The following is a 50,930-nucleotide window of genomic DNA, read 5'->3' as shown; positions in this document are numbered from 1 at the left end:
TCTAGCAGTTGGACTTTGTATTCTAATATGCCCATAGGCTTCCACTGCGTCGAAATCCAATTTCTGAGTGAATTGAGTAGGCGGTTTTCGGCTGTAAAGGTGGTTGCTTCTGGCGTCAGGGTAGATAGAGCTTCAAAAATCGGTGTTAACTCTGGGGCAGAGACAAATTCTGCCCACTGCCGGCCAATGACTTGCTGGGGCGATCGCCCGACTGCTCGACAAAAGGCTTGGTTAGCAAAGGTAATGGTGGTCGTGGGGGTAGAGCGCACCACAAAATCGGTTTGGGCTTGAAGAATCTCGTGGTACCGATTGGCTTGAGTTTGCAAATAGTTGGCGAGAATGCGCTGCTCAATTTCCTGCTGTTTGCGATCGCTAATATCAATGTAAGCAGCAAGGCTACCCACCACTTCCCCTTGAGGGCTGAGAAGCGGGATGCCGTACACTTCAAGGCTAATTCGCTGTGATGAGGGTTGTTGCACGTCGAGTTCCACAGGGCCAACACAGACCCCTTCAAGAGCTAAGATGGCTGGCAGCTCTTCCTTGGGATAGGGGCGATCGCTATCGCAAACATAGAGTTTGATGTTTGCCTGAATTTGGGCACAGGGGTAGTTTGGCTCAGTAAAACCCAGTAGCTTTCGTCCCCGTGGGTTGGTGTACACCAACTCTCCCGACAGGTTATACAGGCAAATGCCTAGGGGCAGCGCCTCGAAGAGGGTCTCCAAGTAGTGCTCGATTTCCTCCCCAACAAGCTTTTGCAGAACATGAATGAGACCACTGTTTTCCAAAGTAACCCCAGGCAAGGGAAAAAGATTTGACATAGGAATAACGCCAAGAAATCTTGGGGAGGAACACTCAACATATTGCCTGATATTCTAATATTTTAATTGGTGCCACAGCTTGACTATAGTTATGGGGGCAACCAGTTGGTCACACAATTATTAAAAATTTAAGTAAATTAAAGCCAATATACCCTATTACAACCCGGTTCAGATTTGGCGAATAGCGCTTTACCCAGTGACAGCAACGACCCCTCTAGCCAAAACAGTGCTCCACTTTACCCTGGCGAGCAGGAGTGGATTCCGGTTTGGCACAAACGGCCACACTTAAAACGCCGCCGCTCAAAGATACCATTGGTCTGTTGCCTAGGTTGTGTTCCTGCTTTAAATCGTGGCTGCTTTCTTCAGCAACTATTTTTGCAATGACCCCCGTTTTGGGCATTTAGCCATTTGGCATACAAATCAGGTCGCCGTTGACGAGTGCGTTCAATTTGTTGCGCCCGTCGCCATGCCGCAATTTCCCCGTGGTGACCGGAAAGCAAGACCGGCGGCACTGACCAACCTCGAAATTCCGCAGGTCGAGTGTAGTGGGGATAGTCCAGCAGGCCGTCTTCAAAGCTCTCTTGGTGGAGGGAGGCAGCTTTGCCCACAGTGCCTGGCAAGAGTCGCAGTACGCCATTGAGAATGACAAGGGCGGGAATTTCACCACAGGTAAGAACAAAGTCACCAATGGAGATTTCCTGGGTTACCAGGTGCTCAACAACCCGCTCATCTACCCCCTCATAGTGACCACACAGGATCACCAACTGATCTCGCTCCTGTGACCAGTGCCAAAGATGTTGTTGGGTGAGGGGTTCTCCTTGGGGGGTAACATAAATTACTTCACGGCGGGGTAAACAGGGCAGGGATTCCACGGCGGCAAAGAGGGGTTCAGGCTTCATAACCATGCCGACACCACCGCCATAGGGTTCATCATCCACCCGCTGGTGCTTATCGGTACTGAACTTGCGAGGATTGGTCAAGACCACCTCAGCAATCCCCCGCGCCAAAGCCTTGGCCATTAGGCCGCTGCTGAGGGGGGAGGCAAAGAATTCGGGAAAAAGGGTAATAATGTCAAAGCGCATCACTGACGCCGGCAAGACAGGGAACCGTAGTAGGCAAGGGCACGCAATTGGCTAAGGGTACAGAGCTGCTCTTGTTTCCACACTTGCTGTGCCTCTGGAGCAGGTGGGGGGGCTGCAACACCAAAGAGTTGATAAATCAAGGAGGGGCGATCGCGCCGTAACCGCACAACGGCATAGTTCCCCTCCCTAAGATTAGCGGCTTTTGCCAAAGCATTTAGAGCTTCAGGGCGACTCAGGGTGCCATCAATGAGGCCATACTGTTTGGCTTGATCGTTGCTGAAGATCATAGCTCCCATTTGATTGCGGATGACTTGCGGCGAAATGCCGCGGGCTTGGGCAACATGGGCAACAAATTTAGCGTACTCTTGCTCAAGACCCCTTTGTAGGACAGCTATTTCCTCAGGGGTGAGGCGGCGGAAGGGGTTACCCACATCTTTGCTGCGACCAGCACTGAGGGTGCGCTCTTCAATGCTGTTGGCAGTGACGCCCCCCTGAAGTAGGCCATGATTGAGGCTGGTGGGGCGATTGTAATAAAGTACACTGGGGCCGAGAATGCCAATACTGCCAATCATGCTGCCGTAATCCGCGTAGATCCGATCTGCCGTCACCATAGCCCACACCCCCCCGGAGGCAGCAATGCCCTCAATAAAGGCATAGACTGGTTTTTGAGTAGCTTTGCGATAGGTTTTAATGCCCTCGGCGATCGCCTGCGCGCCAAAGATGGTGCCACCGGGCGTGCTGATATTAAGAAAGACGGCTTTAATCGTTTTATCCTGAGCAGCATCTGCCAACTGCTGCTGCACTTCATAGCCGTAGGTGACGCCCACAAGGGGAGCAAAAAACATGTCCTCGTTGTTTTGCGGACTGCCCAGAATAGGACCCACAATGTCAATGCTCAGAATGCGATCGCGACTCGTTTCTTTGCCGCTGATGTGCTCGTAGGGACTGGTTTCACTGGCGGGCGCTAACAAGACTCCAAGAAGGGCAAACAAGACCGTGGCACTCAAGCCCACTACCCCCAGTGTGAAGAAGAATGTCAGTGTGCCAAAGAAAATCACGCCACAGCGGTGAAACACACTGGGCCAAAAAGGGGGAAGTGAACGGGTCATAGAGAAGGAGGGGGTTTGGGTATAATCTGAAAAGTTTTTCAGTCAAGTGTTTTACTTATTTTAGCTGTAGTCTGGAGTGTCCCCCTCACAACCCATCCTTGCCGTGTTGACCTGTCACAATTCTGTTGCGAGGTAGGTTCTCTCTACTAATGAAGCCCTCAATGACCGCTGAGCAGTATCTCAATCACCCCACCTTTGGCTTACTCTATGGGGTCTGTCCTTTAGATGAACATCGGCAACTGTTTACAACGTTGTATGCACAGCGGTTGTTCTTCATTGTCACCCAAGGCCCCCAAGGGATGAAGTTTGAGTCCATTAGTCGCACTGATGCGCGGATGCTCATTGAACAGCGGTTGCGATCGCTCCGCCGCCTAGGCAAAACTGCTGAATATCAAGCTCTAGAGGCCATTCATCGGCAAGCTTTCCTGTAGAGAAACACCTCCTATGCGTCCAAAGACATGGCAAATCAAAGAAGTGGCTGAGCAGTTGCAAATTCATCCGCAAACGCTGTACTACTACGAACGCATTGGTCTATTGCCGCCGCCCCACCGCACACCAACGGGCTATCGCCAATTTACTGAGGTGGACCTCGAGCGCTTGCAATTTATTCAACGGGCAAAGGCTCTAGGATTTCGTCTCAAGGAAATTCGTCAGATGCTAGCTCTGCGGGAGCAGCGCACGCTCACCTGTTTTACTGTCTATGAGCAACTGCAACAGAAAATTGCTGCCATTGAAGGCCAGATACTGGAATTGCAAGCACTCAAAAAGGAACTAGAAAATCTCCTTCAGGAATGTCACAGCCGCCTTAGGGAAGTGACGACCAATCATGCCTGTACCCTTTTGGAGGAGTCTGAAAAATCAGCCCTAAGCACACCGCCAGTCGCCGATACTCCTGAATTTTGGCATGCAAGCAGTCAATAGAGCCATGGCTTTTACGCCAGTTAGGGTAATTTAATTCCCGCTAAGGCCACTTAGCTTTTACGGTGGCAAGCACCACATGGTATTGGACCAAGCTTAAGTCGCTTCAGTGGGTTCCTAGGTCGAGTGCGTATCCGCTGCTCCTATCTCCACAGGCGTCACTTGCGGCATACCCTACCCTAGATCGGCATGGTTGTGGCCGACAGCAAGATTGTAGAACAGCTACGCCGTTCGCCCTATCCAGCAGTACGGCGGGGCTTGCCACGCACCCGGTCAACACCATCTAGCTACCATAGATGCCCTTATCATTCCGTTGGAAGAGATTTTTAATGTGCTCCCATGCTTTAACAAGGGCATTTTTTTCATCGTTGAACTCTTTCAAGGCCTCGTTGTAGGCTTGAACAAACTTAGACTGAGCCGCTGCTGACAAATCTGCACGCACCTCTGGAGAAATGTCCTCAGGTCCAGACAACAGCCCCTCAGGTTGACGCGGAATCTGCATCTCAGTAATTGCAGCCTCTTGACCGCCAGCGGATTGCAAGAGGAGAAAAATTTCCCCCGCCTTTTCCTCAGGAACTTCGACCACGAGTAAAAATTCCCCCGCCTGTACCCGTGTTTGATAAATGGCTGCTTTGTCTTGCGGCATCCCCAAAGAGATCAGCACCGAGCCCAACCCAGCGCCCAAAGCACCATAGAGTGCCCCACTGGTGGCTCCCAACAGAGCAGCCGCCAGCGGTCCTGCGGCCGCAACAACACCGATAAAAGGAATGAAGAGAACGCCAACCCCTGTCAGCAGACTGAGCAGTGAACCAAAAATAGAGCCGTAGAGAGCGCCCGTGGTGACCCCATCCAAGATAATATCTTTCTTAGTAATAAATCCAGTAATACGGGCTTCCGATTGAAAATTGCGACCAATGATTGAGATATTTTCCTTGGGAACACCGCGATTCAAGAGCCGTTCGATTGCTTCTTTGACGTTGGCCTCTTCCTTGAACGTGGCAGAGACACATTTGGTTGGCGGTTGAGTAAAAGTAGTGCTCATAGATAGATTCCCTCAACAGAACAGGCCGCTTCCCTGACATTGTCCATTCTGGAACACCTTGAAACACCAGCCGACTGGACTGATCCGATGACCGACCACCTGTACAGCCCTTTAGTATAGGATACGCTGAGAATGGCAATCTTTCCCCCAGTGGTTTTCATGGTTTTATGGGGCATGCTGTTTTCGTGAACAGGGCTGTTTATGGATAACCCACCGAGATGTTTCCACGAAATTTTTCAAACAAAACGTAATACAATCTTGCCATCATGTTTTTGGTAACAGGACTGTTACCGTTGATAGGATTCAAAGAAGGGGTACACCATCGTGGGACTATTTAGTCGGCTATCACGAGATATCGGCATTGACTTGGGCACAGCCAACACCCTAGTTTATGTATCTGGACGGGGTGTGGTTTTAGAGGAACCCTCCGTTGTTGCCATTGACCAAAACACTAAACAGCCCCTTGCCGTTGGTACTGAAGCGAAACGAATGCTAGGTCGGACGCCGGGTAACGTGGTGGCCGTACGGCCACTGCGCGATGGTGTAATTGCCGACTTTGAGCGCGCTGAACTCATGCTCAAGCATTTTATGCGCCAAGTGCACGGCGGTAAGAATTTGTTTGCTCCCCGTGTGGTCATTGGTATTCCCAGTGGGGTGACGGGTGTGGAACGCCGCGCTATTGAGGATGCGGCTCGAGGGGCAGGAGCGCGGGAGGTGTATTTAATTGATGAACCCGTAGCCGCTGCCTTTGGCGCGGGTTTGCCGGTGGAAGAACCAACGGGCAACATGATTGTAGATATTGGCGGTGGAACGACAGAGGTGGCGGTTCTGAGTTTACAGGGCACCGTTTTGAGTGAATCCGTCCGTGTTGCCGGAGATGAAATTTCTGAGGCAATCGTCCAATATTTGAAAAAAGTGCACAACCTAATTATTGGCGAACGCACAGCTGAAGAAATCAAAATTCGCATTGGCTCTGCCTATCCCAACGACAGCTATGACACTGAGTCTATGGAGGTGCGAGGACTACATCAACTCTCTGGGCTGCCCCGCACAGTAGTGGTCAAAGCTGAGGAAATTCGGGAAAGCATGGCAGAACCCCTCTCGGCTATTATTGAAGCAATCAAGCGTACTCTTGAACGGACGCCTCCAGAACTGGCTGCAGACATTGTGGATCGTGGTATTATGCTGGCGGGGGGAGGAGCCTTGCTGCGGGGCTTAGATACGCTGATTAGCCATGAAACAGGCATTGTTGTCCATGTAGCAGCAGATCCCCTGCGCTGTGTTGTTATGGGCACTGGTCGGGTGCTAGAAAACTTCAAGGACTTAGGCCGTGTCTTTTCCACCCAACCCTCGGTCATTGGTTAAGGATCAACAGCCATGGCGTTTTTGCTGCGCTGGTGGGGACGATATGCAGGGAGTGTCCTCCTTGCGGCCTTAGTGCTCACGAGTGCTTGGATCTTGCGTGAGACGAATGGGGCAGCAATTCGTGAACTGTACCGTCTTCTCAATCTGCCCTTTCAAGGTTCCGTAGAAGATCAGCAGACTTTGATCCAAGCGCGCACGTGGCAACTGGAGCAGCAACTAGCAGCCGTCCGCGCAGAAAACCAGCGGTTGCGGCAACTGCTGAAAGCACCGATGCTGCCTAATTGGGAAGGCTCTATTGTACCGGTGATTGGCCGGAGTTCCGATCAGTGGTGGCGATCGCTCCTCTTAGGGGCAGGCAGTCGTCAAGGTCTGACCATTGGCTCGGTGGTGGTAGGCAATGGTGGCCTTGTGGGACGCATTACGAGTATTACTCCCAATACCAGTCGGGTGATGTTACTCACCGATCCTGCCAGTCGAGTGGGGGTCGTGGTGGGTCGGACGCGGCAAATGGGGATTCTGCGGGGACAATTGAATCAGCAGGTGATCGTGGAGTTTTTGGAGAAAGACCCCAAGGTACAGCCCAAGGATGTCCTTTATACCTCCGCCCTCAGCAGTCTCTATCCAGCCGGCATTCCCGTGGGAGAAGTCCAATCGGTGGAACTGAGCGATCCAACCCGTCCCCATGCCACGGTTATTCTCGGTGCACCGATTGATCGCCTTGAGTGGGTGACGGTCATTCCCTATGCTGAACCGACAGACACATTTACAGCGAACTAGCCTCAACTGGCTGATTATAATTGGCTCTGTGGGACTTTGTGCCCTATTGACCTTTATTCACTTACCTAACTTGCGGCTATTGGTACCAGACTGGTTTTTAATTTGGGTCGTTGTCTGGAGTGTCAAGCGAGCGTGGCGGCAAGGCCTACTAGCAGGTATTGCCCTCGGTTGGATTCAGGATGGTTTAGTGGCTGCTCACCCTAGCCACGCCGTCAGTTTAGCTTTGGTGGGGGTGCTGACCGCCTTAATGCAAAAGCAGCGCTTTGTTTCTGAGGATTTTATTTCCGTTGCTCTGATTACCTTTGCAATGGCCATTGTACAGCAAACGGTCATCGCAATCCAAATGAGCCTTGTCAGTGGTTTTCCTCTCGAAGAGATCTGGCAACACCATCGGCAGGTGGCACTTGGCTCGGCCATCATGAGCAGCCTTTGGGCACCCCTGATCTATGCCCCCTTGAATCGCTGGTGGACGTGGTTGCAAGAGCAAGGGTAGAGTGAGATCTGCGTTAAGGGCGAAAATTACCCAGAAGACCCATAAAGCCCTCCTGTTGCTTCAGCATCTGGTTGAGTTTGCGCAAATCGAGATTAATAGTTTCCCCCGGATAATTTTTCAGCAAAGAGATCACACTCAATCCCTCAGGGGAAGCAGCGGCGCTCAGTAGAGCACCTCGAAGAGCCACTTCCCCAGCAGTATCAGGTCGGATGATAATCTGAGAGAGCTGTTTGAGTAATTCTTTGCCAATGGGACTGGCCAGAATGGCATCTACCTGCACAACATTAAAGGGCAATCGTATGCCCAAGAATTCAATGAGCTTGGCTTGGTCATCTTTGGGAACCAGCCGCATCAATGCCCGCAATTCTCCAGTCGCTTCTTGAGTGGATACAAATTCCTCAAGCTCCGAGATGGGGAAGGAGCGCTGAAAAGGAGCATAGGTGAGGGAGATAAAGTCAGCCGCTTTAGCAGGGGCGGTGAAAAGAGCACCAACGGGTAGTGCCAGTGCTAATAACCAAGGAGAAAGACGCTTCAACATAGGGGATCAACTCCAAAATCACTTTAGTACAAACGTTGGATTGCACCGCTAGCAGTATAGCAGTGAAAATAGAGCTTGCTGGCTCTCTTTAACTTATCCCTAACGTGGAGTGAACGGTTAGTGATTTTAGATGTAAATTAAACGAATGAGCGTTTGGCAACAGGGCGCCACCATTGAGTTAACAATTGATTCCTTAAACCACACGGGGGAGGGGGTAGGGCGCTGGCAGGATCGCGTGGTCTTTGTGGCAGATACGGTTCCGGGCGATCGCCTGCGGGTGCGATTGACCCATGTCAAGCGGCAATATGCCCACGGCAAAGTCTTGGAGGTGGTGCAGCCCTCGCAACAGCGGGTGCGTCCAAGTTGCATTGTGGCCGATAAGTGTGGCGGCTGTCAGTGGCAGTGTGTGGCTTACGCCTCTCAATTGGCAGCCAAGGAACAGCTAGTTAAGGAGGCGATCGCCCGCATTGGTCATCTGCAACCACAAACCTTTTTGCCGATTTTGGCAGCCCCTAGCCCCTTTGGTTATCGCAATAAAGTTACCTACCCCCTCGGTCGGCGCCATGGTCGGGTAGTTGCGGGCTATTACCAAAAAGGCTCCCATCGCCTAGTAAATCTAAATCAATGTCCGGTGCAAGATCCGCGCCTCAATCCCCTGCTGGCCGGACTAAAGCAAGCGCTACAGCCTTGGCCAATCTATAATGAGCACACCCATGAATCGGGGTTTCGCCACCTGAGTTTGCGCATTGGTCAGCGCACAGGGGAGCAGCTCATTACCCTTGTCCTTGCTGGGGCATTGCCCCCTGACTTACAGACACAGGCAGAAACCTGGTTAGACCAATTTCAGGAGGTGGTGGGGGTCTGTGTCAACTTCAATGATCAGGTGGGAAATTGCATCTTTGGCAGAACCACAGAGGTACTTGCCGGCCGGCCCTACATTTGGGAAGAGCTAGCAGGGGTGAGGTTTCAGATTGCTTCAACCACATTTTTCCAGGTCAACACGGCACAAGCGGAGCAGTTGGTTACTGCGCTGCGAGAGTGGATTGCGCCAAGGGGTCACGAGCGACTAGTGGATCTTTACTGTGGGGTGGGGACGCTGAGCTTACCCCTTGCGGATGCTGTGGCTGAAGTGATTGGTGTTGAAGCGCATCCTGCCTCAGTTCAACAGGCGATCGCAAACGCTCAACACAATGGTATTGACAATGCTGCCTTTTTCTGTGCCAGAGCAGAAGAGTGGCTGCCCCAGTACGATCAGGCGGTGGATGTGCTGATTCTTGATCCACCGCGCAAGGGGTGCGATCGCCCTGTTCTTGAGGCCATCCTCCACAACCGTCCCCCCCGCATTCTCTATGTAAGTTGTCATCCCGCCACCTTAGCCCGGGATCTCGCCCACCTCTGCCACAGCGGTGCCTATCAACTGGTTAAAATTCAGCCCCTCGATATGTTTCCGCAAACAGCCCATGTGGAAACTCTTGCTTTACTAACCGCTTCCTAGGGCGTTGTTATCTCTAGGGGGCTGGATTGGCGTCCTTTGAAACATCTTGGCAAACATCTGACTAACATAGGCTTGGCCATAGACGACCGTGGTCTTAGGTGTTGCCGGAGTTGTTGTATCGGCTGGAGCCATTGGTGAGTTGGCCCGATCATCGGACGGAGAGACTACAGAGTCTTGCTGATCTTGCGGGGAAGTCTCTGACAGATCGGCGGTTGCTGGTGACTCCTGCCAAGGATCTTTAACAGCAGTGACACTCTCTTGGAGGTGACTGGTTTCTGTGGGGGGCTGCCAACGGCGACTTCTATCGCCAAGAAGGGATCCTGCAGCCACAACTGCACCGGCAGGAATAGTTGTTTGCATCACAGTCGTACTGGCGCCAATACAGGCATGGGGTTCTACAGTAACTGCCCCAATCAGCAGGACTCCCGCGCCAATGTTGACCCCTTCACCAATTTCAATAGTGCCACCGTGGGCATGAATCACACTGCCCATACCAATGCAGACACCTGCCGCAATCCGAATTGAAGCCCCTGGTTCTGCCCAAAGTAGCACGCCGGGTGCCAAAACAGCCTGGGGATCTACTACCACATCACCGACAATACGAACTGCCGGTGAAGGGGGCAGGGCTAAGGGCGGCAGGGGCATTGGGGCACCTCACAGGGAGGGCTACTTAGGAGCCTGTTGGAGCGGGATTTCGGCCACCCGCTGCTTACCGGCTGGGTTAATACCAATCAGCCGTACGTACTCGCCACTGTACTCTTGAAGGCAAGCCTCAATGACAGCCAAGGCTTCATTGAGATTTTTAGCCTCAATGCGAGGGCCACTATACCATGAATTGGTGCGATAGCGGCGGGCATCCACGTGTTCTAGGGCAAGGGTGTAACCTTGTTGCAATAGCTGGCGTACTTGTTCGACAACCTCTTGACTCAGACGGTGGCTACTAGTGCTCCCTTGACTAGAGGCAGTTGGGCGTGATGCAAATCCTTGACCATGGGTGCTACTGCCATTACTTGCGGCTTTGCCATTGGGACGGTGAATAATTCTTTCTAGTACCCGCTGCTTGGCCTTGGGATTGACACCCACGAGGCGGACATAGTCTCGCTGGTGCTCCGCAAGGAAAGCACCGAGGTCATTGATTTGTTGTGCAGAGGTAATTTTGATACCGCTTTGCCAAGAACTGGTACGGAAGCGACGCTGATCGGCATACTCGGTGGTCACTTGGCAGCCTTGGCGCAATAGGTCTTGAATTTGGTTCAACAGATCGGCGCTGAGAACGGTTTCACTGTTGCCAGAACTGGCTGAAACATGGCTAGCAGCCGCTGGAGTTGGTGCTTTTGGGGCGATCGCCACCGCACCATCGGGTCGCTGAATAATTTGTTCAAAGACGCGCCGCTTTTGCTTTTGATCAATACCAATCAAGCGCACATATTCTCCAGCATGTTCTTGGAGGCAGGCTTCAAGGGCAGCCAGCACTTCGAGTTCCTGTTTCGACTGAATGGGGGCACAACTAGTCCAGGAACTGGTGCGATAGCGGCGGGCATCGGCGTGCTCTGTGCCAATTTGGTAGCCCTGCTGAAGTAACTGCCGCACCTGCGCCACCACCGAGGCATCAAGGGAACCCACTGGGGCTGCACTCCCCATTGCACTGGGACGAGAGCTACTGGCAGTCCCCACCGCGGCTTGACGAGGGCGTTGAATAATTTCCTCAAAAACGCGGCGCTTCGCTTTGGGATCGACGCCAATCAGGCGCACATATTCGCCTTCATGCTCCTTTAATAGCTGGGCAAGCGCCGCCATCACTTGAGACTCCTGCCGTCCCGTCAACGTTGGGCCACTTTGCCAAGAGCTAGTGCGATACCGCCGCGCATCGGCATATTCCAAACTGATTTGGTATCCCTGTTGCAACAACTGGCGGACATGAGTCCCATAATCTGCGGTCATAGTGTTCTTTTCCCCGGTGAGCGTTTCAACATGTAGGATGGGCGGGTCTTCTCGACGCTGGAGTTCATTCCGAATCGGGGCAATACAGGCAATATTCTCAGCACAGTGGTACCCCGATAGCAGCGCTTCATTGATGCCAACCACGTGCTGGGCAAAGTGAATATCAGACTCTTCCACATTGGGCAGGCGATCAGCTTGCTGCTGCGTCGTGATTACCATTCCCGAAGGTACATATTTGCCTGGTGGAATCTCCACATCTTGGATGAGGACGTGCATCATCACCACGCAGCCCGCACCAACCCGTGCATTAAAGACCGTTGAACGAAAGCCAATAAAACAGCCATCACCAATGTAGGCAGGGCCATGGATCAAGGCCATGTGGGTAATCGAGGCATTGTTACCGATCCAAACAGAATATTCTTGACCATCATCGCCAATCACCCGCCCCTGCTGGAGGCCATGGATGACAACGCCATCTTGAATGTTGGTGCGGGAACCAATATAGAAGGGCGTTCCTTCATCGGCACGAATGGAAGTACCGGGTGCGATGTGAACATAATCCTTGATGCGAACATCGCCGATGAGGTTACTAAAAGAGTGGACATAAGCCGTGGGGGCAATCTCTGGCTCCGCTAAATCCCTAGACCACGGCGTTGGAGGTGCCGCATAGCTTTGAACCGCCATAGGGAGAAGTCTCCAATGCTAATACTGGGTGCGCTTGCTGTAGAGCAAATAGTTATCCCGACTTACGGTGTCAATAATGGCAACTACGGCTGCATCAATGGGTTTGTCGGTGCCATTGATAATACAGCGGGCGGCACTGCCTCGACTTACCAATACCCACTCATCCTGTCCTGCACCAACCGTATCCGCAGCCACTTCGTAGTCGGGTAAAAATTCGCCGTCCTCACCCAAATATTGCAAGATGAGAAACTTGACTCCCGTTAAGGTGTCTTCTTTTTGAGTACTGGTAACGGTGCCGCACACTCGCGCGATTTTCACTACGGGCGACCCATCGGGCGAATACCACTAACGCTTTCGCGGAATTGCTCCACTGCTTCGGTGTAACGAATGGGGAGCACGTACTCCAGGTTTTCGTGGGGGCGAGCAATAATGTGGGTAGAGAGCACTTGACCCCCATTGACGCGCTTCACATTTTCTACACCCGCCGCAACAGAAGCCTGTACTTCAGAAACATCACCCCGCACAATGACAGTGACGCGACCACTGCCGATTTTTTCGTAGCCCACTAGGGTAACGCGAGCAGCTTTTACCATTGCATCTGCGGCTTCCACTACTGCAGGGAAACCGAGGGTTTCAATCATACCGACGGCAATTGCCATTGTAATAACTCCTAAACGTCAAACAAGTTAAGAACTAGAGGATCAATCAGCGATGCCACTGAAAACTCCACCAAACTGCCAAGCCCCTTAGTTTCGGAATTGCTCCACTGCCTCGGTATAGCGAATGGGCAATACGTACTCTAGGTTTTCGTGGGGACGAGCAATGATGTGCGTAGAAAGCACCTCCCCGCCATTGACACGTTTGGCAGAATCGACGCCGGCAGCCACGGAGGCTTGCACTTCGGAGACATCACCCCGCACAATTACGGTGACCCGACCACTGCCAATTTTTTCGTAGCCCACTAGGGTAACCCGAGCGGCTTTTACCATTGCGTCTGCTGCTTCGACGACGGCGGGAAATCCGCGCGTTTCAATCATTCCCACAGCAATTGGCATGAGTAAGCTCTCCTAATTAGAATAAGGGTAAGCAGTACAAAAGCTAGAGTTGCAATCAGAGCGATCGCCACAGAAAATAATGACGGGATAGCCGATTGTAATCGTGACGTTAATCACCGTCTTTTTATCTCTAAAACAAGCATAGGGTCAGGGGTTTCTTTTGACAATATAATGATTGATAATCTTTTCTAGTTTTTCATATTATCAAACCTAATTTTAAGCCACCGATGCTCCCTTTGGCTCAAGGCCAGTCAATAGCAATGGAGTAATCCATAGAGTTCTATCTAAAACTGCTTATCTTCTCATAGCCTGACCACCCGATTGAGAGGGTTCTATCTGGGTTTCGGTAGATCGCATAGGGTATTTCAATGTTGCTTCGTATTTTACTAGATCAAAATCTATTTTTTATCAAACACTAATTAACTTTTCCCGATCAATAAAACACTGATCTGGCCTATCCATCAAGGTAGGCAGCAAGAGCGAAATCCCTTGGCAGAATGCAATTGAGTGTTTTGCTAGAATTCATAAGGATTTAATATCAAATCTGGTTTAAAGCTGTAGGCACAACCGCAAGTTTTCGATGGAACTCATCCAAGCGGCTCTGCCGGCCTTTCTGCAAGGTGCACTGAATACGTTGATTTACTGTGGTATTTCTTTCCCCTTAGCGATGCTTCTAGGCATTGTCTTGGCCGCTATGACCACCTCGCCATTTTTATTTCTGCGCTGGCCAGCCCTAGGTTTTATTGAGCTAATGCGAAATACGCCTATGATTACCCAACTGCTGCTCCTTTACTATGGGGTCGGTGCAGTCTTAGCCCAGATGAACCTTGCCACTTGGGTAAATGCTTGGACAGCGGGAGTGACAGCCTTGGCACTCAACTATAGCGCCTATGAAGCGGAGATTTTTCGCGCCGGATTGCAAGCAGTGGATGTGGGTCAACAGGAAGCTGCCCTATCTTTGGGTATGAGCCAACAGCAGGGCTTTGTGCGCGTTATTCTACCCCAAGCGATTCAAATTGTGATCCCACCCTTGGTCAATGATTTTATCTATATGCTCAAGGATTCGGCTATTGTCAGTGTAATTGCGGGAGTGGACTTAACCTCAGTGATGCGGGTATGGGTGATTCGCAACAGTAGCAATCCGTTTCCCCTCTATGCCCTCGCTTTAATTCTTTACCTGCTGATGAGTTTGCCGATCGCATGGTGGGGATGGCGTTTGGAGGAGCGGCTAAAGGCTAAAATATCCTAAGGTCCGCACATTCTGGAGCCGCTTTCTCTGTGAGCGATCGCCTGCACCTGATCCACTTACCCAGTCTCACCACAGAACGGGACGGCCAAGATGTCATTCGAGGTTTGACTGAGCAACCCAAGTCTCTTCCCTCTTACTACTTCTATGATGCTGCGGGATCCCGCCTCTTTGAGCAAATCTGCGAGCTGCCGGAATACTACCCCACCCGTACAGAATTGGGCATTTTAGAAACCGCCGCCGGGGCGATCGCTCAACTCACAGGTCCCTGTGAACTGGTGGAGCTAGGCAGTGGCAGCGATCGCAAGATTCGCCTCCTCCTATCGGCCTACACCGAGGTGCAACCCCAGCTTTACTATCGCCCCATTGATGTCAGTGGTTCGATGCTTAAAAGCAGTGCCATTGCCCTTCTTGCCGACTATCCCCAGCTCAGCATTCATGGCCTTGTCGGTACCTATCAAGTTGGCTTAGAGCACCTACCGCCCCCTTTGGCACCCCGCCGCTTACTCTGCTTTCTTGGTAGCACAATTGGCAACCTGTCCCCCAAGGAATGCCAGAGCCTTTTTCAACAGATTCATCGAGTTCTCAGGATTGGAGACTATTTCCTGCTGGGCGTTGATCTCATCAAAGACACCAGCATTTTGCTCCCTGCTTACAACGATGTCCAAGGGGTAACGGCTGCTTTCAACCGCAATATCCTCCATCACCTCAACTGGCGATTTCAAGGCAATTTTCAGCCCGCAGCCTTTGCCCATCGCGCCATTTATAACCCTGTCGCCCAGCAAATTGAGATGTATCTGGATTCACAACAGAGCCAAACTGTAATCTTGGCCGCCCTTGATTTTCAGTGCACTTTTACTGCTGGTGAACCGATTCTTACCGAAATTTCCCGCAAGTTTGACCTGACCGCCCTCAAGCAGGCATTAACCGATACTGGATTTCAGTGGGTCAATGCCTTTACCGACCCTCGGCAGTGGTTTGCCCTCTGCCTCTGCCAAGTTTAGGGCGACAGCCCTAGGAATAAGTTAAAATCAGAAAGAAAAGCCGCCTCCATCGCTCAGGTTGCGGCTCTAATAGCTCAGCGTGGAAGGACCCTATGCCCATCGGCGTACCTAAAGTTCCCTACCGGATGCCCGGTGAACCCTACACTCAGTGGATTGACATCTACAACCGCCTCTATCGCGAGCGGATTATTTTCCTTGGTAAAGAAGTAGATGATGAGATTGCCAACCAAATTGTGGCGGTGATGCTCTACCTTGACTCCGAAGATCCGGGCAAAGACATCATGCTCTACATCAACTCCCCCGGTGGCTCCGTTACAGCTGGGATGGCGATTTATGACACGATGCAACATATTAAATCCGATGTCGTCACCATTTGTGTGGGTCTAGCTGCCTCGATGGGGTCTTTCCTCCTGGCAGCCGGTACCAAAGGCAAACGGTTAGCACTCCCCCACTCCCGCATCATGATTCACCAGCCTTCTGGTGGTACCCGTGGTCAAGCAACGGACATTGAAATCGAAGCTCGCGAAATTTTACGGGTGCGGCGACAACTCAATGAACTATACGCCTACCATACCGGCCAGCCCGTCGAAAAAATTGAGCGGGATATGGATCGCGACTTTTTCATGTCCGCTGAAGAAGCGAAAAACTACGGCCTGATTGATCGGGTGATTGAGGAGCGTTCCAACTAGTTTGCCTGCACTAGTGACATAAAAGATTATTGACATATAGAGGTTTACTATGTTGCAAATCATGCAAGCCTGCCGTAGGCATTCGTCCACGTGTGGCGTAAGCATTGGCCTATCTATTGGTAGCTTCTCTCTCCTTGTGGGTGCCCTCATGATACTGGGAATCAGTCAGCCCGTGCGTGCCCAAGCCGCCAGCCCTCTGCCGCCGGAAATGATGAAAAGTACAATTGAGCAGGTGAGTGACTCCCTTGCTAAATATCTATCGGGAGCTAGTTGTACTGACATTGCTCAGTTAATTAAGATGTTGCCCACCAACGGAAGTAGCCCAGCACTTGATCCCAACTCGATCATTGGGGCAGTTATGCTCTCAATTAAAAACAGCCCCGATCTGCAAGCAATCATTGCTTCACGGGTGGGGCCAGCGTTGATTAGCAAAGCAGTGGAATGCAATATGATTTCCCCTGAACTCCTGCTAAAGGCGATGAGCCGGTAACTATAACACTTTAGGGAGAGGCCCATGACTTGGCGTGCCACTACCACTGTGCCCGAGCGGATTTTGGCCAGCTTGATCTATCTGCTGCCGCTCTTTTACGTCATGCCCTTTGGCGGCTTTTTATTTGAGCTGTTTCCGCCACTGCAAGCACTGGCGCTGGTGGTACTGCCCGTCGCCTTAATCTATTCAATTCCCTTTGCAGGACTACTTGTTTTTATGCTGCTGTACCTGCTGGTGGTGCGCAACAGCCGCGTTAGCCTTTTTATTCGCTACAACACGATGCAGGCACTGTTGATGGGGATTGTGCTGTTTATTGTCCAACTGCTGGTGCAGCTCTTCGTCCGCGTTGCGAGTTTTGATCTCCTCATTAAAGTACTCTTTAATTTTGTCTTTATTGCCACGGTAATTGGCGTCTTTTATGCAGTGGTGCAGTCTGTGCGCGGCATCTATGCCGAAATTCCCACACTATCGGATGCCACAAAAAGCCAAGTCTTCTAGGGGATGCTAGGAAGTCCCTCATCCCGTATGATGAGAAAGTGACGCTACGAAAAACGACAACATCATGGAAACACTCAAAATTACCGTTTATATCGTTGTGACCTTCTTTGTGCTCCTTTTTGTTTTCGGGTTCCTTTCGGGTGATCCAGCTCGTAACCCCAAGCGCAAGGATCTGGAATAATCCTCGCCAAGGGGGGCGGGCATCGGGTAACGTAACTAGGCAGTAGTCGTGAGGAAGTTTGGCCGTTGTTGTTCTTACCTCTTTTGGCTAGTCTGCCCCCCCCTGCACAACCCACAGAAATTACAGAGGTCATCAGCCCATCCCAAGCGGATTTACTTGGAACAACGGTCACCCCTGATTTAAGCAGGACAACGCCGCTCAGCTCTGAGCCAACACCTGCTTTTACAGCCCCCCTCCGCCTTGGGGAGGCAAATGCTGAAACCCCCGTTGTTCGTGACCAGCCCTTAGAGGTGACGGCTGATCGCCAAGAATTTGACCTAATGCGGCGATTGTTTAATGCCATTGGCAATGTCTTCCTCCGATTCAGGGAAGCCGAACTTACTGCTGATCGCATTCAAACCGATATTGAGGCTCAAATTCTTGTGGCCGAAGGCAATGTGACGATTACGCGAGGTGATCAAGTACTGCGGGGCGATCGCTTGGAATACAATCTCAGACTGGATCGAGGCTCCCTCACGAATGCTCGCGGTGTAGTCAATGCAGCTAGGGTAGATCAAGATCTGAGGCTAACGGCTTCTCCTAATCCCCCATCCATAAGTACCCTTCCCGGCTTTGATAAACAGGATGCAGACCCCCAAGCAGAAGTGACGGAAACCTTTGATCGATTGCGATTTGAAGCTGATCGTCTCGAATTTGATGGCCGTCGCTGGTTTGCCACAAATCTACGGATGACCAATGATCCCTTTAGTCCCCCGGAACTCGAAGCACGGGCACAGAAAGCCACAGCTGAACCCCTCAATGCCGATGAAACTCTCCTAACTGTGCGACGGGGTAGGGTTGTTTTTGATCAACGTGTGGCTTTGCCTATAGTCCTGCGCCGCTTTGTGGTGGGTCGCCCCTATGAAATTCTGCCCTTTGAATTTGGCTATGACGAGCAAGATCGGGGGGGAGTGTTTTTTCTTTACCGTTACAGAGTCGTTAATACTCCGAACACTGCACTGACACTTCTGCCCTCAATCTATCTCCAGCGCATTGCTCGTAACGACTTTGACCTCTTCAATGCCAACAGCTATGGAGTAGGAATTGAACTAGGTCATCGATTTACCTCACAAACCCGTGTACGGGGCTATGGTTTTTTGAGTACTCTAGATCCTAACGAGTGGCCGGCAACCTCCCGTGCCGGCCTAGAATTGTTCCACAATATCAATGCTCAAAACCTACTGACTGTTTCTGCAATTTATCGCCAGCGCATTTTCAATCGTTCCCTTGGCGAGCAAAATCTAACCAGTAGCTTTGGGGTCACGTTGAGTAGTGCAGGGATTCCCCTGAACAAAGGATTGACGTTGAGCTACCTGTTGGGAGGGGAATACGTTACGGCTGGTAGCGATGATCCCATGTTACCCCCTGAGCCAAGTCTGGGGCGTTTTCAGGCAGCGGCAAATCTCAACTGGGTCATGCCCATTTGGCGGGGTACCCCCCTACCACCTACGCGAACCCAAGGCCTACGCTACAGCCCCCGTCCCGTACAACCCTTCTTGCAGTTCTACACAAACTTTGGGGGGGTAGCCAATTACTATACCAATGGCAGTACTCAACCGGCATTAATTGCGGGGGCGGGTTTTCGCGGTCAAGTGGGTCATTTCTCCCGTAACTGGTTTGACTACACGAGCTTTGATTTGGGATTTACACAAACCTTTAACGATCAATCTTCACCGTTTCTCTTTGATCGCATCGTTGATTTTAGTGTGCTCAATATAGGATTGTTGCAGCAGATTTACGGTCCACTGCGAGCGGGTACCCAACTGCAGATTAATGTGGACACCGGTAATGTTTTCAATACGAATATTATTGTGGAATATAGCCGTCGCACCTATGGAGTTATGTTTCGCTATAACTTGGATCGCCAGTTAGCAAGCATTCTTTTGCGCATTAATAGTTTTAACTGGCGTGGCAATGCTGATCCCTTTTCCAGTCCTGGACTGGGCACAGCAACTGATGGTGTGATTCGCTCCAATTAGGATGACGCTTCTATGTCAACACCCAATGTACGTGTTTTTGCGGATTTGACTGCTCTGACGGCGGCGGCAAAACAGTTTCTTCTAGAGCAGGCCACTGGGGCGATCGCCCAACGGGGGCAATTTACCCTGGCTCTTGCCGGCGGCAATACGCCTAAACCGCTGTATGAAAGTCTTGTTTCTGCTGATACCCCTTGGTTACAGTGGCACATTTTTTGGGGGGATGAACGCTACGTGCCCCTTGAGCACACCGACAGCAATGCGGGGATGGCCTTCCAAGCTTGGCTGAACCACGTGCCCATTCCTAAAACTCAGATTCACCCCATGCCGACGGAGGATGCAGATCCTCAGATTGCTGCCGATCGCTATGAGCAAACCCTGCGCCAACACTTTGGCCTGCGCAATGGGGAATTTCCCAGCTTTGATCTAATTTTGCTTGGTATGGGTTCCGATGGCCATACAGCCTCCCTGTTTCCCCACACAGCAGCACTGCAAGTGGGCGATCGCCTGATTACTGTGGGCAACAAAGATGGCCAACCCCGCCTCACGTTTACAGTGCCTCTAATTAACCATGCCCGCCAAATTCTCTTTCTCGTAACCGGTGCCAATAAACAAACTGCCCTGCACCATATTTTTTCCAGCACGGGCGATCCCCATCTCTATCCGGCGCGGCTGATTACTGGTAATACCCTTTGGTTTTTGGATCAAGCGGCGGCTGAGGGTGTCGTTGACAATGCCTAGGCTGGGGGTCTGCCCCGTTCATGAATGGCCTGAATAATAGCGATATTGGCTTTGGGAAAGGGAAACTGATCTAATTCTTCAGGGGTGACCCAGCGAATGGCCTCGCACGCCAGTGGCTGGGGGGTTCCCGAAACATGCTGGCAGTAGTAAACATGGAGCGTCACCCGAAAATGGGTGTAGGCATGGTCAATGTCAATCAAATGCTCACCAACGCTAATCTCAATACCCAATTCTTCACGAATTTCCCGCTGAATACACTGCTGAACCGTTTCGTTGGGTTCAATTTTGCCTCCCGGAAATTCCCATAATCCCCCCAACAGACCCGTTGGTGGCCGGCGATCAATGAGAATCTCACCTGCCGTATTCCAAATAACCGCGACACCAATCTTTTTATGGGGAAGGGGAGAACGACTCATTTTGCGGGGAATCTCATGGGTTAATTGGTGGCGGTGCGCCCAGCAATGGCCTTGCCAAGGACAAGCATGACATAGGGGTTGGCGGGGTGTACAGATCGTTGACCCCAGATCCATGAGGGCTTGATTGAAATCGCGGGGAGATTGGCGACACAACAGTTGGGTTGACCACTGCCACAGTTGCGCTTCCGCCTGCTTGGGGGGAACTGTGAGACCATAGAGACGGCTAAGCACTCGTTTGACATTGCCATCGAGAATTGGCTGTGGCTGATTAAAGGCAGCACTGAGAATAGCCCCTGCGGTACTGCGACCAATTCCCGGCAGCGCCACCACTGTCTCATAGGTGCAGGGAAACTGACCCCCATGATTGGCCATGATCTGCTGCGCGGCTTGGTGCAAGTGGCGTGCGCGTGCGTAGTAGCCCAATCCCTGCCATTGCTTGAGAACGGCCTCCAAATCGGCAGCGGCTAAGTCGGCGATCGCGGGAAAGGTGGTTAGCCAACGCTGGTAGTAGGGAATCACTGTGGCCACTTGGGTCTGCTGGAGCATGATTTCTGAGACCCAGATGGCGTAGGGATCACGAGTGTGGCGCCATGGTAAGTCTCGCCCCTGCTGTTGATACCACTCCAAAAGCACGAAGCGAAGGGCAGGTAGTGCATACCCGCCCCCACTGTCCTGAACCCTTGGCATGGGTTATTTACTGTCTTCCCCTTGGGCGGCAGCCTGGAGCGATCGCTCGAATTCAAGGCGTTGTTCGGCACCGCGTAGGAAGTAACCGCTCATCATGGCGGAAGCCAAAAGACGCCCTAGATGTTCCCGATTGGTGGTAATGGAAACCTCAAACCCCTCCGGTGGCAAGTAACCCAGTAGGTTACCAATGTGGCGTTCCATCACAATAGCCATTTCCGGCGATGCGGGACGGGACAGGCGAGCCACCACTTCTGCATCCAAATTTTGCAGATAGTTCCAGAGGGAATCGGCGCTTTCTTGAAGATTGCGAGGGTTCATGGTTGGCTCCATAGAGTGTCCTCCCAAAAAGGTTGTCTGGCCAACAGGTCTTTGTACCTGTGATAGCCTAGTTTTAATCTAACAAGGATAAATTTTCAGTAGGGGGTGGGAGAACCGATCTCCCAAGGTCTCATTTTCCGTCCCCTGTTTTTATTATTATTTACTTACTAAAAATAGGGTTGTTTGGGGTAAATCCGTATGACGGAACGTGATTTGTTTGACCTTGCGCCCTATATTGATCATACCCAGCTTGACCCTTTGGCAACCACTGCAGAGATTGAACGTTGCTGTGCCGAAGCGCAACAGTGGAACTTTGCCACCGTCTGTGTCATGCCCGTGTGGGTGAAGACGGCAGTGCAGCTTCTGCATCGCACCCCCGTGAAAGTGTGTACCGTGATTGGCTTTCCCAGTGGTGCCCACACCAGTACGACAAAACTCTATGAGGCGCAGGAGGCAGTGGAGAATGGCGCTACTGAGTTGGATGTGGTCATTAACTTGGGCTGGTTGAAGGAGGGCAACACAGAGGCCGTCTATCGCGATATTGCCCAAATCTGTGGGGAAACAGGGGTCACCGTTAAGGCAATTTTGGAGACCACAGTGCTAACGGAGGAAGAAAAACAACTTGCCGTGGATATTTGCTTAGATGCAGGGGTGGCGTTTTTGAAAACCAGTACGGGTTGGCGGGGGGGCGCAACGGTTGCGGATGTGCGTCTTCTCAAGCGCCTGAGTCGCGATCGCGTAGGTATTAAGGCCTCTGGGGGTATTCGCACCCGTGAGCAGGCTCTTGAACTCATTGATGCGGGCGCTACGCGTTTGGGCACTTCCCGCAGTCTCGACTTGATGCAGGTCTAGCTATTCACCTGTAATCGCAAGGGGACTTACCCACACTGGCGGACAACAACCGTAGGGGGTAACTTCAACTTCAGCGCCCAGATAGAGGATGTTTTTCAATAGGCTGCGAATGTCTCCGGCCACGGTGGCGGCTTCAATGCTAATCGCTTCGCCGTTGCGCAGTAGCCAACCGTCGAAGGGTAGGGAAAAGGAGCCTTGAAGAGCTTTGACACCGGCGTGCAGGGCGTGGAGTTCATCAATCCAGACTAGGCCATCGGCGCGATCGCCCCCCTGCCCCGCCGGCACATCGTAAAAGTGACCGCTCACTGTAACTTTTGCCCCCAAGTTGGCGTGACCCGTGGGCTGGGTTTGAAAGCGGCAAGCAGTGCCCGCACTGTGGTAGAGACCCGTAAGAATCCCTTGCTCAATCAACGGGGTGCGGCGGGTGGGAGTACCTTCGCCATCAAAGAGGGGTGGACCTACATTTTCGGGATGGCGGGCATCGTCATAGACACTCAACAGGGGGCTGGCGATCGCCTGTCCGAGATCCTCTGGTGTAGAAAGACTCTGGCGATCCAAGATGTTTTGGGCATTGAAAAGATTGCTAAAGGCATTGAGCAAGCTAAGGAACGCCGAAGGCGAAAAAAGAACCGGGTACTGACCTGAAGCAATGGGTTCGTAGGCCAAGTGGCGGATGGTTTTGTCGGCCACTTCGTCAATGCAGCCGGCAATATCCAGATGTTCAAGGTCTGGACTAATGCGAATGGCACCGGCACTGCGGGGTTTGCGACCGGCTTCATCCGTTTTGCTGTAGAGATAGAGGGTAGTTGTGGTGGTGGTTTGCTGGCGATGGGCGCCGTCACTGTTGAGATAAAATCGCTCCAGCCGCCGCTGACTTAGGCCATTGTAGGGTACACTGGCAATCGCTGGATGGCGTCCCAAGAGGTCTCGTTCTGCCGCAATTAATTGATCCAAGAGGGTTTTTGCAGGGGCAAGGGGTACATCAGCCGTCGCTCCTGTTGTCTCCCCAAGGGGTGCTGTGGCCAAGGGGCTGAAGTCGGGAATGTCCTCTGTGACCCCAAAGGCACTGGCCTCTTTTGCCATTTCTAGGGCCGTTTCTAGACCACAATCGTCCAGTTGGGTGGTGCTGGCTACCCCTAGGCGACCTGTGGAATTCCATACCCGCACCGTAATGCCCGATCGCTGGGAGGCCTTCACCTGTTTGGGTTCCCCCTGCTGCACTTGGACACTGACCTCATCTACATGGGAGCCACCAAGGTCAAATTTCTCAATACCAAGGCGGCGGGCAATTGTGGTGACTCGATCGTAGAGGGGAGATGCAGGGGTCAAGGTTACCGTCATGGCGCTCGGATTAATTAACAAATCTTAAAACTATTCTAGCCCTATCCTCGCTGCGGCGGGCGATCGCCAAAGTGAACTAAACTTCCTCATTTCTCGCTAAGATTTTTGGAGCAATGTCAGTTACGGGAAAAAACTTATGGTGCAACCATCCCTAGGGGTCGATGGTGACGGTGAATGGTTAGGGGGAAAATCGCCCCAGTGGTCTGAGCGCCGCGCCCGCCTTGAAGAATTAATCGTAACACTGCGGATCGCCGATGAATTGGCCGCTGGTAAATACTTGATTACCAGTGGAGAATTGGCGGAATTGATGAATGTGCACGCCAGTGCCGTCACTAGTCGCGGCGAAGAATGGACATGGCGCAATTGGCAAATCTCCCGTGTGCGCCGTGAAAGTAACCAAATTCTCTGGCAGTTGGAACGCATTGATGTGTCCAAGGAACCGTCCTCAGAAGCCCCCCCCGCGTAATTTGTGAGAGAGGTTGTGAGCAAGTCATGGATTTGGATTTTCCCCTAGAGTGTTTTGACTACGATTTAAGTGCCACTGCCTTGGTGCACTTTCTCAATGCCAGTCAATTGGCCGTTGATACAGAAACCATGGGCTTGAATATTCCCCGCGATCGCCTGTGTCTTGTCCAGCTATGTGACCCACAGGGACAAGTGGCAGTGGTCAAGATTGGTCGCGGGCAAAGGGAAGCCCCCCACTTGCAGCAACTCCTAGAGCACCCCCGCATTACCAAAATCTTTCACTATGCCCGCTTTGATTTGGCGACATTGCGTTACCACTTGGGCATCCGCGTTCATCCCGTCTTTTGCACCAAAATTGCCAGTAAAATTGCCCGCACCTATTCACCCCGCCACGGTCTTAAGGATTTGGTCTTGGATCTGCTGGGGGTGGAGATTGATAAATCAGCTCAAAGCTCTGACTGGGGCAATACTATGGCACTGCGGGAAGATCAAATCCGCTATGCCGCCAATGATGTCCGCTATTTGATTCCCCTGTGGCAACAGCTAACGGAAATGTTGAAACGGGAGGAGCGCTTTGAGTTAGTACAAGCAGCATTGAGCTGCCTACCCGCCATTGTGGATCTGGATTTAGCGGGGTACACTCAGGTTTTTGAGCACGGCTAGAAAAGGATCAATGCTCGAAACACGATTGGACTGAGAACGCTGGCACCGCTCAGCGAAGGCACAGTCATGACAGTACTTTGGAATCTCGACGGCGGGAACTTGCGGCAGATCCTGCCCTTGCCTATAGGCTTGCAACCATTGACTTAGTTGGTTGAGGCACTGTTCTAGGACTTGGTGGATTTCTTGGTGAGCATTGTTACTGTAGGAAAAGGTGTAGACATTCGCCCCCTTTTCCCCTTGGGCAAACCAATAGGTCATGGAAATCTGGTCGGGAGGGTAGGCACTGGTGGCTGCTAGGAGATAGCAGTACAGGCGAGTCTGCCAATCATGGCTTAGGTTTTTGGGGGCGGGCGCGGCGGCATAGGTTTTCCAGTCGAGAATCTGGGCTTGCTCTTGACCAAAAATGACGTAGTCGTACACTGCCACAAGTGTAAACTCCCGCCAGCCCAAACTGCGCTGGTGCTCCGCCTCCCCTTGGCCTTGAATCATTGGCGGTGGTATTGTTTGAAAGGCCTCAAACCAAGGCTTCAATTCGGGCTGCACCTCAAGGATAGGGTGGATGTCAAGTCCTTGAAAGTGTTGTTTCATCAGGCGGTGGAAGGTATAACCCTGCTTTCGGGAAGTAGTTTCTATCAACTGCGTGGCCTCTGACAGTATCAAGCTGTCGAGATGGCGGTACTGGTATTGCCGTGGACAGGTTTGTAATGTGCGTAAATGGGCTTGGGAAAGTTGCATGGCCTAAATCCAACCCAGTAGTGTCAGGATACCGTAGAGGATCCACAGGGTGGCAACTACAATTGCCCAATAGGGGGCAGCCCAAGAGCGCTTTTCCTGTAGATCAGCGCAGTCCCACCCACTTACTTCAACATAGGGAACTGTACCGCGCCGAAACCAACCGTGTACCACTAGCGATCGCCCCCGCAAGTTGGTGAGATAGGCCGGCTCAAGCATTGGCCAAATTGGCCCCCAAGCTCTATGGCAGCGCAGGGGAAACAAGCCATGATCCGTCTCTAGCCACAGGTGCTGTCCTAAGCCGTTGCGCAAGCCTGTTACTGCTCGTAAATGCCCCTTTAACTTAACAACGGGACTATCGAGGGGCAAAAGACGACGGAGAAGCTGACCCAAAGTGTAGGTTTGAGGTGACCGAGATGGATAGTAGGCATTCAAGCGTAAAAAGAGACCGAGACCAATGCCAATGGGAATGAAGCCCCGTGCCAAGGTTAACCAATCCGCCAACCACCAGAGAGGAAAGGCGATCGCACCTGCTTGCAGGGCAAACTGGCCAACGCCCGTGAGGAGAATCGTTATGATCACTCCCGCGATCGCCCCCAACAGGGGTGCCACTTGTTGCCAAGCCTGTTGACACCGCAGGGGGGAAATACTGGGGAGCGAGAGGAGGGGAGTCAGTTGCCATTGCTGCGCATCGCTCATCAGGGCTTGCAGGCGCAGTCCCAAGGGACGATGGGAGGAGGTCAAGCGAAACCAATATCGCAGGGGATGGGCGGTATCCCAGCGGATCACTGTTGGCCAATCGAGGGGTTGATTTCCCCAAAGAGCAGCTTGGGTCGGGTTCAGAGGTAGGAGCAAGCGCAACGATTCTAAGGGAGCACCGATTTCCCCTTGGGCACGCACCGTTGCTGCTGTGGCTTCCATGAGGCGAAACCAGGCCATCACAAGGGTATTGGGATTACCGATGAGCGCTGCCCCTTGGCGATCGCTATAGTACTGCCGCAATTGATTGCTCCAGAAGCAGAGCATCTCCAAGCCGCGAAAGAGGAGGTAACTCCCTTGGCTAACAACGGCACAAAAGAGATAGGGAGTTCCGCGGCTGATCCACCGTCCCCAGTTATTGCCATAGGGAGGCGCAAAGTAATTGCCCCAACGACTCCAGCAAGAGTAAAGGTCATAGAGCAGTTGCAACAGCAGCACAAGGGGGGTCACCAAGGTATTCAGCCCCAGCCGCAGTTGGGCAATTTCAACAGCCATCAAGGCCAGCAGTTCCTCCCCAGAGAGCGATCGCAATAGACCTTCGCTGACAATGATGTGGCGCTGCCAACGTCCATAACTAAAAATGACGGGTGCTGCCGTCATCAAACAGCCCACTTCGGGACGGGGTTGCCACCATGACCACTGCAAACGCCCCAAGAGCATCACGGTTTCGGGACTATGCTCCTCAAGTTCTCCAAGGCTGACGGGCCGCAGACCATAGCGGGTACGCAATCGCCACGACCACAGCCTGCTGCCACCACTGAGCAGTCCCAGCCCCAAGCAGCCCAGCAAAAACCACGCTATCGCCCCTTCCCAGCTCCGCAGGAGGGCCAGTTGATTGTTGGCATAACTAAGGAGAGCGGCAATCACCCCTTGGAGCAGCCACGCCACGAGAAGCAGTGTTGCCCCCTGACTCAGCCAAAGATAGATGCGCGGCGCTAGCCGCAGTGGCATGGGCGGATGGGAACCCGTTGCCGCAACAAACAGAAGATGGGGGGAGGTCGGTTCCTCATTAAGATAACGCTCTAACTCTGGTAGATGTTTTTGTGCCCAAGCCTGAATCCGCGGTAGGGGCGATCGCGCCAAAAGTTGACACAGATCAATGGCTTCCTGCCACTGCTGAGTGCAGACATAGGCTTTAACGAGATGCAAGTAAGCCTGTAGCCCCTCGCGGTGTTGACCATGGGTGGCAATCACTGCTTTGAAAGCAGCGATTGCTAGTTGATAATCGCCCCGATTGAAGGCAGCTAAACCTGCCACGTAGCGAGGATCTAAGCGAAAATCGGATTCTGGGTCAGGCATACTGGAGTATTCTCCGAATCATGGTTGATGGCTACTGCCGAGGGCGTGGGCTTTCAAATCTTCTAGGGAGACATACTCAAGGGCACTGATATGGGTTGCTTCAAGAATGACAGGGGGAGCCACACCTGCCTCGAGGGCTTCGCGCCAACGGGAGGCACACAGACACCAGCGATCGCCCGGTTTCAACCCCGGAAATTGATAAGCAGGCACGGGCGTTGACAGATCATTGCCGCGCGAACGGGTAAACGTAAGGAATTCTGCAGTCATTTCAGCACAGACGACATGGGCGCCGACATCCTCTGCCCCCGTCCGGCAAAAACCATCTCGATAGAATCCTGTAAGTGGATTTTGACAGCAGCACTCTAAGGGTGTTCCCAACACATTCGTAGCCGTCATAACCAATGCCCTCAAGTGTTGAATCCTACGTTTAGCTATAGCATACGAGTGTTCCGAATGTTTGTATCCAAAACTCCGCAAGGAGACTGCCACTACAGCCACCAATCTCAACTCAGTGAGGTGAACTACCGATATAAATTGCCCAAATTCAGGAGTGGGTGTATAGACTTAATTCTGAATTCCGCAGACTTCTTACCTCCTCTACGATTGGGTCTTACACCTGGACTTTCCCAGAAGTAGGCTGTAGCTTTCTTCTGGGAAAAGTAGGCTTTGTCCCCCGTCCCACAGCTCAAGAGTCGTAGCCCCTCTTCTCGGATGTTGATAGCAGCATTGATGTTACGATCTTGACTTGTTCCACAATTAGAACAAGTCCAAGTATCGTCAAGAACATTCCCCAGCCGACTTGGCGGATGGCCTTAGCTAGGTTGTGATTCTTGACCATGTCTTTGACATTGAGGTTTTCCACACCGATGACTTGGTTGTCGTTTGCTGCTGATTGGGGTAGAGCCTGACCTTGACAACTTTGAGCATTAGGATCAACTGGATTTTCGATAAGCCCATTACCCTAGGTTGCTGCTGCAATTCATCTCACACTTCAAGCAAAGATTTGCAGCGGAGGATTCTTGCGGGTTCTGCTAAACTAGGTAGGGAGTAGTGTAGCTACAACAATGTCTGATCTATGCCTAGCGTTGTTCCTCAAGAGCGGCAGCAGGTTATTCGCAAGCACTACCCCAACTACAAAGTCATTGTCCTCAACGATGACTTCAATACGTTTCAGCATGTGGCTGCCTGTTTGATGAAATATATTCCCAATATGACGAGCGATCGCGCTTGGGAACTAACGAATCAAGTGCATTATGAAGGCCAAGCCATTGTTTGGGTCGGCCCCCAAGAACAGGCGGAACTCTACCATGAGCAACTGTTGCGGGCAGGTCTGACAATGGCACCCCTTGAACCCGAATGAGGGTGGCCATTTGTAAGGCGTGTTATTGTGGCTATTAAAAACTCTGAATCCTGTTACCTTTCTTCATATGTCAGGATAAAAGGTAGTTTCAAAGATTGAGGAACTGCCTATGGCCGTCAGTACATCCAAACGTCCACCGCGCTTAACCCTTCAAGTGTTGGACATTGCCCCTGAGACGACGGCAATTCGCTGCCTAGACTGGGATCGCGATCGCTTTGACATTGAGTTTGCCCTTGAAAATGGCACCACCTACAACTCCTTTTTGATCAAAGGGGAACAGATTGCCCTCGTGGATACCTCCCATGCCAAGTTTGGCGATCGCTACCTCGAGCAACTCTGGCAACTGGTGCATCCTAGTGACTTGGACTATCTCATCGTCAGCCACACCGAACCCGATCACAGCGGTCTGGTCAAGGATGTATTGGCAAAAGCCCCTCAAGTTACCGTGGTGGCCTCAAAGGTGGCTCTACAGTTCCTTGGGGACTTGATCCATCAGTCTTTCAATCAACGGCAGGTAAAAAATGGCGATCGCCTTGACTTGGGAAAAGGACATGTTCTCGAATTTGTCATGGCGCCCAATCTCCACTGGCCAGACACGATTCTCACCTTTGATCACGGCACTCAGACCCTCTTTACCTGTGATGTTTTTGGGGCTCACTTCTGCAACGATGCTCCCTTTGACACTGAGCCAGAACTCCTAGAGCCAGACTTCAAGTTTTACTACGACTGTCTGATGGGGCCCAATGCCCGCTCAGTGCTCTCCGCCTTCAAACGCTTAGAAGTGCTCCCGCCAGTGCAACTGGTTGCCACAGGTCATGGTCCACTACTGCGCCATCATCTCCCTCAATGGCTAAATTCCTACCGCAATTGGAGTCAAGAACAGGCAAAAGCGGCAACGACAGTGGCCATTTTCTATGCTGCTAACTATGGTTATGCCAATGCCCTCGCAGAGGCGATCGAACGGGGGGCAGCCAAAACTGGGGTTGTTGTTGAAAAAATGGATCTGCTTACTGCTGAACCCCAAGATATCCGCGAACTCACCGAGATTGCCGCTGGACTGATTATCGGTACACCGCCCACCACCGCCATTGCTCAAACCGCTTTGAGCACGATTCGCGCCGCCGCCCATGCCAAACAAGCCATTGGTGTTTTTGAAAGCGGCGTGGCCGATGCTGAACCTGTTTATCCATTGCTGAATCAATTTCGGGATGCCGGTCTGACACCCTCATTTCCCGTGATTCGAGTAACAGCGGCTCCCACCGATGCCCTATTTCAAGAGGCTGAAGAAGCTGGTACCGACATGGGGCAATGGCTGTTGCGCGATCGCACCGTCAAGCAAATGAAATCCCTCGACACCGACTTGGATAAAGCGTTGGGTCGCCTCAGTGGCGGACTCTACATTATCACCGCCCAAAAGGGTGCGATTAACAGTGCCATGTTGGCCTCTTGGGTGGCACAGGCCAGTACTGAACCCCTTGGAATTTCCATTGCTGTGGCCAAGGATCGTGCTATTGAGTCCTTCCTACGTGTAGGGGATACCTTTGTCCTCAACGTTCTCGAAGAGGGAAATTATCAGCCCCTGATGCGCCACTTCCTGAAGCGCTTCCCACCGGGCGCTGATCGCTTTGCCCACGTGAAAACCTATCCTGCGAGTAACGGCAGTCCGATTTTGGCCGATGCCCTTGCCTACATGGAATGCACGGTAGTCAGCCGTCTGGATGCCCACGATCACTGGATTGTCTATAGCACCGTTGACAATGGCCGTGTCTCGAAGCCCGATGGCATGACCGCCGTTCACCATCGCAAAGTGGGGAACCATTACTAAAATGGGGTTGTAGGGCGATCGCCTCCTACCCAAAGTGCGTTAGACTAGGTTTGCTGCGGACGTGGCGGAATTGGCAGACGCGCTAGATTTAGGTTCTAGTACCGCAAGGTGTGTGGGTTCAAGTCCCTCCGTCCGCATTTCGCAATTTCAGTTCCAAGACTAGGACTTACTAGGGAAGCAACCCCTGCTTCCTAGCCTTGGTCTACCAGCCCTGACGGGTAAATAGCAATGGACACAACTGGACTCGAACCAGTGACCCCCACGATGTCAACGTGGTGCTCTAACCAACTGAGCTATGCGTCCTCGGAATTACTAATATATCATACACCAGGTTAGCTTTTGAGCACTTTGACCGTGATATTTCTATCGGTGCGATCGCTCAGAGAACGGGTAGCTACCCCTAAAATCACTGGCTCAGTTACCCCCGGTTCAGGGTGCACCACAGTACGTGCAATCACCGTCAGGCGATCGCCCCCTCGGCCAAGCCGTCCCAAGGAAAATAAATCGTTCGCCGCCTGTACCAGCGTTGCCTCAAGGGTACTGCGCTCAATGTCAGGGGGCACTGTAATGACCACTTGCGTTGCCCCATTGTCATAGACGAGGGTATATTTGGCGGCACCGGGCACCGGAGAGTGGACAATCGGCACAATACTTAGGGCAAACAGTCCCACCGTCACCACACCGAGAAACCCCGTAATACCGACAAAGCGAAAGCGCACACCCCAGCGAAAAACAAATGTGAGTACAGTCAAACTGGCCATGACAAGGGTAGCAACGCCAGCCCAGCGGCTATAGGTGGCAAAATCGGCGGGGGTTAGCACTATTCTTCCTCCTCATTACTGACAAAACCATTTACAGCGGATTGATCCTGCTGCAACGCTGCCCGCAGGGTATGCCATGCCAATGTTGCACATTTAATCCGCACCGGAAACTGAGCCACCCCCTGCATTACATTCAGCTTGCGCAACTCACGGGGAAACTCAAACTGCCCCTTCATCATTGCTTGGAACTGTTCCACCATTTGTAGAGCCTGACTTACGGGTTGTCCCCGCAGGGCATCGGCCATCAAATCCGCTGAGGCCATGGCGATCGCGCAGCCTTCCCCCTCAAACTGAATATCCTGAATGATCGTCTCCCCCTGCTCATTTGTCCTTAGGGCAATGGTTAAATCAATCGTGTCTCCACAGGAGGGGTTGTGTCCCCGCTGCTGGCGATCCACAGGCTGTGTGCGGCCACGGTGACGGGGTTTCTTGTAGTGTTCAAGAATGACTTGCTGGTAGAGGGTGCGGAGATTATCAAGAGACATTTAGAATACTCTATACTCAGTGCATTTCCTCAGGGATTTTATAAACTATATTAACGGCCAAGAGCAGTGAGACTTTGCCAAAAAAGCGTCAAGGTGGCTGCTGTCCCCACACCAAACATGAGAGAGCGCCCAAGGGGAAAGTTGGCGATGTAGCAGATGCTGTACAAAAAGCGAGCCGTAACAAAACTGAGGCTAGCAATTGCCACCGTTAAATTATTCACCCCAGCAAAAAGGGTCAACAACACTGCCGCTGCAAAGGGCATAAAGGTTTCAAAGCTATTTTCGTGTGCCCACACCGCCCGCTGGGCAAAAGGAGGCAGCTTCTCAAAAAGGGTACGGGGAGCCGCCATATCAAAGCCCGCCTGCAAGCGCCCCATCACAACAAAAATGTAGGGGAAATAGATAAGTAACGTTGCTATGAGTAAACTGGCGGCCAGTAGCCAAGGGATATTGCTCAACATCACCTAGACTCGCTCCAACATGGGTAGAGCACCACTCAGTATCCTATCCATGGGGGGCAATTCCTCACAAAGGATTTCGCAGGCATTGTTGGGACTTTCAATCAACTTCACCCTATGAAGCGTCGCCCCCAACTGGCGAATCGGCTCCTGCAACAAATGAGCAATGTAAATGGCAATATTCTCTGCCGTCGGCACTACCGTGGCAAAATAGGGAATGTCCTTGTTCAAGAATGTATGATCCAAGGGTTCAACCACCTGTTCCTTAAGGACTTCCTCTAGCTTGACCAAATCAACAATCATGCCGGTACGTGGATGGATTGTTCCCTTGACCGTAATCTCCACATGGTAGTTGTGGCCATGGCCGTGGGGGCGGGCACACTTGCCATAAATGCGGCAGTTTTCCTCATAGCTTAGAGCGTCAAGGGCAAGGCGATGCGCCGCACTAAAGTGAGTACCAACAGAAAGATAGGCTTCCATAGGGTCTCCCGTATAGTCCGCCCAAAGGCGCGGATGTTCAAACAGTCGAATACGCACAAGGGGTAAGTGGGCAAAGAGCCGATCCCAAATTACCCGTGCAATATGTTCTGTAGTGGGTAATGTGGCTTGAAACTCCGGCCACACCTCATTAAGGTAGGAAAAATTCAGGGGTTCGATGACTTCACGGCGGATAATGTGCTTGACCTCCGATAGATTCAACACCATGCCAAAGTTGTCAACAACGCCCCCCATGGAAACAAATAGCTCGTAGTTATGACCGTGGCCAGGGAAGCGACTATGGACACCAAAACGCGCTAGATTCTCCGCTTCTGACCATTCCGGTAACCAGTAGCGATGACTGGCGGCAAACTCAGCGCGGCGGTGGATAATACAATTCATCTCAACTTATAAAGATTTGCAACAATTCAGCCATCTCCCCCTATCGTAACGGATTCTGGCTTTCCTAACCATTGGCTTTTTTGGCGTATTGCCCTAAAGTCTGCCAAGGATAAAGGGCTTTTGCCGCACTTGGCCAATTAGCCAGCGGAGACTATGGTTACTAAGAATAGACACAGGCCCCATCACCATTAGAGATTTCACCTCTGCACGGCTAATTTTAACCCCACCCCCCGGTTGCAGCATCGCAGTCGAATGGGTGAGTTCTCGCAGGGTGGCATAGGCAAAAAGGAGCGGCAGGACACAAAAGAGACGGATAGGAATCGCCGCCTTGGGCACCGATAGGAGGTAGGCTTGGGCTTCATCCAGATCCTGCCAAGCAAGGGCAATTAATTCCTTAATGGCTGCATGATTTTGCTCAAGGTGTTGAGCACTAAGGATAGACTGGTGGCTACTGCCCTGGAGCAGCAGAGATTCATTGGGGATATAGATTGAGTTTTCGTGCTCCGCATCCCAAGCAATATCCTTGAGAATGTTCACCGTTTGCAGAGCTTCACCAAAGGCAGCACAGCGCTTGAGCAACACCTGATACTCATTTGCACCAATACTGGGGGAATGCTCATACCACAAATCCGTCAGGAGATAGCCAACGGTACCCGCAACGTAGTAACAGTATTCTTTATATTCATCGAGGGTTTGAATGCGGATGCCATTGGGGTAGAGGTTAACAAACTTTTTCATTCCATAGACCATTTCGCTGACCCAGCGCTGGACATGCTGTTGGGATGTAAGGGGCAAAGAACGGTAAAGGGCAAAGACTAACCCAGTATTTTTCACCAGTTCCACATGGGCCGGCTCCCCCTGCACTCCCCGTGCTGTTTCACCGTAACTGTTAGCGAGATCAGGACTGTCAAAACACTCTAGGAGATGATCCAACAGGGCTGTTTTTGCAGGGATACTGGTGATTGGATCATCCTCAACAGTATCGGCAATGCGACAGATGAGATAGGCTACCAGAACCGCCCGACCCAAATTTCCGGGGAGGAAGCGAATACTGAGGGCAAATGTGCGCGAGACTTGGGGTAATATCTCTTGGCAAAAGCGCTCAGCATCCTTAACGGAAACTGGGTTCTCCAGCACCATTTGAATCATATGGGGGTTCACTCCTACACGCATTGATCGATAGTTGAGTCAATCCTCGACCGTTCCTCAAGCCAACGCTTTTGGGCACTCAATTTGCGATTCTCCGCAGATGCTTCGCAATCGCAATTCGACGGGGGACGACTTTTATAAACAAGGATTGAGCAAAATCTATAGCTATCATATTCATTTTTGTTTGTCTAGGTGGCCTGTGACAGTTCACGAGATTGCCTGAGTCGGGATGGGGGATAGCTCATAATTTGCCAGAACAATAGCATAGCCTTAACAACTAACAACGGTATCAGATTTGGCGGAACATGCCTCTTATCCACAATAGCGGACGCTTGAGTGTGACACTCTTTCCATTGGTCAGTTTCTAAATTGCCCGCGCTCAGGCTATCCAAAGGTCGAGCCGTTAGCTAGCTTTGAAATGTGTATGAGTTCATAATTCATGACTTCCTGTCTTGTCCTTGTGCCCCAAGGGGCAGAATACCAAGCAGTGCAACGGGGATTACAGCACTCCAACGTAGCCATTCTTCCCCTGCGCGCGGGGTCAGCCGCTGTGACCACACCGACCTTGATCACTGCCCTGAAGGCGTTGCCTGCAATGATTCTGGTGTTGGGGGTCTGTGGGGGCTTACATCCTGAGGATCGCGTGGGCGAAGTTGTGGTCTATACCACCTGTCAGGATGAAGAAGGGCAAACGTATTTTTTAGATCAGAGGCTATCGGCAAAATTGGCGCCTGCTTGGCGACGGGTAAAAGGCATCACAACGGCGAAAACCCTTTCTAAGGTTCAGGAAAAACAAGCCCTTGCAGCTCGCTGGGGGGTGGAGGTGGTGGATATGGAGGGTGTGCCCCTGCTCAAGGCTTTAGCGGGCATGCCGTTGGTCATGGTGCGGGTAATTAGTGATGGGGGCGATCGCGACCTACCGGATTTGAGTCAAGCCTTTGATGCTCAGGGGAATTTGCGGCCGTGGCCACTGGCGATCGCCCTGCTTTGTCATCCCCTTGCGGCGGCACATTTAATTCAAGGCAGTCTCAAAGCCCTCAAGGTGCTGCAAAGAGTTGCCCCAGAAATTGTTCGGCAACTCAGTCGCTAGGCTAGAGGTGGCCAGTTGGGAAAACGGTATGGCACAGCTTATTGGTCAAATTTTGGGCAATCGCTATGAGATTCTGCGGGCGTTGGCCTCCAATACTTGGCAACAGACCTACTTAGCCTTAGATCGGCGGCGCTATGAACAGGTGGTGCTCAACCTCTTCCTCTTTGGCAAGGGAATGTTGCAGGAGGAGATAAATCTTCTTCAGCGCACAGCCACTGCGTTGCAAAAACTCAACCATGCTGCGCTTCCTGCCTATCTGGATAGCTTTGAGGTGGACATTGAAACGGGTAAAGGTTTTGCACTTGTCGAGAGTTATATTGGGCCAAATCCCTAGCCACTTGGAAAGCTGAAGGGCGTATTTTTAACGAAGCGGACTTGCTATTGCTGGCGCAGCGGCTTTTAGAGGTTCTAATTTATCTGCATGACCAACAGCCGCCGCTGATTCATGGCAATATCAATCCCACCACAATTCTTCTAGGCGATCGCTCTGGCCATGATTTAGGCGCTGTCTATCTTATTGGCTGGAGAGTTGCCCAAATTCCGCTCTCGAACAACTGGCCTATTTCCTAGGGCAGTATTTAGGAAAAAAGGTTAACCGATTTCCTGAGCGCTCCTAAGGATCCTCAAGGCCTCACCGCTGAGGCGGCAGATACGCCAATCCGGCAAAACACTGGCACCTATGCGCTCATAGAATTGAATGGCACTGGTGTTCCAGTCGAGGACACTCCATTCAATGCGGCCATAGTCGCGCTCTGCGGCTAGCCGTGCTAGGGCTTTTAGTAAAGCAGTGCCCACCCCTTGCTGCCGATAGCCGGGTAGGACAAATAAATCCTCAAGCCACAGACCGGGACGGGTGAGGAAGGTGGAGTAGGTGGGGAAAAACAGGGCATAGCCAATGACTTGAGCCGTAGTTTCGGCTAAAAGTACCTCGGCATAGGGGCGATCGCCAAATAGATGCTGCCGCAGAGACTCCTCTGTACCAGTTACGGCGTGGCTTAGCTTTTCATAGGCAGCAAGTGCTTGGATCAGTTGAAAGATGATTGGAACATCCGCAGGTGTCGCTGAACGAATCGCAAACGAAAAAGACACGTCAACCCTGCTAAATTGAGCGCAGCCAACCCGCACTGAGGGCAACGGTAAGTGCCATAAACAGGACTGTCAATGTCCAAGTGACACGGTTTAACGTGGTTTCTGCACTTCTAGTGCTGGTAAAGAGCTGGGCTTGACCGCCAATCCCAGCGAGGCCATCACCTTTAGGACTGTGGAGCAAGACCAAGACAATCAGGCCTACTGCTGAAAATGCCCACAGACCCATGGCAATTTTTTCAATCATCTGCAACCTCGCTGGCAATGGAAATTTATACTAACTGACCCTTTTTTCATCTTAGCGCAACCCTAGGCGCCAATGGCACAATACAAGATAGGCGTTTTGAACGTGCCCCATGAATCAGCAAAATCTGCTTCAACAACTGCTTTTAATTGGTGTTGGCACCACTTCCCTAGTGGCTGAAAAGTTGCGTCAAGTAAGTGACCAATGGGTAAAGGAGGGACGCCTGAATGCCGATCAGGCAAAGGCAATCGTGGAAGAAGTCTTGACACACCTTAGAGAAGATGCTGCTTCTCTAGATGCCGCGGTGCAACGACAAACCCGCCAGTTCTTGGAGAGCTTAGGGGTGGCACAGCAGTCAGAAATTGATGAATTGCGGGGGCGCATCGATCGCCTAGAACGGGAGGTTAGGGAGTTGAAAAATCGCTCATGGTAAGACAACAGTTGCATCGAGCCTATGGTTGGCTTCTCTGTGGTATTGTTTTGGTAGGCGTATGGTTGGTGGCGGCTCCGATCGCGATCGCCAGTATGCCGCTGGAGGTGTCAACGGAGGCCGCTCAACTCATGGGAAATCCAAACCTAGTTACTACCCCCTCAGGCTTGCAATACGAGGATATTGTTGTTGGATCGGGAACCCAGCCCCAAGTGGGCGATCGCGTTACGGTCCACTACACCGGAATGCTCACCGATGGCCGCATCTTTGACAGCTCCCGCGATCGCGGCCAGCCCTTCCAGTTCCAAATTGGTGTCGGTCAAGTCATTAAGGGTTGGGATGAAGGGGTCGGCTCAATGCAGGTGGGGGGTCAGCGGCGACTAATTATTCCCCCCAACCTAGGCTATGGTGCAAGGGGAGTTGGCGGTGTTATCCCTCCCAATGCGACACTGATTTTTGACGTTGAACTGTTGGCGGTGCAATAGGGCAGGCAATGCCCAAGGCCAAGGTACTGTACATCTGCCGCGAGTGCGGCGCCGAGTTTTTACAATACTTTGGTCGCTGTCCTAACTGTGGTCAGTGGAACACCCTTGATGAGCAAGTGGTGGCGCCGGCGCAGCCGTCTCCTCAATGGACAACGCCTAGAACCTCCTCTGACCCTCAAGCCCTCAGTGCCAAAACCCTAGGCGAGATTAGGGAACACAGACAGAGCCGCTCTCCCTCTGGATTTGCTGAGTTGGATCGGGTGTTGGGCGGCGGCATTGTCCCTGGCTCTCTGGTCTTGGTGGGCGGAGAACCGGGGATTGGCAAGTCCACACTTTTGTTGCAGATGGCAGCTCACCTAGGACAAAGGCAGCGCGTTCTCTATGTGTGTGCAGAGGAATCGGCGCAACAGGTAAAACTGCGATCGCAACGACTAGGCATTGCTGTACCCCCTTCTCTTTATCTGTTAGCAGAAACAGATTTAGAGGTCATTTTGCAGGAATTTGCCCATCTCCAACCCCATTTGGCAATTATTGATAGTATCCAAGCTGTCTATCTGCCCCCATTAACCGCTGCCCCTGGATCGGTATCTCAGGTGCGTGAGGGAACAGCAATGCTGATGCGCTTTGCCAAGCGGGAGCAGATGAGTTTGTTTATTGTGGGGCATGTTACTAAGGAGGGGGCGATCGCTGGCCCCAAGGTGCTGGAACATTTAGTGGATACGGTGCTCTATTTTGAGGGAGATCGCTTTGCCAGTCACCGCCTCGTACGAGCTGTAAAAAATCGTTTTGGAGCCAGCCAAGAAATTGGCGTTTTTGAAATGGGGGCACAGGGCTTAGCTGAGGTCACTAATCCTTCCGCGCTGTTTTTGGGCGATCGCGAGCCAACCCCCGGTACTGCCACCATTGTTGCCTGCGAGGGCACCCGTCCCCTTGTGGTGGAATTGCAAAGTTTGGTTAGCCCCACGAGTTACCCCTCTCCCCGCCGCACAACCACTGGCATTGAGTACAATCGTTTTCTGCAAATTCTCGCCGTACTGGAAAAACGCCTAGGGGTGCCCCTTTCAAAGCTGGATGCCTATGTGGCCTCCTCTGGGGGGCTAAATGTCGCCGAACCGGCCGCCGACTTGGGTGTTGCCGTGGCTGTGGTGGCCAGTTTTCGCGATCGCTGCGTCCAACCCCAAACGGTGATCATTGGCGAAGTGGGTCTGGGAGGACAGGTGCGGCCAGTCTCGCAGTTAGAGCTACGGCTGCGGGAGGCGCTGAAACTGGGATTCCATCGGGCAATTATTCCCGAAAGCCAAAGCTGCACCATGGCGGGCTTAGAGATTTATCCTGTACGTCGCGTTACCGATGCCATTGTGGCTGCCCTTGCCCCAATGACCGCTGAGGCATCGTCCTAGATAATGAGGACGCTTATTCTCAAAGGTTTAATTCATGCCTCCCTATTCCTGGATGAGTTTCCCTGTCTTTTCATTGACAGCATATCAGCGTCATCAACCACAAGTTGTGATTCCCACCCGTACCAACGGTGTTCTAATTAAGGATGGCCGCCCTTCTGCTAATATGGTTACACATCGGTATTCCGACCGACTTATCGTAGATTGATTGCAGAATGGTGCGTTGGCGGCGTTTTAGTGTTTGGTTCAGTCTGTTTCTACTGGCGGTAGGCCTCGGTGCTCTGACCGCTGCTTGTGAATTTCAGGCCAAACTGCCCGATGGCCGTCCTGTCCAAGTGAATTTGACCCTCGCCTCGTTTGCAGTGACTAAAAAAGCCCATGAGGCTATTATGCCCCTGTTTGCTGCCCAGTGGGAGCGAGAACACCAACAAAAAGTTCGTTTTCGCACCACTTACGGACCTTCCGGTCGTCAGTCGCGAGCAGTGATTGATGGCTTAGAAGCCGATATTGTGCACTTGTCCCTCGGCTTAGATGTGGATCGCATAGTCCAAGCAGGGTTAATTTCTCCTGATTGGGCAAGTCAAGCGCCCCATAACAGTATTGTCACCACCTCTGTCTGTGCCTTGATTACCCACGAGGGTAACCCCAAAAATCTGCAAACATGGCAAGACCTCACTCGTGAGGGGGTTACCTTTGTTACGGCGGATCCCAAAACCTCTGGCGCGGCTCGCTGGAACTTCCTTGCTCTGTGGGGATCAGTCACCCAAACAGGGGGAACGCCTGAGCAAGCACGGCAGTTTGTGACTAAGGCTTTTCGCCATGTGGCTGCCTTACCGCGGGATGGCCGTGAAGCCACCGATGCCTTTCTGAAACAGGGACAAGGAGATGCCCTGATCAACTATGAAAATGAAGTGATCTTGGCGCGAAAAAAGGGACAAGCCCTCTCCTATAGCATTCCTCCTGTGAACATCCTGATTGAAAATCCGGTTGCCCTTGTGGACAAGTATGTGGATAAACATGGCACACGGGAGGTGGCACAGGCCTATATTGAGTTTCTTTACACTCCGCAAGCCCAGGAAATTTTTGCGCAGTATGGTTTTCGACCCGTGGATGCCGCAGTTCTTGCCGCCCATCGGCAGGAGTTTCCACCTGTGCCCACCCTCTTTACCGTGGCGGATTTAGGAGGATGGGACAGGGTGCAATCCCAATTTTTTGCCAATGGTGCCCTGTTGGATCAAATCCTGCTGGAGAATCGAGCCTAATGACTGCTACCCACTCCATTTCCCCCCCCTTCTCTCCTCAGAAGCAGCGCTGGCAGTTCCCTTGGGTCTGGAGGATCACAGTCTTTTACTTACTGGTGATGCTGGCTGTGCCCATTGCCGCCCTCTTGAGTCGAGCCAGTAGTGCTGGGCCAGTGCATTTTTGGCAGGTGGCAACACGGGCGATCGCCCTCTCGGCCTATGAAGTTACGTTTGTAACTGCGTTGATAGCAGCCCTCATCAATGGCATCTTTGGTACCCTGATTGCTTGGGTACTGGTGCGCTACTCCTTTCCGGGGAAACGCTTCTTTGATGCCGTAGTGGATCTGCCCTTTGCCCTGCCCACAGCGGTGGCGGGTTTGACCCTGGCCACGGTCTATAGCGAAAATGGCTGGATTGGCGGCTTATTGGCGCCCTTGGGGATCAAAATTGCTTTTACCCGCTGGGGGGTGGCGGTGGCCATGCTCTTTATTTCGTTGCCCTTTGTCATTCGCACAGTTCAGCCTGTTCTCACGGAGATGGAAAAAGATGTGGAGGAGGCGGCGTGGTCGCTGGGTGCCACCCATGGGCAGACCTTTTGGCGGGTGATTTTGCCCCCTTTGCTGCCCGCCATTCTCACGGGGGTTGCCTTGGGCTTCTCACGCGCCGTAGGGGAATTTGGCTCAGTGGTAATCATTTCTTCTAACACACCTTTTCGGGACTTAATTGCCTCGGTATTAGTGTTTCAGAGCTTAGAGCAGTATGACTATGAAGCCGCCACGATTATTGGTACGGTGATGCTCTTGGTGTCCCTAGGGATTTTATTTCTCATTAACCTACTGCAAGCATGGGGGCGGCGCTATGCACAGCGTTAAACCCTCGCCGACACAGGAAAAACCGTGGCTGCATGTCCTTTTGATTGTCATTGCCATCGGCTACTTAGCCCTTGTGCTTTTGATTCCGGCGGCCAATGTGATTTTCCAAGCCTTTCACAAGGGAGTCGTGCCCTTTGTGCAAAACTTACTAGCGCCGGATTTTCTCCATGCCGCGTGGCTGACCTTTGCTCTTGCCTTGGTGGTGGTGCCCTTAAATATGGTCTTTGGCCTCTGTGCCGCTTGGGCGATCGCCCGCCATCGCTTTCCGGGACGTACCCTTTTGCTCAGCATTATTGATTTGCCCTTTTCCATCTCCCCTGTTGTTGCTGGATTAATGCTGGTACTGGTCTATGGCCGCAATGGTTGGTTCGGGAGCTGGCTGCAAGCCTGGGATATTCGCGTCATTTTTTCTTTTCCGGGGATGGTGCTGGCAACGGCCTTTGTAAGTTTGCCCTTTGTGGCACGGGAGGTCATCCCTGTGCTGGAAGAAATCGGCACCGAGCAGGAGGAAGCCGCAAAAACGCTAGGGGCAAACGAGTGGCAAACCTTTTGGCGGGTAACCCTGCCCAATATCCGTTGGGGGCTGCTCTATGGGGTCTTGTTAACCAATGCGCGGGCGATGGGGGAGTTTGGTGCTGTGGCGGTCGTTTCTGGGAATGTAGCTGGATTGACGCAAACTCTACCCCTGTTTGTTGAAGATGCCTACAAAAATTACAACACCGAGTCGGCTTACGCCGCAGCAGTTATTCTCGCTCTGTTGGCACTGGTGACATTGGTGGTTAAGGAAATTGTGGAGCGGAAAACAGGCATCAAGCCTAATCCCTAGGAAGTGCCTAAGACTCGCAAAATCGAGGGTACCGCTGCAATATCGCTCATCTGAGCAATTTCGGCCATTGCTTGGCGAAACTCGCCTTCGCGCACATGGTGGGTAACAATCACAATTTCTGCCAGTTCATTATGGCTGCCAATTTGCACAAGAGATTCGAGGCTAACATTGTGGTGACCAAAACAGGTGCCCAACTTGCCCAAGACCCCTGGATGATCTTGGGCATGGACGCGGGCGTAGAAGCGACTATCCACCTCCGCCATTGGCAGCAGCGGCATTAACTGATCAGGCTGGCGGGTAAGTAAGGGATGGCTGGCACGTCCTTGGGGCAACAGGGCAGCAATGTTAATTAAATCTGCCACTACAGCGCTGGCGGTTGCCCCTGAACCGGCACCGGGACCGTAGAACATCACCTGTCCCAAAGGCTCGGCTTCGAGGAGGATGGCATTAAAGACGTCATTTACACCCGCTAAGGGATGCTCGAGGGGAACAAGGGTGGGATGAACACGTACCTCTAGGGGCTGAGCGCTCAGTTGACGGGCGATCGCCAGTAATTTAATACGAAATCCTAATTTTTCGGCATAGGTGATGTCCACAGCGGTAATGCCGCTAATGCCCTCACAATAGACTTCCTCGCGGCGAATGCGGCCGCCAAAGGCAAGGCTGGCAAGAATAGCAATTTTATCCGCTGCATCCCACCCTTCAATGTCGGCACTGGGATCTGCCTCGGCATACCCTAGGCGTTGGGCATCGGCAAGAATTGGTGCAAAATCCCCCCGTTCCTGCTGCATGCGGGTCAAGATGTAGTTGGTGGTGCCATTGAGAATGGCCGTCACGCTGTGGATGCGGTTCGCGCCTAGGCTTTGCTTTAGAGCTTGGATCACGGGAATCCCACCGGCAACAGCTGCTTCTAGCATCACATAGACCCCTTGGGCATTGGCCGCATCAAAAATCTCATCGCCGTGGCGGGCGATCACCGCTTTGTTAGCGGTGACAATGTGCTTACCGTGGGCAATTGCCTTTAGGATTAGCGATCGCGCTGGTTCAATGCCACCGAGGACCTCGACGACAATGTCAATGTTAGGGTTGGTAACAATGCTTTCTAAGTCTGTAGTGAAAAGCTGTGGATCCAGTTCAACGGCGCGGGGCTTGTGGCGATTTCGCACTCCCACTTGGGCGATCGCCAGTTCCTTGAGCAGGGGATGGCGCCCCGCCGGATCCGTCAAAATTTGCGCTACGCCGCCACCAACAGTGCCTAACCCCAGTAAACCAATGTGATACATTAGACCCATCCTACTGCACTGTTCCTATTATCTGCCGCCCTCGTCCTAGTCACAAACATAGCGAACGTAAGGTTCCTCACTGGGCAAAAAGGATTCAAAACTGGCCATTTGGGCAGCAATCAGATCGGGTGTGGCCTCGGCAATATCCCCTTGGCGATCGCTCAGGCGGCGGTGTAGTTCCTCTGGCGGTGCATTACAAAAATGGATTTCTAGGGGCACGTGCAGTTTCTCTGCAAGAGCAATTACCGGTTGCCGCAGTGCCACGCGATCGTACTTCGCATCCAAAATAACGGTGTACCCCTGCCGCAGCAACAGTTCCGCATAGGCCAAAAGCTGATTATAGGTTTTTTGAGTCATGGCCTCAGAATAGAGATTGACCTCAGGAAAATCACTGCTGTGACGATCCAGGGGTAAGCCCGCCAGGTGTTTACGCACCGCATCCGAACGAATTTGAATTGCCTGACTCCCTTGGGCAAGCCGCCGCCCCCTTGTGCTTTTGCCAGCACCTGAGAGGCCACACATGACATAGAGCTTGGCTTGGCGCGGTTGAGTATAGCGATAGGCAGCGTCATAGTAGGCGGCAGCCGTGGCTTGAATTTCTACCTTTTCGGCCTCACTGATGGTGGGATCATTGAGCGCCAAGGCGTTCACATTGCCGCGAATATAGGCTCTCACACAGAGGTACAGAGGCAATAGCACCGCCCCTTCATAGTCACCGCTCCACTCCAAGTAGGTGTTCAAGAACAGATTAGCTAAGTCGCCGCGCCCGCGAAACTCCAGATCCATCAGCAAAAAGGCGGCGTCATAGATGCCATCAATGTTGCGAAATTCTTCATTGAATTCGATACAGTCAAAAATTTGCACCCTGCCGTTGTAAAGACAGATATTGTTTAGGTGCAGATCGCCATGGCATTCGCGAATTTTCCCCCCTGCTTGCCGTTGGACAAACCACTCTTGATGCCGGATCAAAAAGTCATCCGTAAAGGCCTGAATCGCTCCATACTGCTCTGGTGATTGACAGCGGCCGACAAACTGAGCAGCGAGTGCGTGGCAATTACGAATCACTTGGGCGATCGCTTGGGGAGAACCAAATTTACTAATATGGGGATTGGTGGCTGCAGTGCGGTGGAAGTGAGCCAATTCCTTGCCGAGGGATTCTATCAAGCTGGGGGTAACCTGGTTGGCCGTAAAAAGATGAGAAAACAGTTGTGATTGATCAAACTGCCGCATTTGCACCGCATAGTCAATCACCTCAGCCCCCGCAGGCAAGTCTTGGGAATCCGCTACACAATAGCGATCGCCCGCCGCCACAATGGGCACCACCGCCAAGTACAGATCTGGTGCCAAGCGCTGATTGAGCCGCAACTCCTCCTGACAGTAAAACCGGCGCTTTTCTAGTGTTGTAAAGTTCAAAAAGCCAAAGTCCGCCGGCTTTTTCACCTTGTAGGCATAGTCCCCCGTAAGAAATACATAGGAAATATGCGTTTGCAGCAATTGAATTGGCGTTGTGACCCGATGGGGATAAGCCGCAGGCGTTAATAGAGCTTCAACAAAGGCAGGCAAAGACATGCGTATTGTGGCTAACATCGCGTCCTAATCATATCATCTATCCCCTGTGGCTAAATTGACGTTTTCACTGTTCCTCTAGAGGATGGAGATACAACTCTCATGGATATGACTATGGTGCGTCGCCCCGTAACCCTACCTCAACTCCAACAAAAAAAACGGCAGGGAGAGCCGATTACCATGCTCACGGCTTGGGATTATTTGTGGGCACGACTATTGGATGCAGCAGGCGTGGATGTGATCCTTGTGGGGGATTCCCTTGGCATGGTTGCCCTTGGCTATCAAACGACGTTGCCTGTAACTCTCGATCAGATGATTCACCATGCGCAGGCGGTGCGGCGGGGAGTAACCCATAGTTTTTTGGTGTGTGATCTGCCGTTTTTAAGCTATCAAGAAAGTCCAGAGCAAGCCCTGCGATCGGCGGGGCGTTTAGTCAAAGAAGCGGACGTGCAGGCGGTAAAAATGGAAGGGGCTTCCCCTGTGGTTCAGGCAGCAACACGACGTCTTGTAGAGGCGGGAATTCCCGTGCTCGGTCATGTGGGTCTATTGCCCCAACAGGTACATCAATTGGGGGGCTGGCAACAGCAGGGCAAGACGTCCCAAGGGGCAGAAGCAATTGTAAAAGATGCCCTTGCCCTTGCCGAAGCAGGAGCCTTTGGATTGATTTTAGAGCATATCCCAGCGGATCTCGCCCAGCGGATTACTGCTAAGCTAGAAATCCCCACCATTGGCATTGGTGCTGGCCCCTACTGTGATGGCCAAGTATTGGTAACAGCGGATATCTTGGGTTTGAGTCCGCGGATTCCTCCCTTTGCCAAGGTGTATGCCGACCTGGGGACACAGGCGATCGCGGCTGTTGAGAACTACTGCCAAGCGGTAAAATCCCGTCAGTTTCCCTAAGCTAGATCTAAACCGGCCATTGAGCACGGGGATTAAACGTGCGCAGGGATCGCAATTTTTCGTAGAGTTCTTTTTCTTGCCAACTCAGGGATTTGGGGGGCACAATTTGCACCTTGGCGAGGAGATCACCCCTGCCCCCTAACCGATTTGGCCAACCTTTACTCCGCAGTCGCAGAGATTGACCCGATCGCGTCCCCGCAGGCACAGTTACAACCACATTGCCAGAAGGGGTAGGTACGGTTACCTGAGCACCCAAGGCGGCTTCATCTGGAGTAAGCGGCAAGTCAATGACCAGTTGGTCGTCCTCAAAGTGAAAGAGGGGATGGGGAGCCACTTGCACCGTCAGGTAGAGGTCACCTCGCTGTTGCGTGTAGGGGTTGTACTGACCTTTGCCCCGCAGCCGCAATTTTGTCCCGGACCTAACGCCAGCAGGAATTGTAACTGTCATCTGTTCACCGCCGATGTTGAGGCTCTTTTGACATCCCCGAAAGGCCTCTTCAAAGCTAATTTGCACTTCTAGTTCCGTATCGGTGACGCCAAATCCTGACGGATCAAACCCCACCGTGCTCCAAGTGCGGGTGCGTCCTGTGGTGGTGCCAGTGGCAAATCGCCCCAATAACTCGTTAATAAAGTCTTCAAAGTTGGCAAATTGACTGAAATCAGTGCCAAAGTCCACATTAAAGCCACCGGCACCCGCCGCACTGGCCTGCTGCCAATATTGACCAAATTGATCGTACTTGCGCCGCTTCTCCGGATCCGAGAGCACTTCATGGGCTTCATTAATTTCCTTGAAACGAGCTTCTGCCTCTTTGTCGCCCGGATTTAAGTCGGGATGGTACTTGCGGGCAAGGCGGCGAAAAGCCTGCCGAATTTCGGCATCCGTGGCATTTTTACTGACCCCGAGGATTTGATAGTAATCTTTGAAGTCGGTACGCGCCATAGGAACATTCGCCTCTACGTAGTCAAAAGGTCAGGGTTGGCAGCAAATTAGGGCAAAAAGCTCAGTGCTATTATAATTGAATCCCCTTATACCGTCTTGGCATGACGACGTTTCTTCGTCCAGAACTGAGTAACCTTTGCACCTACTCTACCCCCCCGAGTGACTCCCTACCACCAGAATTGGATTACCTTGATACCAATGAGTTTCCGTGGGATTTACCCCCTCGCTTGAAAGAAGATTTAGCTCAACAGTACATTCGCGATCTTGCCAGCCATCGCTATCCCGACGCTCACCATTGGCAGTTGCGGCAGGCGATCGCTCGCTATGTCAGTGAACACAGCCCAACTGAAATCTCCCCACACCAAATTGCGGTTGGCAACGGCTCCGATGAGCTAATTCGCTCGATTTTGCTGGCCACTGCGATCGGGGGCTACGGTTCTATCTTAGTGGCTGAGCCAACATTTTCCATATACGGGATCCTCGCCCAAACCCTAGGGATTCCCGTCCATCGGGTACACCGCGATCCTGAGACGTTTGCTGTGCCCATTGCTGAGGTCAACACTCTCCTTGGCCAAGCCCATCCGCCGGTGCGCGTTCTCTTTATGCTACAGCCCAACTCCCCCACAGGCAACCCGCTCACTGCAGCGGAAGTGGACTGGCTGCGGCAGCTTCCTGAAGACATTTTAGTGGTCATTGATGAGGCCTATTTTGAGTTTTGCGGCAAGACGCTGGTGAGAGATTTAAAAGCCCATCCCAACTGGTTAATTTTGCGCACGTTTTCCAAGGCTTTTCGCTTAGCTGGTCATCGGGTGGGCTATGCCATTGCCAATGTGGATATAATTGCGGTTTTAGAAAAAGTCCGTCTGCCCTATAACCTACCCACCTTTTCCCAAGTGGCGGCGCAGGTTGCCCTTAACCATCGTCGAGAGCTATTGGCGGCAATTCCCACATTACTGGCAGAGCGGGAGCGCCTCTATGAGCGGCTTCAAGCTTGCCCCCAACTGCGGGTCTGGCCCAGTGTCGCGAATTTCCTCTTTTTCCGCTTGCAGGAGCCAGAGCAAGCGCAGCCGCTGTATGAATTTTTGAAAAAACAGGGCACTTTGGTACGGGCGATCGCCGGCGGGATTCGCGTTACTATTGGTACACCCGAAGAAAATCAACGGTTTTGGCAACGTTTTCAGCAAGCGTTGAGAGAAGTTCTCTAATTGCTCACTTCACCACTGGGTAACACAGTGTTTCGTAGAGTAGCTTTGGTCAGGGGAGTGTGGATAAGCGTCGCTCCCCGCAGGTTTGTCCAACTAAGGTTTGCCCGATCTAGCTCAACATTAACTAGCTCAGCATTCATTAGCTGAGCCTCAATAAGTTTAGCACAGGTCAGGTTGACATTGATCAAAGTTGCATTCGTCAAGTTAGCACCACTGAGATCAATTCCTGTGAGATCCAGATTCTCTAAGGTCACGCCCCTTAGGTCTAGGCGATGGAAAGTGCGCTCCCCTTTGGCATACATATTCAATATTTGTTGGACTTTTTTCTGATTCAGCAACACCGGCGCATAGCGCTCTAAAAAGCCGTGTTTATCAGGATTTTCGGGGGGGTAAGGTTGAATCATTCACAGCGCCGAATAATTTATTATTTATCATTGATTTTTGCAAACAAATACAATATTCTTCTAGGTAGGAGCCTGCCCAAATCATAGGCAGAAGCACTCACATATAAGTTATTTTTAACCGCTTATTTTAACAGAGAGTACGAAACAATACAGAGAGTACGAAACAATAAAGCTATGCTGAGGTTGCCCCCTAAATTCCTGAAAAGATCGCTGCTCAAAATGGGCAGGGCGCGAGCTCTGATTTCCCGCCAATTGAATTGACGCGGTTTGGCAACAACAACGGCTAGGCAGTGAAAGTATCCTAGAGCCATTGCAGGAACTAGCCTTGCAAGCTTCTGGTTCTCAAGAGATGGGATTGAATTTAAGCGGCTCTAACCATATAACCATAGACCCAATTGACAGCAGTAACCGTTTTTTGCTCTCTTGGCCAAACTTCCTAAAGAAAGTGGCATACTGCTATAAATAGGGAACCAATAGGGAGAGAACGCCGTGGGACTGTTTGATCGCATCAGCCGCGTGGCTCGGAGCTGGCTCAACGCTGTGGTGGGTGCTGCTGAAGATCCCGAAAAAATCCTCGAGCAGACCATGATTGAGATGCAGGACAATCTAGTCACACTGCGGCAAGCCGTGGCTCAGGCGATCGCCTCCCAAAAACGGCTAGAGCAACAGTTTAACCAAAATCAACAGCAGGCGGTTGAGTGGGAGCGCCGTGCCAAAATTGCGCTGCAGCACGGAGATGAACAACTGGCTCTGGAGGCACTGAATCGCAAGAGAACGGCACTGAATGCAGCAATGGCGCTGAAGGGACAACTGGAACAGTCTGCCACCCAAGTGGAAGCCCTGAAAAAACAAATGCAACAGCTTGAAAGTAAAATTGCCGAGGCCAAGACGCGCAAAGAGATGCTCGTGGCACGGGCGCGGGCAGCGAAGGCTTCAGAACAACTACAACAAACCTTTAGCAGTATCAATGCCAATGCCCCAATGGCTGCCTTCGAGCGCATGGAAGAACGGGTTCAAGAACTCGAAGTCCGCTCCCAAGCGGTGGCTGAACTTAATAGCGATACCCTTGAAGCCAAGTTTGCTGCCCTTGAAGCGGGCAGTGTCGATGAGGATTTGGCGCGGCTGAAGGCGGAACTGGCGAATCCGCAACTATTACCCAGCAGTACCCCCACCTACGATCCAGAGTTGGAAGCCCTGCGGCGGCAACTGGAGAAAAATTAATCATTTTCCATGGATTTGTTGCGATCGCTCCCTTTGGGGCTGTACCTGGAACAACCCATTACTTGGCTGCACCGCCTTGATCCGCGCGTCAAGTTGGCATGGCTGATGACCTTTCTGTTGGCCCCTATTTTAGCCGATGTCGCTTGGCGCTTAGGGTTAGTGGTGAGCTTAATTCTACTGACGCTTCTAGGGGGAATTCCGCTGCGCGTCTGGCGCCGGCAACTGCTATGGCTCCTCTTAGTGGGGAGCTTAATTCTCGCGATCACGGCTTTGATGCCCGATGGGCTGGCTGTAACCTATCAACCGCGCCGCCCTTTGGAAGCCACAGTTCCGCCCACGAATTACAGTTATCTCCTCTGGCAATTTCATACCCAAGTGGGTCAGTTTCCCATTCACCTGCAAGTCTCCCAGCGATCGCTGGATTTGGGGCTACGCCTGAGTACGCTCCTGTTTACCCTCCTCTACAGCACCCATTTATTTTTGCTCACCACTGCTCCTGAGGAAGTCACCGCTGGCTTGGAAAATCTGATGCAGCCCCTAAGGCGCTTTAAGCTACCGGTGGCAGAAATTGCCCTGACGTTGACGCTGGCGCTGCGGTTTATTCCCTTGGTTTTGGAGGAGGTGCAAAATCTGAGCCGCTCCGTGCGAACACGTGCCATCAATTGGCAATTGGTGGGCATTAGGGGCAGTATCAAGCTGTGGTTAGCCTTAGCAGTACGGCTGTTGGACAATTTGCTCCTGCGAGCCGAACAGGTGGCCTGCGCGATGCAAGTACGGGGTTTTCAAGAACCGGGCACCTACGACAATCCATGGCACCATTTGCGCTTGCAGCGACAGGATTGGCTGGCTCTGGGGGGAATAGGACTATTTTGGCTGGTTCGGTTGGGTTGGTTGGGGGTAACGCACCATTGATCCTCCCCTGTCGGCCATGGCTGTGGTCTTCTTTGCCGCTGCGGGGTCGCACCGGTCGCACTGTTTTTCAGCAGTTATTTTTGGCGGAGCCAATAGCCGTCCTTTTGGAAAGTGCCGCCCCAGCCCCCACCCCCCAAG

The 50,930-nt window shown here is 52.2% G+C and carries 59 protein-coding genes, 2 tRNA genes and 1 pseudogene; 33 read left to right on the top strand and 29 right to left on the bottom strand.

From position 1 onward, the window contains the following. From P3X23_RS05815 to P3X23_RS05805, 3 genes are all read right to left on the bottom strand, one after another. On the bottom strand, positions 1-818 hold an 818-nt coding region (locus P3X23_RS05815; protein ID WP_300874101.1), incomplete at its 3' end, for a PAS domain-containing protein. 362 nt (positions 819-1,180) lie between these two features. Then, positions 1,181-1,900 (bottom strand): tRNA (guanosine(37)-N1)-methyltransferase TrmD, encoded by a 720-nt coding sequence (gene trmD, locus P3X23_RS05810; protein ID WP_300874098.1) that lies wholly within the window; start codon positions 1,898-1,900, stop codon positions 1,181-1,183. Further along, positions 1,900-3,009 (bottom strand): S49 family peptidase, encoded by a 1,110-nt coding sequence (locus tag P3X23_RS05805; protein ID WP_300874096.1) that lies wholly within the window; start codon positions 3,007-3,009, stop codon positions 1,900-1,902. The genes trmD and P3X23_RS05805 overlap by 1 nt, the downstream gene beginning before the upstream one ends. 161 nt (positions 3,010-3,170) lie before the next feature. Between P3X23_RS05805 and pipX the strand changes: the two genes are divergently transcribed. Together pipX and P3X23_RS05795 are read left to right on the top strand one after the other, a co-directional pair. Beyond that, positions 3,171-3,440, top strand: a complete 270-nt coding sequence (gene pipX / locus P3X23_RS05800; RefSeq protein ID WP_300874093.1) for a transcriptional coactivator PipX — start codon at positions 3,171-3,173, stop codon at positions 3,438-3,440. A 13-nt stretch (positions 3,441-3,453) separates the two neighbouring features. After that, positions 3,454-3,930, top strand: a complete 477-nt coding sequence (locus P3X23_RS05795; RefSeq protein WP_300874091.1) for a heavy metal-responsive transcriptional regulator — start codon at positions 3,454-3,456, stop codon at positions 3,928-3,930. A 280-nt stretch (positions 3,931-4,210) separates the two neighbouring features. On the opposite strand, the gene P3X23_RS05790 is transcribed toward P3X23_RS05795, so the two are convergent. Next, positions 4,211-4,969: a ChaB family protein gene (locus P3X23_RS05790; RefSeq protein WP_300874088.1), complete on the bottom strand. Its 759-nt coding sequence runs from the start codon at positions 4,967-4,969 to the stop codon at positions 4,211-4,213. A 324-nt stretch (positions 4,970-5,293) separates the two neighbouring features. Between P3X23_RS05790 and P3X23_RS05785 the strand changes: the two genes are divergently transcribed. From P3X23_RS05785 to mreD, 3 genes are read left to right on the top strand one after another with little or no spacing between them, the layout of a single operon-like run. After that, positions 5,294-6,334, top strand: a complete 1,041-nt coding sequence (locus tag P3X23_RS05785) for a rod shape-determining protein (protein ID WP_300874086.1) — start codon at positions 5,294-5,296, stop codon at positions 6,332-6,334. Between the two features lie 12 nt (positions 6,335-6,346). Further along, positions 6,347-7,111 (top strand): rod shape-determining protein MreC, encoded by a 765-nt coding sequence (mreC, locus tag P3X23_RS05780; RefSeq protein ID WP_300874083.1) that lies wholly within the window; start codon positions 6,347-6,349, stop codon positions 7,109-7,111. After that, positions 7,077-7,604, top strand: a complete 528-nt coding sequence (gene mreD, locus P3X23_RS05775; protein WP_300874081.1) for a rod shape-determining protein MreD — start codon at positions 7,077-7,079, stop codon at positions 7,602-7,604. The genes mreC and mreD overlap by 35 nt, the downstream gene beginning before the upstream one ends. Positions 7,605-7,617: 13 nt before the next feature. Here mreD and P3X23_RS05770 read toward each other — a convergent pair whose 3' ends face one another. After that, positions 7,618-8,142 (bottom strand): alpha/beta hydrolase, encoded by a 525-nt coding sequence (locus tag P3X23_RS05770; protein ID WP_300874078.1) that lies wholly within the window; start codon positions 8,140-8,142, stop codon positions 7,618-7,620. Positions 8,143-8,287: 145 nt separating this feature from the next. Here P3X23_RS05770 and rlmD point away from each other — a divergent pair, with 145 nt between their 5' ends. Further along, a complete protein-coding gene (rlmD, locus tag P3X23_RS05765) occupies positions 8,288-9,637 on the top strand; it encodes a 23S rRNA (uracil(1939)-C(5))-methyltransferase RlmD (protein WP_300874077.1) in 1,350 nt (449 codons plus the stop codon). Here the strand turns inward: rlmD and P3X23_RS05760 are convergent. The 5 genes from P3X23_RS05760 to P3X23_RS05740 all read right to left on the bottom strand — a co-directional run bounded on the left by P3X23_RS05760 (position 9,623) and on the right by P3X23_RS05740 (position 13,317). Then, complete coding sequence (locus P3X23_RS05760; RefSeq protein WP_300874074.1) at positions 9,623-10,282, bottom strand: hypothetical protein; 660 nt, start codon at positions 10,280-10,282, stop codon at positions 9,623-9,625. The genes rlmD and P3X23_RS05760 overlap by 15 nt on opposite strands. A gap of 21 nt (positions 10,283-10,303) precedes the next feature. Then, positions 10,304-12,262, bottom strand: a complete 1,959-nt coding sequence (locus P3X23_RS05755; protein ID WP_300874071.1) for a ribulose bisphosphate carboxylase small subunit — start codon at positions 12,260-12,262, stop codon at positions 10,304-10,306. Positions 12,263-12,280: 18 nt separating this feature from the next. Next, positions 12,281-12,580, bottom strand: a complete 300-nt coding sequence (locus P3X23_RS05750) for a EutN/CcmL family microcompartment protein (RefSeq protein WP_298613351.1) — start codon at positions 12,578-12,580, stop codon at positions 12,281-12,283. Then, on the bottom strand, positions 12,580-12,921 hold the full coding sequence (locus P3X23_RS05745; protein WP_011056790.1) for a carbon dioxide-concentrating mechanism protein CcmK: 342 nt from the start codon (positions 12,919-12,921) through the stop codon (positions 12,580-12,582). The genes P3X23_RS05750 and P3X23_RS05745 overlap by 1 nt, the downstream gene beginning before the upstream one ends. Positions 12,922-13,008: 87 nt before the next feature. Further along, complete coding sequence (locus P3X23_RS05740) at positions 13,009-13,317, bottom strand: carbon dioxide-concentrating mechanism protein CcmK (protein ID WP_011056791.1); 309 nt, start codon at positions 13,315-13,317, stop codon at positions 13,009-13,011. A gap of 580 nt (positions 13,318-13,897) precedes the next feature. On the opposite strand from P3X23_RS05740, the gene P3X23_RS05735 reads away from it, so the two are divergent. The 8 genes from P3X23_RS05735 (at position 13,898) to pgl (ending at position 20,181) form a co-directional block, all read left to right on the top strand. Beyond that, positions 13,898-14,566, top strand: coding sequence for an amino acid ABC transporter permease (locus tag P3X23_RS05735; protein WP_300874067.1), 669 nt, complete (start codon positions 13,898-13,900; stop codon positions 14,564-14,566). A 29-nt stretch (positions 14,567-14,595) separates the two neighbouring features. Next, positions 14,596-15,567, top strand: coding sequence for an L-histidine N(alpha)-methyltransferase (gene egtD, locus P3X23_RS05730; RefSeq protein ID WP_300874064.1), 972 nt, complete (start codon positions 14,596-14,598; stop codon positions 15,565-15,567). Between the two features lie 92 nt (positions 15,568-15,659). After that, a complete protein-coding gene (locus P3X23_RS05725; protein WP_300874062.1) occupies positions 15,660-16,256 on the top strand; it encodes an ATP-dependent Clp protease proteolytic subunit in 597 nt (198 codons plus the stop codon). A 148-nt stretch (positions 16,257-16,404) separates the two neighbouring features. Then, the gene (locus P3X23_RS05720) at positions 16,405-16,746 is read left to right on the top strand and encodes a hypothetical protein (RefSeq protein WP_300874059.1); all 342 of its coding nucleotides are present in this window, start codon (positions 16,405-16,407) and stop codon (positions 16,744-16,746) included. A gap of 24 nt (positions 16,747-16,770) precedes the next feature. Continuing rightward, positions 16,771-17,244, top strand: a complete 474-nt coding sequence (locus P3X23_RS05715; RefSeq protein ID WP_300874056.1) for a Tic20 family protein — start codon at positions 16,771-16,773, stop codon at positions 17,242-17,244. 64 nt (positions 17,245-17,308) lie between these two features. After that, on the top strand, positions 17,309-17,425 hold the full coding sequence (locus tag P3X23_RS05710) for a photosystem II reaction center protein I (protein WP_011056917.1): 117 nt from the start codon (positions 17,309-17,311) through the stop codon (positions 17,423-17,425). A gap of 68 nt (positions 17,426-17,493) precedes the next feature. Beyond that, positions 17,494-19,443 carry a DUF3769 domain-containing protein gene (locus P3X23_RS05705; RefSeq protein WP_300874052.1) on the top strand — a complete coding sequence of 650 codons (1,950 nt, stop codon included), beginning with the start codon at positions 17,494-17,496 and terminating at the stop codon, positions 19,441-19,443. Between the two features lie 12 nt (positions 19,444-19,455). Further along, a complete protein-coding gene (pgl, locus tag P3X23_RS05700; RefSeq protein ID WP_300874050.1) occupies positions 19,456-20,181 on the top strand; it encodes a 6-phosphogluconolactonase in 726 nt (241 codons plus the stop codon). Here the strand turns inward: pgl and mutY are convergent. Together mutY and P3X23_RS05690 are read right to left on the bottom strand one after the other, a co-directional pair. Continuing rightward, complete coding sequence (gene mutY / locus P3X23_RS05695; RefSeq protein WP_300874047.1) at positions 20,178-21,284, bottom strand: A/G-specific adenine glycosylase; 1,107 nt, start codon at positions 21,282-21,284, stop codon at positions 20,178-20,180. The genes pgl and mutY overlap by 4 nt on opposite strands. 3 nt (positions 21,285-21,287) lie before the next feature. Further along, positions 21,288-21,614, bottom strand: a complete 327-nt coding sequence (locus P3X23_RS05690) for a DUF760 domain-containing protein (protein WP_300874045.1) — start codon at positions 21,612-21,614, stop codon at positions 21,288-21,290. Positions 21,615-21,800: 186 nt separating this feature from the next. Here P3X23_RS05690 and deoC point away from each other — a divergent pair, with 186 nt between their 5' ends. Further along, on the top strand, positions 21,801-22,454 hold the full coding sequence (gene deoC / locus P3X23_RS05685; RefSeq protein ID WP_300874042.1) for a deoxyribose-phosphate aldolase: 654 nt from the start codon (positions 21,801-21,803) through the stop codon (positions 22,452-22,454). Here deoC and P3X23_RS05680 read toward each other — a convergent pair whose 3' ends face one another. Then, complete coding sequence (locus P3X23_RS05680) at positions 22,455-23,795, bottom strand: TldD/PmbA family protein (protein ID WP_300874039.1); 1,341 nt, start codon at positions 23,793-23,795, stop codon at positions 22,455-22,457. Positions 23,796-23,931: 136 nt separating this feature from the next. Between P3X23_RS05680 and P3X23_RS05675 the strand changes: the two genes are divergently transcribed. Beyond that, entirely contained in the window at positions 23,932-24,261 is a 330-nt protein-coding gene (locus tag P3X23_RS05675; RefSeq protein ID WP_300874038.1) for a hypothetical protein, read from the top strand. Positions 24,262-24,287: 26 nt separating this feature from the next. Further along, positions 24,288-24,923, top strand: coding sequence for a ribonuclease H-like domain-containing protein (locus P3X23_RS05670; protein ID WP_300874035.1), 636 nt, complete (start codon positions 24,288-24,290; stop codon positions 24,921-24,923). On the opposite strand, the gene P3X23_RS05665 is transcribed toward P3X23_RS05670, so the two are convergent. From P3X23_RS05665 to P3X23_RS11965, 4 genes and pseudogenes are all read right to left on the bottom strand, one after another. Further along, positions 24,888-25,658, bottom strand: coding sequence for a PD-(D/E)XK nuclease family protein (locus P3X23_RS05665; protein ID WP_300874032.1), 771 nt, complete (start codon positions 25,656-25,658; stop codon positions 24,888-24,890). The two genes, P3X23_RS05670 and P3X23_RS05665, sit on opposite strands and share 36 nt — an antisense overlap. A 3-nt stretch (positions 25,659-25,661) precedes the next feature. After that, positions 25,662-27,713 carry a zinc metalloprotease HtpX gene (locus P3X23_RS05660; protein ID WP_300874029.1) on the bottom strand — a complete coding sequence of 684 codons (2,052 nt, stop codon included), beginning with the start codon at positions 27,711-27,713 and terminating at the stop codon, positions 25,662-25,664. Positions 27,714-27,731: 18 nt separating this feature from the next. Then, entirely contained in the window at positions 27,732-28,109 is a 378-nt protein-coding gene (locus P3X23_RS05655) for a DUF2237 domain-containing protein (protein ID WP_300874027.1), read from the bottom strand. A 125-nt stretch (positions 28,110-28,234) separates the two neighbouring features. Next, positions 28,235-28,596, bottom strand: a pseudogene (locus tag P3X23_RS11965) (hypothetical protein); the annotation flags it as partial. A 192-nt stretch (positions 28,597-28,788) separates the two neighbouring features. Here P3X23_RS11965 and clpS point away from each other — a divergent pair. The 3 genes from clpS to P3X23_RS05640 all read left to right on the top strand — a co-directional run bounded on the left by clpS (position 28,789) and on the right by P3X23_RS05640 (position 31,035). After that, the gene (clpS, locus tag P3X23_RS05650; protein WP_181495524.1) at positions 28,789-29,073 is read left to right on the top strand and encodes an ATP-dependent Clp protease adapter ClpS; all 285 of its coding nucleotides are present in this window, start codon (positions 28,789-28,791) and stop codon (positions 29,071-29,073) included. Positions 29,074-29,182: 109 nt separating this feature from the next. After that, positions 29,183-30,898 (top strand): diflavin flavoprotein, encoded by a 1,716-nt coding sequence (locus P3X23_RS05645; protein ID WP_300874024.1) that lies wholly within the window; start codon positions 29,183-29,185, stop codon positions 30,896-30,898. A 55-nt stretch (positions 30,899-30,953) separates the two neighbouring features. After that, positions 30,954-31,035 (top strand) — tRNA-Leu (locus P3X23_RS05640). A gap of 92 nt (positions 31,036-31,127) precedes the next feature. Here P3X23_RS05640 and P3X23_RS05635 read toward each other — a convergent pair. The 6 genes from P3X23_RS05635 to P3X23_RS05610 all read right to left on the bottom strand — a co-directional run bounded on the left by P3X23_RS05635 (position 31,128) and on the right by P3X23_RS05610 (position 34,690). Further along, positions 31,128-31,201: transfer RNA gene (locus P3X23_RS05635), tRNA-Val, on the bottom strand. 29 nt (positions 31,202-31,230) lie between these two features. Then, on the bottom strand, positions 31,231-31,719 hold the full coding sequence (locus P3X23_RS05630) for a Ycf51 family protein (protein ID WP_300874022.1): 489 nt from the start codon (positions 31,717-31,719) through the stop codon (positions 31,231-31,233). Next, positions 31,719-32,204 (bottom strand): Fe-S cluster assembly sulfur transfer protein SufU, encoded by a 486-nt coding sequence (sufU, locus tag P3X23_RS05625; protein ID WP_300874019.1) that lies wholly within the window; start codon positions 32,202-32,204, stop codon positions 31,719-31,721. Before sufU ends, P3X23_RS05630 begins: the two co-directional genes overlap by 1 nt. A gap of 50 nt (positions 32,205-32,254) precedes the next feature. Further along, positions 32,255-32,665, bottom strand: a complete 411-nt coding sequence (locus P3X23_RS05620; RefSeq protein WP_300874016.1) for an MAPEG family protein — start codon at positions 32,663-32,665, stop codon at positions 32,255-32,257. 3 nt (positions 32,666-32,668) lie between these two features. Next, positions 32,669-33,541: a 6-carboxytetrahydropterin synthase gene (locus tag P3X23_RS05615; protein ID WP_300874014.1), complete on the bottom strand. Its 873-nt coding sequence runs from the start codon at positions 33,539-33,541 to the stop codon at positions 32,669-32,671. A 93-nt stretch (positions 33,542-33,634) separates the two neighbouring features. Further along, the gene (locus tag P3X23_RS05610; RefSeq protein WP_300874012.1) at positions 33,635-34,690 is read right to left on the bottom strand and encodes a phytoene/squalene synthase family protein; all 1,056 of its coding nucleotides are present in this window, start codon (positions 34,688-34,690) and stop codon (positions 33,635-33,637) included. A gap of 439 nt (positions 34,691-35,129) precedes the next feature. Here P3X23_RS05610 and P3X23_RS05605 point away from each other — a divergent pair, with 439 nt between their 5' ends. The 3 genes from P3X23_RS05605 to P3X23_RS05595 are packed head-to-tail and all read left to right on the top strand — an operon-like array spanning position 35,130 to position 36,350. After that, positions 35,130-35,780: a hypothetical protein gene (locus P3X23_RS05605; protein ID WP_300874009.1), complete on the top strand. Its 651-nt coding sequence runs from the start codon at positions 35,130-35,132 to the stop codon at positions 35,778-35,780. Positions 35,781-35,808: 28 nt separating this feature from the next. Continuing rightward, a complete protein-coding gene (locus P3X23_RS05600; RefSeq protein ID WP_300874006.1) occupies positions 35,809-36,114 on the top strand; it encodes a hypothetical protein in 306 nt (101 codons plus the stop codon). 41 nt (positions 36,115-36,155) lie between these two features. Next, complete coding sequence (locus P3X23_RS05595; protein ID WP_300874004.1) at positions 36,156-36,350, top strand: hypothetical protein; 195 nt, start codon at positions 36,156-36,158, stop codon at positions 36,348-36,350. 21 nt (positions 36,351-36,371) lie between these two features. Here P3X23_RS05595 and P3X23_RS05590 read toward each other — a convergent pair whose 3' ends face one another. After that, positions 36,372-36,869 carry a GNAT family N-acetyltransferase gene (locus P3X23_RS05590; RefSeq protein ID WP_300874001.1) on the bottom strand — a complete coding sequence of 166 codons (498 nt, stop codon included), beginning with the start codon at positions 36,867-36,869 and terminating at the stop codon, positions 36,372-36,374. 10 nt (positions 36,870-36,879) lie between these two features. Beyond that, positions 36,880-37,113 (bottom strand): preprotein translocase subunit SecG, encoded by a 234-nt coding sequence (gene secG, locus P3X23_RS05585; RefSeq protein WP_300873999.1) that lies wholly within the window; start codon positions 37,111-37,113, stop codon positions 36,880-36,882. A gap of 109 nt (positions 37,114-37,222) precedes the next feature. On the opposite strand from secG, the gene P3X23_RS05580 reads away from it, so the two are divergent. The 6 genes from P3X23_RS05580 to cysW all read left to right on the top strand — a co-directional run bounded on the left by P3X23_RS05580 (position 37,223) and on the right by cysW (position 42,361). Then, positions 37,223-37,543 (top strand): phasin family protein, encoded by a 321-nt coding sequence (locus P3X23_RS05580; protein WP_300873996.1) that lies wholly within the window; start codon positions 37,223-37,225, stop codon positions 37,541-37,543. Continuing rightward, complete coding sequence (locus P3X23_RS05575) at positions 37,537-38,025, top strand: FKBP-type peptidyl-prolyl cis-trans isomerase (RefSeq protein ID WP_300873992.1); 489 nt, start codon at positions 37,537-37,539, stop codon at positions 38,023-38,025. Before P3X23_RS05580 ends, P3X23_RS05575 begins: the two co-directional genes overlap by 7 nt. A gap of 8 nt (positions 38,026-38,033) precedes the next feature. Next, positions 38,034-39,425: a DNA repair protein RadA gene (gene radA / locus P3X23_RS05570; RefSeq protein WP_300873990.1), complete on the top strand. Its 1,392-nt coding sequence runs from the start codon at positions 38,034-38,036 to the stop codon at positions 39,423-39,425. 212 nt (positions 39,426-39,637) lie between these two features. Further along, entirely contained in the window at positions 39,638-40,684 is a 1,047-nt protein-coding gene (locus P3X23_RS05565) for a sulfate ABC transporter substrate-binding protein (protein WP_300873988.1), read from the top strand. Beyond that, a complete protein-coding gene (gene cysT, locus P3X23_RS05560) occupies positions 40,684-41,535 on the top strand; it encodes a sulfate ABC transporter permease subunit CysT (RefSeq protein ID WP_300873986.1) in 852 nt (283 codons plus the stop codon). Before P3X23_RS05565 ends, cysT begins: the two co-directional genes overlap by 1 nt. Next, on the top strand, positions 41,522-42,361 hold the full coding sequence (gene cysW / locus P3X23_RS05555; protein WP_300873984.1) for a sulfate ABC transporter permease subunit CysW: 840 nt from the start codon (positions 41,522-41,524) through the stop codon (positions 42,359-42,361). The genes cysT and cysW overlap by 14 nt, the downstream gene beginning before the upstream one ends. Here cysW and P3X23_RS05550 read toward each other — a convergent pair. After that, complete coding sequence (locus P3X23_RS05550) at positions 42,358-43,653, bottom strand: homoserine dehydrogenase (protein WP_367186531.1); 1,296 nt, start codon at positions 43,651-43,653, stop codon at positions 42,358-42,360. The two genes, cysW and P3X23_RS05550, sit on opposite strands and share 4 nt — an antisense overlap. A gap of 36 nt (positions 43,654-43,689) precedes the next feature. Beyond that, entirely contained in the window at positions 43,690-45,213 is a 1,524-nt protein-coding gene (locus tag P3X23_RS05545; protein WP_300873981.1) for a bifunctional aminoglycoside phosphotransferase/ATP-binding protein, read from the bottom strand. A 111-nt stretch (positions 45,214-45,324) separates the two neighbouring features. Here P3X23_RS05545 and panB point away from each other — a divergent pair, with 111 nt between their 5' ends. Further along, a complete protein-coding gene (panB, locus tag P3X23_RS05540; protein WP_300873978.1) occupies positions 45,325-46,110 on the top strand; it encodes a 3-methyl-2-oxobutanoate hydroxymethyltransferase in 786 nt (261 codons plus the stop codon). Positions 46,111-46,117: 7 nt separating this feature from the next. Here panB and P3X23_RS05535 read toward each other — a convergent pair whose 3' ends face one another. Next, on the bottom strand, positions 46,118-47,050 hold the full coding sequence (locus tag P3X23_RS05535; protein ID WP_300873976.1) for a J domain-containing protein: 933 nt from the start codon (positions 47,048-47,050) through the stop codon (positions 46,118-46,120). A 101-nt stretch (positions 47,051-47,151) separates the two neighbouring features. On the opposite strand from P3X23_RS05535, the gene P3X23_RS05530 reads away from it, so the two are divergent. Next, positions 47,152-48,255 (top strand): histidinol-phosphate transaminase, encoded by a 1,104-nt coding sequence (locus tag P3X23_RS05530; RefSeq protein ID WP_300873973.1) that lies wholly within the window; start codon positions 47,152-47,154, stop codon positions 48,253-48,255. Here P3X23_RS05530 and P3X23_RS05525 read toward each other — a convergent pair. Continuing rightward, positions 48,252-48,659: a pentapeptide repeat-containing protein gene (locus P3X23_RS05525; protein ID WP_300873971.1), complete on the bottom strand. Its 408-nt coding sequence runs from the start codon at positions 48,657-48,659 to the stop codon at positions 48,252-48,254. The two genes, P3X23_RS05530 and P3X23_RS05525, sit on opposite strands and share 4 nt — an antisense overlap. 489 nt (positions 48,660-49,148) lie before the next feature. Between P3X23_RS05525 and P3X23_RS05520 the strand changes: the two genes are divergently transcribed. After that, positions 49,149-49,880: a PspA/IM30 family protein gene (locus P3X23_RS05520; RefSeq protein WP_300873968.1), complete on the top strand. Its 732-nt coding sequence runs from the start codon at positions 49,149-49,151 to the stop codon at positions 49,878-49,880. Between the two features lie 9 nt (positions 49,881-49,889). Beyond that, positions 49,890-50,792, top strand: coding sequence for an energy-coupling factor transporter transmembrane protein EcfT (locus tag P3X23_RS05515; protein ID WP_300873966.1), 903 nt, complete (start codon positions 49,890-49,892; stop codon positions 50,790-50,792). The last annotated feature ends 138 nt before the right edge of the window (positions 50,793-50,930 follow it).

The organism is Thermosynechococcus sp. Uc (assembly GCF_029335995.1).
Taxonomy (GTDB): Bacteria; Cyanobacteriota; Cyanobacteriia; order Thermosynechococcales; family Thermosynechococcaceae; genus Thermosynechococcus.
Note: the sequence above shows the minus strand (reverse complement) of the source record. Positions and strands in the feature narration are given on the sequence as shown.

Bases quoted from the DNA above. Each gene is read 5' to 3' on its own strand.
- trmD (WP_300874098.1), bottom strand. From the start codon at position 1,900: ATGCGCTTTGACATTATTACCCTTTTTCCCGAATTCTTTGCCTCCCCC.
- P3X23_RS05805 (WP_300874096.1), bottom strand. From the start codon at position 3,009: ATGACCCGTTCACTTCCCCCTTTTTGGCCCAGTGTGTTTCACCGCTGT.
- pipX (WP_300874093.1), top strand. From the start codon at position 3,171: ATGACCGCTGAGCAGTATCTCAATCACCCCACCTTTGGCTTACTCTAT.
- P3X23_RS05795 (WP_300874091.1), top strand. From the start codon at position 3,454: ATGCGTCCAAAGACATGGCAAATCAAAGAAGTGGCTGAGCAGTTGCAA.
- P3X23_RS05790 (WP_300874088.1), bottom strand. From the start codon at position 4,969: ATGAGCACTACTTTTACTCAACCGCCAACCAAATGTGTCTCTGCCACG.
- mreC (WP_300874083.1), top strand. From the start codon at position 6,347: ATGGCGTTTTTGCTGCGCTGGTGGGGACGATATGCAGGGAGTGTCCTC.
- mreD (WP_300874081.1), top strand. From the start codon at position 7,077: ATGCTGAACCGACAGACACATTTACAGCGAACTAGCCTCAACTGGCTG.
- P3X23_RS05770 (WP_300874078.1), bottom strand. From the start codon at position 8,142: ATGTTGAAGCGTCTTTCTCCTTGGTTATTAGCACTGGCACTACCCGTT.
- rlmD (WP_300874077.1), top strand. From the start codon at position 8,288: ATGAGCGTTTGGCAACAGGGCGCCACCATTGAGTTAACAATTGATTCC.
- P3X23_RS05760 (WP_300874074.1), bottom strand. From the start codon at position 10,282: ATGCCCCTGCCGCCCTTAGCCCTGCCCCCTTCACCGGCAGTTCGTATT.
- P3X23_RS05755 (WP_300874071.1), bottom strand. From the start codon at position 12,262: ATGGCGGTTCAAAGCTATGCGGCACCTCCAACGCCGTGGTCTAGGGAT.
- P3X23_RS05745 (WP_011056790.1), bottom strand. From the start codon at position 12,921: ATGGCAATTGCCGTCGGTATGATTGAAACCCTCGGTTTCCCTGCAGTA.
- P3X23_RS05740 (WP_011056791.1), bottom strand. From the start codon at position 13,317: ATGCCAATTGCTGTGGGAATGATTGAAACGCGCGGATTTCCCGCCGTC.
- P3X23_RS05735 (WP_300874067.1), top strand. From the start codon at position 13,898: ATGGAACTCATCCAAGCGGCTCTGCCGGCCTTTCTGCAAGGTGCACTG.
- P3X23_RS05725 (WP_300874062.1), top strand. From the start codon at position 15,660: ATGCCCATCGGCGTACCTAAAGTTCCCTACCGGATGCCCGGTGAACCC.
- P3X23_RS05720 (WP_300874059.1), top strand. From the start codon at position 16,405: ATGATACTGGGAATCAGTCAGCCCGTGCGTGCCCAAGCCGCCAGCCCT.
- P3X23_RS05715 (WP_300874056.1), top strand. From the start codon at position 16,771: ATGACTTGGCGTGCCACTACCACTGTGCCCGAGCGGATTTTGGCCAGC.
- P3X23_RS05710 (WP_011056917.1), top strand. From the start codon at position 17,309: ATGGAAACACTCAAAATTACCGTTTATATCGTTGTGACCTTCTTTGTG.
- pgl (WP_300874050.1), top strand. From the start codon at position 19,456: ATGTCAACACCCAATGTACGTGTTTTTGCGGATTTGACTGCTCTGACG.
- mutY (WP_300874047.1), bottom strand. From the start codon at position 21,284: ATGCCAAGGGTTCAGGACAGTGGGGGCGGGTATGCACTACCTGCCCTT.
- P3X23_RS05690 (WP_300874045.1), bottom strand. From the start codon at position 21,614: ATGGAGCCAACCATGAACCCTCGCAATCTTCAAGAAAGCGCCGATTCC.
- deoC (WP_300874042.1), top strand. From the start codon at position 21,801: ATGACGGAACGTGATTTGTTTGACCTTGCGCCCTATATTGATCATACC.
- P3X23_RS05680 (WP_300874039.1), bottom strand. From the start codon at position 23,795: ATGACGGTAACCTTGACCCCTGCATCTCCCCTCTACGATCGAGTCACC.
- P3X23_RS05675 (WP_300874038.1), top strand. From the start codon at position 23,932: ATGGTGCAACCATCCCTAGGGGTCGATGGTGACGGTGAATGGTTAGGG.
- P3X23_RS05670 (WP_300874035.1), top strand. From the start codon at position 24,288: ATGGATTTGGATTTTCCCCTAGAGTGTTTTGACTACGATTTAAGTGCC.
- P3X23_RS05665 (WP_300874032.1), bottom strand. From the start codon at position 25,658: ATGCAACTTTCCCAAGCCCATTTACGCACATTACAAACCTGTCCACGG.
- P3X23_RS05660 (WP_300874029.1), bottom strand. From the start codon at position 27,713: ATGCCTGACCCAGAATCCGATTTTCGCTTAGATCCTCGCTACGTGGCA.
- P3X23_RS05655 (WP_300874027.1), bottom strand. From the start codon at position 28,109: ATGACGGCTACGAATGTGTTGGGAACACCCTTAGAGTGCTGCTGTCAA.
- clpS (WP_181495524.1), top strand. From the start codon at position 28,789: ATGCCTAGCGTTGTTCCTCAAGAGCGGCAGCAGGTTATTCGCAAGCAC.
- P3X23_RS05645 (WP_300874024.1), top strand. From the start codon at position 29,183: ATGGCCGTCAGTACATCCAAACGTCCACCGCGCTTAACCCTTCAAGTG.
- sufU (WP_300874019.1), bottom strand. From the start codon at position 32,204: ATGTCTCTTGATAATCTCCGCACCCTCTACCAGCAAGTCATTCTTGAA.
- P3X23_RS05620 (WP_300874016.1), bottom strand. From the start codon at position 32,665: ATGTTGAGCAATATCCCTTGGCTACTGGCCGCCAGTTTACTCATAGCA.
- P3X23_RS05615 (WP_300874014.1), bottom strand. From the start codon at position 33,541: ATGAATTGTATTATCCACCGCCGCGCTGAGTTTGCCGCCAGTCATCGC.
- P3X23_RS05610 (WP_300874012.1), bottom strand. From the start codon at position 34,690: ATGATTCAAATGGTGCTGGAGAACCCAGTTTCCGTTAAGGATGCTGAG.
- P3X23_RS05605 (WP_300874009.1), top strand. From the start codon at position 35,130: ATGACTTCCTGTCTTGTCCTTGTGCCCCAAGGGGCAGAATACCAAGCA.
- P3X23_RS05600 (WP_300874006.1), top strand. From the start codon at position 35,809: ATGGCACAGCTTATTGGTCAAATTTTGGGCAATCGCTATGAGATTCTG.
- secG (WP_300873999.1), bottom strand. From the start codon at position 37,113: ATGATTGAAAAAATTGCCATGGGTCTGTGGGCATTTTCAGCAGTAGGC.
- P3X23_RS05580 (WP_300873996.1), top strand. From the start codon at position 37,223: ATGAATCAGCAAAATCTGCTTCAACAACTGCTTTTAATTGGTGTTGGC.
- P3X23_RS05575 (WP_300873992.1), top strand. From the start codon at position 37,537: ATGGTAAGACAACAGTTGCATCGAGCCTATGGTTGGCTTCTCTGTGGT.
- radA (WP_300873990.1), top strand. From the start codon at position 38,034: ATGCCCAAGGCCAAGGTACTGTACATCTGCCGCGAGTGCGGCGCCGAG.
- P3X23_RS05565 (WP_300873988.1), top strand. From the start codon at position 39,638: ATGGTGCGTTGGCGGCGTTTTAGTGTTTGGTTCAGTCTGTTTCTACTG.
- cysT (WP_300873986.1), top strand. From the start codon at position 40,684: ATGACTGCTACCCACTCCATTTCCCCCCCCTTCTCTCCTCAGAAGCAG.
- cysW (WP_300873984.1), top strand. From the start codon at position 41,522: ATGCACAGCGTTAAACCCTCGCCGACACAGGAAAAACCGTGGCTGCAT.
- P3X23_RS05550 (WP_367186531.1), bottom strand. From the start codon at position 43,653: ATGGGTCTAATGTATCACATTGGTTTACTGGGGTTAGGCACTGTTGGT.
- P3X23_RS05545 (WP_300873981.1), bottom strand. From the start codon at position 45,213: ATGTCTTTGCCTGCCTTTGTTGAAGCTCTATTAACGCCTGCGGCTTAT.
- panB (WP_300873978.1), top strand. From the start codon at position 45,325: ATGGTGCGTCGCCCCGTAACCCTACCTCAACTCCAACAAAAAAAACGG.
- P3X23_RS05535 (WP_300873976.1), bottom strand. From the start codon at position 47,050: ATGGCGCGTACCGACTTCAAAGATTACTATCAAATCCTCGGGGTCAGT.
- P3X23_RS05530 (WP_300873973.1), top strand. From the start codon at position 47,152: ATGACGACGTTTCTTCGTCCAGAACTGAGTAACCTTTGCACCTACTCT.
- P3X23_RS05525 (WP_300873971.1), bottom strand. From the start codon at position 48,659: ATGATTCAACCTTACCCCCCCGAAAATCCTGATAAACACGGCTTTTTA.
- P3X23_RS05515 (WP_300873966.1), top strand. From the start codon at position 49,890: ATGGATTTGTTGCGATCGCTCCCTTTGGGGCTGTACCTGGAACAACCC.